Raw genomic sequence first — 49,279 nt, 5'->3', positions numbered from 1 at the left:
GTCGTACGCTGCAACACGCACGGAAGGCAGTGAACGTCTGCCGCGCGCGTCGCGCGATAAGCGGTCCGGCGATCCGGCGGTCCGGTGATCCGGTGATCCGGCGATCCGGCGATCCGGCGATAAAACGTCAGACCGGCAGATCCGCGGCCTGAATCAGGAACACGTTGTCGTCGCCGGCGCTCGTCGACAGCCAGACCAGATCGAGGCCGCCGAATGCCGCTTCGACGTTCGCGCGCTCGTTGCCGATCTCGACCACCAGCACGCCGTCTTCGGTCAGCCAGTTGCGCGCTTCGGCGATTATCCGGCGCACGATATCCATGCCGTCCGCGCCGCCTGCCAGTGCCATGTCGGGCTCGTGCTTGTATTCGGCAGGCAGTTCCTGCATCGAGGCGGCGTTCACATACGGCGGATTGCTGATGATCACGTCGTACCGACGCTCGGCGAGCGGCGCGTAAAGATCGCCTTCGAAGAGGGCGACGCGGTCGTCGAGCCGGTAGTCCGTCACGTTGCGCGTGGCGACTTCGAGGGCGGGTGCGGAGAGATCGACCGCGTCGATATCCGCGTTCGGGAATGCGTGCGCCGCGAGGATCGCAAGGCAGCCTGAGCCGGTGCACAGCTCAAGCACGGCGCCCACCTGTTCGGGATCTTCCACGTACGGCTGCAGGCCGTCCTGCAGCAACTCGCCGATGAACGAGCGCGGCACGATCACGCGTTCATCCACGTAGAAGCGGAAGCCGTGCATCCACGCTTCCTGCGTGATGTAGGCCGCCGGCACGCGCTGGGCGGCGCGGCGCTCGATCACGTTCAGCACGGCATCGATTTCAGCCGCGGAGAGACGTGCGTCGAGGAACGGCTCCAGCAGATCGAGCGGCAGATGCAGGGTGTGCAGGATCAGATAAGCGGCTTCGTCGTAGGCGTTGGCCGAGCCGTGGCCGAACGACAACTCGGCCTGGTTGAAGCGCGACACCGCGAAACGCAGCAGGTCGCGGACGGTGGAGAACGGGAGCGTCATCGCGGAAATTCCTTGGTCAGGCGATCAGTTGTTCGAGCACGCGGCGATACACGTTCTTCAGCGGCTCGATGTGTGCGACTTCGATATGTTCGTCGATCTTGTGGATGCTGGCGTTCAGCGGGCCGAATTCGATCACCTGCTCGCAGATGCGGGCAATGAAGCGGCCATCCGAGGTACCGCCGGTGGTTGACAGTTCAGTCGTGACGCCGGTTTCGTCCTTGATCGCTTGAGCCAGCGCGTTCGACAGATCGCCGCGCGGCGTGAGGAACGGCAGGCCGCTCACGGTCCATTGCAGGTCGTATTCGAGACCGTGCTTGTCGAGGATCGCATGGACGCGAGCCTGCAGGCCTTCCACCGTGCTGGCCGTCGAGAAGCGGAAATTGAACATCACGTCCGCATGGCCGGGAATCACGTTCGTCGCGCCGGTGCCGCCATGGATGTTCGAAACCTGCCAGGTGGTGGGCGGGAAGTACTCGTTGCCGTCGTCCCAGCGTTCGGCAACCAGTTCGGCCAACGCGGGCGCGAGCAGATGCACCGGATTTTTCGCCAGATGCGGATAGGCGATATGGCCTTGCACGCCCTTGACGATCAGCTTGCCAGACATTGAACCGCGCCGGCCGTTCTTCACCATGTCGCCGAACTGCGCGCTCGAGGTCGGTTCGCCGACGACGCAGTAGTCCATGCGCTCGCCGCGCGCCTGCAGCGCTTCGACGACTTTGACGGTGCCGTCGGTAGCGGGACCTTCTTCGTCGCTCGTAATCAGGAATGCGATCGAGCCGCGATGCGCGGGGTGCGCCGCGACGAACTCCTCGCTTGCCACTACGAAGCCGGCGATCGACGCCTTCATGTCCGCCGCGCCGCGGCCGTAGAGCTTGCCGTCACGGTGGGTCGGCTCGAACGGTGCCGAGTGCCATTGCTCGAGCGGGCCGGTCGGCACGACGTCAGTGTGGCCGGCGAATGCGAGCAGCTTGCCGTGCGTGCCGTCGACGCCGCGTTTGACGGCCCACAGGTTGGTCACGCCGTTCGATTCGATCGTCTCGTGCTCGAAGCCGAGCGCGGACAGGCGTTTGATCAGCAGGCGCTGGCAATGCTGGTCGTCGGGCGTGACAGACGCGCGCGCAATCAGTTGTTCGGTAAGAGCGAGGGTGCCGGACATGGATTCAGTACAAGCCACATTGGAATGAAAAAATGCCGGCTGGCGGTTGGACACCGCAGCCGGCAACAGCTTTTAAGCAACGCGGCGAGGCCACGTTTTACTGCTTGTTGCGTTCGATCTTCGCGCCTGGTCCTGGTGCCTGGTGCTGCGTTCGACCTGCGCGCTTGAACTTTGCTTCCGGTCTTGCGCGTCAGATCAGGCAAACAGGCACTCAGACAATCAGGCAAACAGCGCCGAGTATTCGTCCGCGGAGAAACCGAGCGACTTGACCCTTCCGTTGACCACCAGCACCGGCCGCTTGATTACCGACGGCTTGTGGATCATCAACGCGATCGCGCCCGATTGCGTGTCCGCCGCCGCCTTCATGTCGTCGGACAGGGCGCGCCAGGTCGTGCCGCGACGGTTCAGCAACGCGTCGAGCTTCACGTCCTTCAGCCAGTCCTGAACGAGCGGCTCGGTCACGCCGTGTTTCTTGAAGTCGTGGAATTCGAACTCGACATCATGCTCTTCGAGCCATACACGGGCCTTCTTCACGGTGTCGCAGTTCGGGATGCCGTAGACGACGGTCTTGGTGCCGCGTGCCATCAATCGCCTCGCAGCAGCTCGTTCAGGCCGACCTTTGCGCGCGTCTTGGCGTCGACTTTCTTGACGATCACGGCGCAGTAGAGGCTATGCGAGCCGTCTTTCGACGGCAGGTTGCCCGCCACCACCACCGAGCCCGCCGGAATGCGGCCGTACGTGACTTCACCGGTTTCGCGGTCGTAAATCTTGGTGCTCTGGCCGAGGTACACGCCCATCGAGATCACCGAGTTTTCTTCGACGATAACACCTTCCACCACTTCCGAACGCGCGCCGATGAAGCAGTTGTCTTCGATGATGACCGGGTTGGCCTGCAGCGGCTCCAGCACGCCGCCGATGCCCACGCCGCCCGACAGGTGGACGTTCTTGCCGATCTGCGCGCACGAACCGACGGTCGCCCACGTGTCGACCATCGTGCCTTCGTCCACATACGCGCCGATGTTGGTGTACGACGGCATCAGCACGACGTTCTTCGCGATGAACGAGCCGCGGCGCGCGATGGCGGGCGGCACGACGCGGAAGCCGCCAGCGGCGAAGTCTTCAGCGGTGTAGTTGGCGAACTTCGACGGCACCTTGTCGTAGAACTGGGAGTAACCGCCAGCCGGCATCGGCTGGTTGTCTTCCAGGCGGAACGACAGCAGCACGGCTTTCTTCAGCCATTGATTGACGATCCAGTCGCCGTCCTTCTTTTCGGCCACGCGCAGCGCGCCCTTGTCCAGTTGCTCGATCGCGTGGGCGACGGCTTCGCGCACGTCGGCCGGCGCGGCCTTCGGCGACAGTTCGGCGCGGTTTTCCCAGGCGGTATCGATGATCTGCTGAAGTTGTTGCGACATATGCGTGCTTCTCTGAAGAGTTGAAATCTGAAGAAGGGAATGCGGTGCGCGGGGTTGCTGAATGCGAAAAACTCAGCCCGCGAGCGCGCGGCAAAAATCGACGATTCGTTGTGCGCCTTGCGTGCATTCGTCGACATCGGCGACCAGCGCCATGCGCACGAAATTGCGGCCGGGGTTCGTACCGTGCGCAGTGCGCGCGAGGAACGAGCCCGGCAGAACCGTCACATTATAGTCGGCGTAGAGGCGCTGGGCGAACTCGGTGTCCGACAGGCCCGTGTGCGAGACGTCCGCCCACAGGTAGAACGCGGCGTCCGGCAGGCGTACGTCGAGTACCTCAGCGAGCATCGGCGTCACGGTGGAAAACTTCTGCACGTACTTCGCGCGGTTCTCGCGCACGTGCGTTTCGTCATTCCAGGCCGCGATGCTGGCACTCTGGAACACCGTCGACAAGGCCGCGCCGTGGTATGTCCGGTATAGCAGGAAGTCTTTCAGGATCGCCGCGTCGCCCGCCACGAAGCCCGAGCGCATGCCCGGCACGTTCGAGCGCTTGGACAGACTCGACAGCATCACGAGGCGCTCGAAGCCGCGGCCGAGCTTGTGGGCCGCTTCCAGGCCGCCGAGCGGCGGATTGGCTTCGTCGAAGTAGATTTCCGAGTAGCACTCGTCCGAGGCGATCACGAAGCCGTAACGGTCGGACAGCGCGAACAGTTCGCGCCAGTCGTCGAGCGTGAACACGGCGCCGGTGGGATTGCCCGGCGAGCACACGTACAGCAGCTGCGTGCGCGCCCAGATGTCGGCTGGGACCGCCGAATAGTCGCAGGCGAAGTTGCGCGCCGGGTCGCTATTGACGAAGTACGGCTGCGCGCCGGCGAGAATCGCCGCGCCCTCGTAGATTTGGTAGAACGGGTTCGGACAGAGTACGATCGCAGGCTCGCCGTCAGCATTGCGCTTTGGGTCGATGACCGTTTGTGCGAGCGCAAAAAGCGCCTCGCGCGAACCCGACACCGGCAGCACCTGGGTGGCCGGATCGACCGGCGGCAGGTTGTAGCGCTGCGTCACCCATTTCGCGATCGACTCGCGCAGTGCCGGCGAACCGATGGTGGCCGGATACGCCGACAAACCGCCGAGCGAGGCAATCACCGCGTCGCGAATCAGCGAGGGCGTGGGATGTTTCGGTTCGCCGATCCCAAAGCTGATGTGCGCGAGGCCGGCCGGCGGCGTGACGTCCTTGAAAAGCGCGCGCAGCTTTTCGAACGGATAGGGCTGAAGGGAGTCGAGTAGCGGGTTCACTGGGCGGATCGAGCCTGATCGAGGATGGGCGCAGACGGATGCTGGGAGAGGCTGGGCACGCGCGCTGACCGCAAAACGCAAGAATGACGCGAAAAAGGGCGGCAGCGGCGGCGAACTGACGATTATAGCGTGGCGCGCAGCCGTTCGCGGCCAGCGTGGCGAGGCGGCGCGGGCAGGAAGGCCGCAGCGGCGCCTCACGAGTAAAAAGCGGTACAACCCGCCAGGCGGCGCAGCCAATGCGCTGCAGCGGGAACGACGCGAACCGCAGACGGTTCGCGCAAAAAAAGAAGCAGGAGCAGCAATGTACGTGGCAGCAATGGAGACATCGAGACGAAGCGCGCGCAACGCCGCCGTCGTCAGTGCCGGCAGCGCCGCCCGCAAGAGCAGCGACCGCCGCGGGAGCACCGCATCATGAGCAACTGGCTTCGCAACGGCTGGCCGACGGCTTGGCCTACGCTCGCAATCATGCTCGGCGCCTCGGTGTGGGGCATGATCTGGTTTCCGCTGCGCATGCTGAATGCGCTCGGCGTGACCGGCACGGCGGCAAGCGCGCTCACGAGCGGCGCTGGTTGCCTGTTCGTCCTGCTGGTGCGCTATCGCGCGCTCAGGACCGTGCGCTGGCACTGGCTGCTGCCGGCCTTGGCGCTGGCCGCGGGCATCACCAATCTCGGCTTCGTGTGGGGCTCGATCCACGGCGAGGTGATGCGCGTCCTGCTGCTGTTCTATCTCACTCCCGCCTGGACCGCGCTCTTTGCGCACTTCATCCTGCACGAACGGCTGACCTGGGCGGGCGCCGGCCTCGCTACGCTGTCGCTGGCCGGCGCGATGACCATGCTGTGGTCGCCGCAACTGGGCATCCCGGTGCCCGGCAACCTTGCCGAATGGGCAGGGCTTGCGGGCGGCATGGGCTTCGCGATGAGCAACGTGCTGATCCTCAAGACGAGCCGTGTGCTGCCGGAGATGAAACCGGAAATGCGCACCGCGACGATCTTTGGCGGCGCGGCGATTTTCAGCGCCTGTGCATCGCTGTTCGAGGCGATGCCCGCACCGCCCACCGGCGCGCATCTCGGCACGGCCGCGCTGCTAGTGCTCGGCCTCGGTTTTCTGCTCGCGTCGAACAATATGCTTGTGCAGTATGGAATCGCGCGGGTGCCGGCCAATCGGGCCTCGATCATCATGCTGTTCGAGATCGTGGTCACGGCCTTGTCCGCTTGGCTCTTTGCCGGCGAGACGCCGGGCCCGCGCGAATGGGCCGGCGGCGCGTGCATCGTGCTGGCGTCGGCGCTATCCAGTTGGGTGCACCGGACCCGCGCCTTGCCGCCAGATCCGGCCAATCAGGATGCGGGTCTCGACGCCGACCGCGATGCAGACCTCGGCGCAGACCGTAAGGACGGTAAGAACCGCTCGCGCGCGATGGTATGATTGCCCCTCATTAGCTGGCGCACGCTTCACCGCGTGCGGTTGGCGCCCGTATCGCGAGGTTTCGCGGGCCGTTTCGCTGCATCGGCGAACGGCTGGCGCGGCCTTCACGAGCCACCTTTTATTTTCCCTTTTCAAACAGCGAAATCGCCGTGCGTCTGACCTCGATCAAACTCGCTGGCTTCAAGTCATTCGTCGATCCCACGCATTTTCAGGTCCCGGGCCAGCTCGTTGGCGTGGTCGGACCGAATGGGTGCGGCAAGTCCAACATTATCGACGCCGTGCGCTGGGTGCTCGGCGAATCGCGCGCTTCCGAGCTGCGCGGCGAGTCGATGCAGGACGTGATCTTCAATGGCTCGACCGCGCGCAAGCCCGGTAGCCGCGCCAGCGTCGAACTCGTGTTCGACAACGCCGACGGCCGTGCCGCCGGGCAGTGGGGGCAGTATGCCGAAATCGCCGTCAAGCGCGTGCTCACGCGCGACGGCACCTCGAGCTACTACATCAACAACCTTCCGGCGCGCCGCCGCGACATTCAGGACATCTTCCTTGGCACCGGCCTCGGGCCGCGTGCGTACGCGATCATCGGGCAGGGCATGATCGCGCGCTTGATCGAGGCGAAGCCGGAAGAGCTGCGCGTGTTCCTCGAAGAAGCCGCAGGCGTGTCGAAGTACAAGGAACGCCGCCGCGAAACCGAGAACCGACTGCACGACACGCGCGAAAATCTGATCCGCGTCGAAGACATCGTCCGCGAACTCAGTGCGAACCTCGAGAAGCTCGAGGCGCAGGCGATCGTCGCGACCAAGTACAAGGATTTGCAGGCCGACGGCGAAGAGAAGCAGCGTCTGTTGTGGCTGTTGCGCAAAAACGAAGCCGGCGGCGAGCAGGAACGCCAGCAACGCGCGATCGAACAGGCGCAGATCGACCTCGAAGCGCAAACCGCGAAGCTGCGCGAAGTCGAAGCGCAACTCGAAACGCTGCGCGTCGCGCATTATTCCGCCAGCGACGCGATGCAGGGTGCACAAGGTGCGTTGTACGAGGCGAATTCCGAAGTCAGCCGCCTCGAGGCCGAGATCAAGTTCATCGTCGAATCGCGCAATCGCGTACAAGCGCAGATCGCCGCGTTGACCGCGCAGCGTGAACAGTGGCAGTCGCAAGCCCAAAAAGCGCAAGACGATCTCGAAGACGCTGAAGAACAACTGGCTGTCGCCGGAGAAAAAGCCGTGCTGGCCGAAGACGAAGCCGCCGCCAAGCACGACGCGATGCCGGCGCTCGAAGCACGCTGGCGCGATGCACAGACCGAACTGAATGCCGAACGCGGCGGGATCGCGCAGACCGAACAGGCACTCAAGCTCGAAGCCGCGCATCAGCGCAACGCCGACCAGCAATTGCAGCAGTTGCAGCAGCGTCACGAGCGGCTGAAGTCGGAAGCGGGCGGGCTGGATGCCCCCGACGAAGCGCAACTCGAAGACCTGCGCATGCAGCTCGCCGAGCACGAAGAAATCCTGCATGACGCGCAGACCCGTCTCGCCGACGCGCAGGAAACGCTGCCGCGTCTCGACGGCGAACGCCGCGTTGCCCAGGAACGCGTGCAGTCGGAAAGCGCACAGATTCATCAGCTCGACGCACGCCTTGCCGCGCTCAAGCAATTGCAGGAAAACGTTCAGACCGAAGGCAAGATCCAGCCGTGGCTTGAAAAGCACGAGCTGAGCGGCTTGCCGCGTCTGTGGAAGAAGCTGCATGTCGAAGCCGGTTGGGAAGCCGCGCTCGAAGCGGTGCTGCGCGAGCGGCTCGCCGCGCTAGAAGTGTCGAATCTCGACTGGGTCAAGGCGTTCGCCACCGATGCGCCGCCCGCCAAGCTCGCGTTCTATGCACCGCCGGCAGCCGGTCAGCCGGTTGCTACGCCGCCGGCTTTGCGTCCGCTGCTGTCGCTGGTTCGTATCGACGATGCAGGCATTCGCGCCGTGCTGAACGACTGGCTCGGCCTCGCCTTCGTCGCTGACGATCTGCAGCAGGCGCTTGCTATGCGCGCGCAATTGCCGGAAGGCGGCTCGTTCGTCGTGAAGGCCGGCCACGTGGTGACGCGGGTCGGCGTCCAGCTGTATGCCGCCGACTCCGAACAGGCCGGCATGCTGGCCCGTCAGCAGGAAATCGAAAACCTGGCACGTCAGGTGCGTGCGCAAGCCTTGCTCGCCGATGAGGCGAAGGCCGCCGCGATCCGCGCCGAAGCCGCGCACACGCAAGCCGCACAAGCGTTGACCGATGTACGTCAGCAGTCGGAGCGCGCGACGCAACGCGTGCACGCATTGCAGATGGACGTGCTGAAGCTCGCGCAAGCGCATGAGCGTTACACGCAGCGCAGCACGCAAATCCGCGAAGAGCTCGGGGAAATCACCGCGCAGATCGAAGAGCAGCGCGCATTGCGCGGCGAATCGGAAGCGAACTTCGAGCGTCACGACAGCGAACTCGCCGAACTGCAGGCGCGTTTCGAAGATCACCAACTTGCCTTCGAAGCACTCGACGAAGCGCTTACCGCCGCGCGCGCCCAATCGCGCGATCTCGATCGGGCCGCCACCGACGCGCGTTTCGCCGCGCGCAACATGGCGAACCGTATCGACGAATTGAAGCGCAGTATCCAGGTCTCGCACGAGCAGAGCGAGCGCGTCGCCGCGTCGCTGGAAGATGCGCGCGCCGAGTTGGAAACAATCAACGAGCAAACCGCGCATACCGGCTTGCAGGACGCGCTCGATATCCGCGCGGTCAAGGAAGAAGCGCTGCACGCCGCGCGTCTCGAACTGGACGACCTGACCGCCAAGCTGCGTGCCGCCGACGAAACCCGTCTGACCGCCGAGCGTGCGCTGCAACCGCTGCGCGACCGCATCAACGAGTTGCAGCTGAAGGAACAGGCCGCGCGCCTGAACGGCGAGCAGTTTATCGAGCAACTGGCCGCGGCCGGCGTCGATGAGGCGGAATTGCAGGCCAAGCTCACGCCGGACATGAAGCCGTCCTACCTGCAAGGCGAAGTCACGCGGATCAACAACGCGATCACCGCGCTCGGCCCGGTCAACATGGCCGCGTTGGACGAACTGAAGGCGGCGACCGAGCGCAAAACGTTCCTCGATTCACAATCGGCCGACCTGAACAACGCGATCGAAACGCTCGAAGACGCGATCCGCAAGATCGACGGCGAAACGCGTACGCTGCTGCAAGGCACCTTCGACGAAGTGAACCGTCATTTCGGCGAGCTGTTCCCGCGTCTCTTTGGCGGTGGCCAGGCCAGGCTGATCATGACCGGCGACGAGATCCTCGACGCCGGCGTGCAGGTGATGGCGCAACCGCCGGGCAAGAAGAATTCGACGATTCACCTGCTGTCGGGCGGCGAGAAGGCATTGACCGCCACCGCACTGGTGTTCGCGATGTTCCAGCTGAATCCCGCGCCGTTCTGTCTGCTCGACGAAGTGGACGCGCCGCTCGACGACGCCAATACGGAACGCTTCGCAAACCTCGTGCGCGCGATGTCGGACAAGACGCAGTTCCTGTTCATTTCGCACAACAAGATCGCGATGGAAATGGCGCAGCAACTGATCGGCGTGACCATGCAGGAGCAGGGCGTGTCGCGGATCGTTGCGGTCGACATGGAAACGGCGGCGGGTTTCGCCCAGAATATCGTTTAAGTTTTCGTTTAGGTTGATCATCGCGGGCGCCCGCGTTCAGCGCAGCGGCCAGCGGCCGCGCGATACGTGGGACGGGCGCATAGCCGCGCAGACAAAAGAATTGCTGATGGAGCATGCATGGACGAGTTGACACTCGGTTTGATCGGCGCGGGTGCCGTGGTGGTCGGGGGCGTGGTCGTGTACAACGCATGGCAAGGCGCGAAGGTGCGCCGCAAGATGCCGCGTCCGATGCCGGCCGATACCGCCGAAAGTTTCGCGCGGGACGATCAGGAGGAACAGAGCCCGTTTATCGAACCGGCCCGGCCGACCACGCGGCGCGAACCGGTAGTGGGTTCAGACGCGGCTTCGGAAACCGCGGCGGCGCGCGTCGAGCCGACTTTTGGCGCAACTGCTGCGCCGCTCGATACGCCGGCCGATATTCAGGCCGAGACGACGACGCCGAACGGCTATCCGGAAGCGGAAGGTATTGCTGAAGCCGAAGGCGGCCACGCTGCGAAGACCGACGAACCGGTCGAGCCGATCCTGCCCGCTGCCACGACGATTTCGTCGGCGCCGCCGGCTATCGTCGACCGCCGCATCGACTGCATCGTGCCGATTCGTTTGAATGGCCCGGTGGCCGGCGACAAGGTGATTCCGCTTGCGCAGCGTCTGCGCCGCGCCGGCAGTAAGCCGGTGCATATCGAAGGCAAGCTCGAAGGTGGCGCGTGGGAACTGCTGCAAAACGGCGCACGCTATGAAGAGTTGCGCGCGGCCGCGCAATTGGCCAATCGTAGCGGGGCGCTCAACGAACTGGAGTTCTCGGAGTTCGTGACCGGCGTGCAGCAGTTTGCCGATGCGCTCGACGCGTCGCCAGAATTTCCCGACATGCTCGAAACGGTTGCCATGGCGCGCGAGCTCGACGGCTTTGCCGCGCAGTGCGATGCGCAACTGTCGATCAACGTACTCTCCGACGGCGCGCCGTGGTCGGCCAATTATGTCCAGGCAGTCGCGTCGCAGGACGGTTTGCTGCTCTCGCGCGACGGCACGCGCTTCGTCAAGCTCGACGCGAAGCAGAGCCCGGTGTTCATGCTGCAATTCGGCGACACCAATTTCCTGCGCGATGACCTGACCTACAAGGGCGGCCAGATGATCACGCTGGTGCTCGACGTGCCGGTCGCGGACGAAGACATCCTGCCGTTCCGCCTGATGTGCGACTACGCGAAATCCTTGGCTGAGCGCATCGGCGGACGGGTGGTCGACGATGGACGCCGTCCGCTGCCGGAAACCGCGCTGCTGGCGATCGAAAAGCAATTGATGACGCTCTACGCGAAGCTCGAGCAGGCGGGTATTCCGGCGGGGTCGCCGGCCACCCGGCGGTTGTTCAGCCAGTAACGGCTCTGCTCTTTTACGCAGTACTCGACGGCCGCACGATGTGCGGCCGTTGGCGTTTGGGGCAATCCGAAACTGGCCATTCGGCCGATGTAAAGGGGCACGCTTCCTGCGATAATCCAATGTCTGAATTCCATTGAAGAAGTTTCCGACAGCATGGCCCGAACCCCCGTCTCAAATCCTGCAACCAGCGCTCCCGCCGAGCGGGCCGAGTGGCTGCGCGCGGAACTCGAACGCGCCAATTACGCATACTACGTGCTCGACCAGCCGGACTTGCCGGACGCCGAATACGACAAGCTTTTCAAGGAGCTGGAGCGGATCGAGACGGAGCATCCGGACCTGGTCGTGCCGGATTCGCCCACCCAGCGCGTGGGCGGCGAGGCGTCGGGCGGCTTCGAGCCGGTCGTGCACGATCAACCCATGCTCTCGCTGAACAATGGCTTCGCGGACGAAGACATCGTCGCGTTCGACAAGCGCGTCGGCGACGCGCTCCGCAAGAACGCGAGCGAACCGCCGGTGCCGGTGGATTACGCGGCTGAGCTGAAGTTCGACGGCCTCGCCATCTCGCTGCGTTACGTCGACGGCATGTTCGTTCAGGCGTCCACGCGCGGCGACGGCTCTACCGGCGAGAATGTCACCGAGAACGTCCGCACGATCCGTTCCATTCCGCTCAAGCTCAAAGGCAAACGCGTGCCGCATGTGCTCGACGTGCGCGGCGAAGTGCTCATGTTCAAGCGTGATTTCGAACGCCTGAACGAGCGCCAGCGGGCCGCTGAGCAAAAGGAATTCGCTAATCCGCGTAACGCTGCCGCGGGCAGCTTGCGGCAGCTCGATTCGAAGATCACCGCGCAGCGGCCGCTGTCGTTCTTTGCTTATGGAATCGGTGTGATCGAAGGTGGCGAGATGCCGGCCACACATAGCGAACTGCTCGACTGGTACAAGGAACTCGGCTTGCCGGTGAATGGCGAGCGGGCGGTGGTGCAGGGCGCCGAAGGCTTGCTGGGTTTTTTCCACGCGGTCGGCGAGAAGCGTGACACGCTGCCATATGACATCGACGGCGTCGTCTACAAGGTCAACCGGCGCGATGAGCAGGACGCGCTCGGCTTTGTTTCGCGTGCGCCGCGTTTCGCCTTGGCGCACAAATTCCCCGCGCAGGAAGCGCTGACCAAGCTCGTCGCGATCGACGTGCAGGTCGGCCGCACCGGCGCAATCACGCCGGTTGCGCGGCTGGAACCGGTGTTCGTCGGCGGCGCGACAGTGACGAACGCCACGTTGCACAATGAAGACGAAGTGCGTCGCAAAGATATTCGCATCGGCGACACGGTGATCGTGCGGCGCGCCGGCGACGTGATTCCCGAAGTGGTGAGCGCGCTGCTCGAGCGCCGCCCGGACGACGCCCGCGAGTTCGTCATGCCCACGCACTGCCCGGTGTGCGGCTCGAGCATCGAACGGTTGCCGGACGAGACTATTGCGCGCTGCACGGGTGGCCTGTTCTGCCCTGCGCAGCGCAAGCAGGCGCTGTGGCACTTCGCGCAGCGGCGGGCGCTGGATATCGACGGACTCGGCGAAAAGATCATCGATCAACTCGTCGAGCAGAATCTGGTGCGCACGCCGGCCGATCTGTTCAACGTTGGCTTCGCGACACTTGCAGAACTCGACCGCTTCGCCGAAAAGTCCGCGCAGAATCTGCTCGACTCGCTCGAAAAAGCCAAACACACTACGCTCGCGCGCTTCATTTACGCGCTCGGTATTCGGCATGTGGGGGAATCGACGGCGAAAGATCTTGCCAAACATTTCGGCTCGCTGAATCCGATCATGGACGCCTCGGTCGAAGAATTGCTGGACGTGAACGACGTGGGTCCTGTGGTGGCCGAGTCGATTCATCGGTTTTTTGCCGAAGAGCACAACCGCACGGTGATCGAGCAACTCCGCGCGCCGGGCAAGGTCACATGGCCGGAAGGACCGCCCGCGCCAAAGGCGCCGCAAGGCGTGCTGGCCGGCAAGACGGTCGTATTGACCGGCACCTTGCCGACGCTCGCCCGCGAAGAGGCGAAAGAAATGCTCGAAGCGGCCGGTGCGAAAGTGGCCGGCTCGGTGTCGAAGAAAACGGACTATGTGGTGGCAGGGGCCGAAGCTGGCAGCAAGTTGGTGAAAGCCGAGGAACTCGGCATCCCGGTACTCGACGAAGATGGTATGCGTAAGCTCCTGGAGGGACAGTTATGATCCGCGAAATTCTCAAGATGGGCGATCCGCGCCTTTTGCTCATTGCTGATCCGGTCGATCACTTCGACACGCCCGAACTGCACGAGCTCATCAAAGACATGTTCGAGACCATGCACGACGCGAACGGCGCGGGGCTCGCCGCGCCGCAGGTCGGCGTCAATCTGCAGGTGGTGATCTTCGGCTTCGGGCACAACGAACGTTATCCGGATGCGCCGCCGGTGCCGGAGACGGTGCTGATCAACCCGACCATCACGCCGGTGTCGCTAGACATGGAAGAGGGCTGGGAAGGCTGCCTGTCCGTGCCGGGCCTGCGAGGAGCGGTGAGCCGGTTTTCGATGATCAAGTATCACGGCTTCGATCAATACGGCAAGCCGATCGACCGCGTCGCCGAAGGCTTTCACGCGCGTGTCGTGCAACATGAGTGCGACCACCTGATCGGCAAGCTGTACCCGATGCGGATCAACGATTTCGCGAAGTTCGGCTTCACGGAAGTCCTGTTTCCGGATATGGACCTCGGTAACGACGACTGAAGCTGCATCCTGGCCGGCGGCGATTGCATTGTCGCTAGCGCCGCCGGAAACAAAAAAACCCACGCCGAGGCGTGGGTTTTTTGTTGGGCGAACGTCACGGCGCGGACGCCGTAAGTTTTTCGCTGTTGAGCGTCAGGCCCCCGGCATCAAAACGACTCGTCCGCCGACAGATAGCGCCATTGGCCCGGCGGCAGTGCACCCAGCATCACCTGGCCCATCCGCACGCGCTTCAGGCCGATCACGTCGAGGCCGACTAGCTCGCACATCCGGCGGATCTGACGCTTCTTGCCTTCGCGCAGCACGAAACGCAGTTGCTCGCCGTTTTGCCAATTGACCTGTGCGGGTTTCAGCGGCACGTCGTCGAGCGAGAGGCCGTGGCACAAGAGCGCGAGGCTTTCCGGCGGGAAGTGGCTTTCGACATCGGTGGTGTGCTCGCCGAACGACACGCGCACCAGATACTCCTTGTCGATCTCCGAATGGCCGCCGATCAGCTGTTTGGCGATGCGGCCGTCCTGCGTCAGCACCAGCAGGCCCGTCGAATCGATGTCCAGACGCCCGGCCGGCGCGAGTTGGCGCAGATGTGCGACCGAGAAACGGACGTCAGAATGGTCGCCTTCCCAGCGATTTTCCGGCGTGACCAGCGTAATCGCCGGTTGATAGCCGTCTTCCGCCTGGCCCGATACGAGGCCCACGGGCTTGTGGATCAGGACCGTCACCTGGCTCGCTTGCGCGGCTTCAGCGGCGGGGTCGATCTCGATGCGCTGGTCCGGACGAACCTTGGTGCCGAGCGTGTCGATCCGCTCGCCGTCGACCAGCACCCAGCCTTTTTCGATCCACTCGTCGGCTTCGCGGCGTGAGCACAGGCCGAGTTCCGACATCAGCTTGGACAGGCGCAGGGTGCCCGGTGCGTCTTCGTAATCGCGGCGCGGCGTGCGCGGGGCGGCGTCGGCGTCGCGTTCGGCTCTGGCTGCCGGCGCTGGGCCGCGCGGCTTGTCGGCACGGGCAGGGCGGTTGTCATCGCCAAAGCGGCGGCCGGCGGCCGGCAGCGCCTTGTCGAAGCTGCGAGCAGGGCGTTCGCCTCGGTCACTACGTTCGTTACGTTCGCTACGTTCGCCGGCACGCGCCGGACGATCGCCGAATTCACGTTTGGCCGGTGCTCGTTCGCCGCGGTCGTCACGCGGTGCGCGAGCCGGACGGTCCGTGCGGTCACCGTAGCCGCTTTTGACGGGCTTCGCGAAAGTGCGCTCGCCACGCTCGGATGCGCCATGCTCGCCTTCAAACCGGCGCGGTGCGCTATTGCTGCGTGGCCCGCGCTCGCCGCTACGGCGTTCTTGCGGTGCGCCACGGTCGTTGCCGAAGCGGGGTCGATCCGAAGCGTCGCGCGCCGGACGCTCGCCACGCGGGCCGCCTTCCGACGGGCGGCCTGCGCCCGGGCGCGGACCGCTGAACGAGCGGCGTTCGCCATCGTCGCGGCGCGGGGCGCGGTTGCCTTCGAAACTGCGTGGTGCGCGTTCGCTGCGGTCTGCGCTGCCTTCGAAGCGGCGGGGCGCGCGTTCGCTTCGGTCCGAGCTTCCTTCGAACCGGCGGGGTGCGCTCTGGCTGCGCTCGCCGCGATCCGTACCGCCTTCAAAGCGACGCGGAGCGCGCTCGCTGCGGTCGCCAGCACCTTCGAACCGGCGCGGAGCGCCTTGGCTACGTTCGCCGTCAGCGCGACGCGGAGCACGTTCGCTACGATCGCCGCCGCCTTCAAACCTGCGAGGCGCACGCTCACCATCGTCACGACGCGGAGCGCGGTCACTGCCTTCAAACCGGCGCGGAGCGCCTTGGCTGCGTTCACCGTCAGCGCGACGCGGAGCACGTTCGCTACGATCGCCGCCGCCTTCAAACCTGCGAGGCAAACGCTCACCATCGTCACGACGCGGAGCGCGGTCACTGCCTTCAAACCGGCGCGGAGCGCCTTGGCTACGTTCACCGTCAGCACGGCGCGGTGCGCGTTCGCTACGATCGCCGCCACCTTCAAACTTACGGGGCGCACGAGCGCCATCGTCGCGACGCGGAGCGCGATCGCCGCCGCCCTCGAAGCGGCGCGGCGCACCGCCGGCCCCTTCACGCCGCGGCGGCCGATCCGACGGTGCCCGGCGCGCAGCGCCTGCACCACCCGCATCCCGCTCGCGGGAAAACGATCCTTCAGCCCGTGGCGCACGCGCACCGGCGCCTGCCGGCTTACCTGCACCAACCGGCCGCTTGCTGCCGCCACCCGCTGCGCCAGCGCCTTCACCCCGCGCCCCGCTAAAACCCGCCGTCGACGGGGACGGTTTCGGCCCTGCCGGGCGCGTCGGCTTACGCGCCGAAGTGCTTCCGGTACGGACAGGGGCGCGTTCGGACGAAGCCGGCCGCGGGTGCTTGGCTGTTAATTTGACTCGCATGAAATCTCACACTGCAATCGCGCGCAGCAGTTCGGTCTCGACCTGAATTTGCAGGCGGTTGTCCGACAGACCGTGTCCATCCAGCAGGAACACGTCTTCGACGCGTTCGCCGAGCGTATTGATCCGCGCCGACGCGACGCCGACCCGGTGCTCGGCCAGCACGCGCGCGATTGAATAAAGAAGGCCTGGCCGGTCGTTGGCAGACACGGACAGGATGTAATATTGGCCGCGCTCGTCGGCCCGAAGATCGACGCGCGGCGTAACAGGGAAGGTCCGCGACAGCCGTGACAAACGGCCTTTCGACGGTCCCGGGAGGAGGGTGCCGTCACCCGTGAGGCGTGCGGTCAGTTCCTGTTCGACCAGATTGGCAATATCGCGATAATGCACGTCTTCTTCGGTATGTGCGACGAGGAAATTATCGAGCGCGTACCCGTGGCGGGTCGTGCTGACCCGCGCATCGAGCACTGACAAGCCATTGCGGTCGAAATACGCACAAATGCCGGCGAATAGATCGGGCTGGTCTTTCACATACACCAGCACCTGAAGGGCTTCGCCGATCGGCGAAGGACGCGCCCGCACGATCGGCGTCGCGGTCTCGACGTGCCGGTACAGCACGCGCGTCTGCCATGCGATATCCGCCGCATCGTGGCGCAGGAAGTAGCCAATGTCCAGCTTGTCCCACAGCGCCTTCTGCGCGCCTTCCGGCACGGTTTCGAGGCGCAGCAGGGCCAACGCCTCTTCCTGGCGCGACTTCAGTTCGGAGTGCGCGTCAGGCCGTGCGCCGCCGAGCACCGCCAGGGTCGCGCGGTAGAGGTCCTCGAGCAGCTTGCCTTTCCACGTGTTCCAGACTTTCGGGCTTGTGCCGCGAATATCGGCCACGGTCAGCAGGTAAAGCGCGGTCAGCCGGCGTTCGTTGCCGACCAGTTCGGCAAACCGCTTGATGACTTCGGGGTCGCTCGTGTCCTGTTTCTGCGCGACCTGGCTCATGGTCAGATGCTGCTGGACCAGCCAGACGACCAGTTCGCCGTCCTCGCCCTCGATGCCATGGTTACGGCAAAAGCGCCGTGCGTCGGCCATGCCGAGCGTGGAATGGTCGCCACCGCGGCCCTTGGCGATGTCGTGAAACAGCGCCGCCACGTACAAGACCCACGGCCGGTCGAAATTGGCGATCAACTGGCTGCAGAACGGATATTCGTGCGCGTGCTCGGCTACCGCGAAGCGGCGCAGATTACGCAACACCATGAGGATGTGCTGATCGACCGTGTAGACGTGATAAAGGTCGTGCTGCATCTGTCCGACAATGCGCCGGAAGTTCAACAGGTAGCGCCCGAGCACGCTGGTCTGGTTCATCAGGCGCAGCGCGTGCGTGATGCCGGCCGGCTGCTTCAGGATGTCCATGAACAGGCGCCCGTTTTCCGGATCGCGCCGCCAATGCTGATCCATCACATCGCGGGCGTTGTAGATCGCGCGCAGCGTGCGCGCCGACAAACCCTTCACGCCCGGCGTCTGTTCGTAGAGCAGGAAAGCCTCGAGGATCGCGTTCGGCTCACGCTGGAATACGTCGTCGCTGGCGATCTCCAGCATGCCCTGCTTCTCGACGAAACGGTCCGACAGCACGCGCGTGATGCCGCTCGTGTTGGGGAAAAGCTGCGCTTCGATGTTCTGGATCAGGATGGTGGCGAGCTGCGTAACGGCCTTTGCGGACCAGTAATAGCGGCGCATCAACTGTTCGCTGGCGCGCTTGGTCGCGGTCGGCTTGTAGCCGAAGCTTTCGGCTACCGGCGTTTGCAGGTCGAACACCAGAATGTCCTGGCGGCGGCCGGCGATCACATGCAGCCGGGCACGCAGCGTTTTCAGGAAACCTTCGTTGCGACGCAGTTCACGCGCTTCACGCTCGGTGATCAGGCCGCGTGCTTCGAGCTCGCGCCAGCTGCTGCCGAAACCCGCCGCCTGCGTAATCCACAGAATCAGTTGCAGATCGCGCAGACCGCCCGGGCTTTCCTTGATGTTCGGTTCGAGCGAATACGGCGTGTCCTGAAACTTGGCGTGCCGTTGACGCATTTCCAGCACTTTGGCTTGGAAGAACGCGCGCGGGTCGAGTGTTTCGCGGTAGCGCTTCACAAAGTCGTCGAAGAGCGGGGCGCTGCCCGTAATGCGCCGCGCTTCGAGCAGCGAGGTGCGCACGGTGACGTCGTTGGCGGCTTCTTCGACACATTGCGCCACGCTGCGCACACTGCTGCCGAGTTCGAGCCCTAAATCCCACGCGAGGCTAATAAAGCGTTCGATCCGCGCTTCGAGATGCGCGATCGGCGCGTCGGGCAACAGGACCAGAATGTCGATGTCGGAGTGCGGCGCCAGTTCGCCCCGCCCGTAACCGCCGACGGCCAGCAGGGCCAGTTCGGGCGGCAGCTGACAGGTGTTCCAGGCGGCGCGCAACGACTCGTCCGTGGCGCGCGAGAGAGCGGCCATCAGCGAGTCGACGTTGGAGGCGGTCTTGAAGCGTTCCAGCAACTGGGCTTTGGCCACTTTATAGTCTGCCTTGAGCGACGTGGCATGGGATTGGGCGACGGCTGGAACACTACTCATTGGCAGGTGGGCGAGGGAGGTCGGAAGTCGGTCAGGCCGTGGCTGCGACAACCGGCGGACGCGCGGGCGTGCCGGCCGAGACAGTCAGCACGTCGTAGCCGGTTTCGGTGACGAGGATGGTGTGTTCCCACTGTGCCGACAGGCTACGGTCTTTGGTCTTGACGGTCCACTGGTCCGGCATGGTGCGGATCTCGCGCCGACCGGCGTTGATCATCGGCTCGATCGTGAAGATCATGCCGGTCTGCAACTCGAGCCCGGTGCCGGGACGGCCATAGTGCAGGATCTGCGGGTCTTCGTGGAACACCGTGCCGATGCCGTGGCCGCAATATTCGCGCACCACGCTGTAGCCTTGCCCTTCGGCATGCTTCTGGATGGCGTAGCCGATATCGCCGAGATGGGCGCCCGGGCGCACCTGATCGATGCCGAGCCACATGCATTCGAAGGTGGTCTGCACGAGGCGTTTGGCCATGATCGAGCCTTCGCCGACGATGAACATCCGGCTGGTGTCGCCGAAATAGCCTTCCTTGATCACCGTGACGTCGATATTCAGCGCGTCGCCGTTCTTCAGCGTCTTGTCGCCCGGAATGCCGTGGCAGATCACGTCGTTCACCGAAATGCAGGTGGCTTTCGGGTAGGGCGGATAGCCGGGCGGCTGATAATTCAGCGGCGCCGGAATCGTGCCTTGTTCCTTGAGCATGTATTCGTGACACAGCCGGTCGAGCTCGCCGGTCGTGATGCCGGCCGTGACGAACGGCGTAATGTAGTCGAGCACTTCGCTAGCGAGCTTGCAGGCGACGCGCATCTGCGCGATATCGTGTTCGTTTTTGAGCGTAATAGCCATGAGTCGGGCCTGAAATGCAATTTATTGGAAGATTATCGCACCATATTCCGCCTGCCGCAGGGTTTTGCGAGAGGGTTGGCGCCTTTCGCTCCCATGTTCGCGGCGGATTGCGGGCGGCTTGCTGATGGCGGCGGCAAGCGCCCGGGTGCAACCGGCTGCGGCGACCCGGAGCTACCGCGCGGGTTGAGCCGACCGATAGTCACGTGCTATAATCTTTGGCTAAGTCGATCCCTGTCTTATTTTGTTGCTCTATTGGCTGTTCTAATGGGAGCCAAGCGGGGAGCAAACTGGCAGGAAAGGCTTCCCGTAGCGATAGTTGCCTGCGCTACAGGATGGGGCAGTACCAAGGCAGCAGACTCGCAAGCCGGCGCACCCAGGGTGTCCGTCGCGTTCAGCCAGAAAGTGCAATAAATGAGCACAACTGGCAGCGCGGCCGATACGGCAGCCGCCTTAAGACCCAACCCTCGCGGAGATTTTCATGGCAGTTACCATGCGTCAAATGCTGGAAGCCGGTGTCCACTTCGGTCACCAAACGCGCTTCTGGAACCCGAAGATGGCCCCCTTCATTTTCGGCCATCGCAACAAGATTCACATTATCAACCTCGAAAAGACGCTGCCGATGTACAACGACGCGCTGAAGTATGCGCGTCAACTGGCAGCCAATCGCGGCACGATCCTGTTCGTCGGCACGAAGCGTCAATCGCGCGACACGATCGCTGAAGAAGCGCAACGCGCTGGCATGCCTTTCGTCAACGCACGCTGGCTCGGCGGCATGCTGACCAACTTCAAGACGCTGAAGGTCTCGATCAAGCGCCTGAAGGACATGGAAGCAGCGCTGGAAGCAGGCGAAACCGAACGAATGAGCAAGAAGGAAGCGCTCCTGTTCGAACGCGAAATGGCCAAGCTGCAAAAGTCGATCGGCGGCGTGAAGGACATGGGCGGTATTCCGGACGCGATCTTCGTGGTCGACGTCGGCTACCACAAGATTGCCGTGACCGAAGCTAACAAGCTCGGCATTCCGGTCATCGCCGTGGTCGACACGAACCACTCGCCGGAAGGCATCGACTACGTGATCCCGGGTAACGACGACGCTTCGAAGGCTGTCGCTCTGTACACGGCTGGCGTGGCTGACGCGATTCTCGAAGGCCGTGCTAACTCGGTCAACGAAGTGGTGCAAGCTGCTCGCGGTGGTGACGGCGACGAGTTCGTCGAGGTCAACCCGGAAGCGTAAAGCTGCCCCGTGTCCGGCAAAAAAGGGGGCTTTCTACAGGCCCCCTTTTTTTAAGCCGCGACAAAGTAGTGGTGTGCTGTGAGCAGTGCCTGAGCGTAGTCCGTAAAAAATACGTGCGACGTTGAAACGAATTCTTGCCGCCGGTATCGAAGTCCGGGCGGCGTGTGACAGACGGAACTCAAGGAGCAAATGATGGCGGCAATTACCGCAAGCATGGTTGCAGAACTGCGCGCAAAGACCGACGCGCCGATGATGGAATGCAAGAAGGCGCTGACGGAAGCCGATGGCGACATGGCGCGCGCTGAAGAGCTGCTGCGCGTGAAGCTGGGCAACAAGGCCAGCAAGGCAGCGTCGCGCGTGACGGCTGAAGGCGTGGTCGCATCGTTCATCGGCGGCAATGCTGGTTCGCTGGTCGAACTGAACTGCGAAACCGACTTCGTTTCGAAGAACGACGACTTCCTGGCTTTCTCGAAGACGGTCGCTGAACTGGTCGCTACGCAAAACCCGGCTGACGTCGCTGCGCTGTCGGCACTGCCGCTGGACGGCTCGACGGTCGACGCGGTGCGCCTGGCACTGGTCGGCAAGATCGGTGAAAACCTGTCGATCCGCCGTTTCGTGCGTTTCGACACGGCTAACAAGCTGGCAGCGTACCTGCACGGCACCCGTATCGGCGTGCTGGTCGAGTACACCGGCGCGGACGAGCAGATCGGCAAGGACGTGGCAATGCACATCGCCGCTATGAAGCCGGTCTCGCTGTCGTCGGACGACGTGCCGGCGGATCTGATCGCCAAGGAACGCAGCATTGCTGAACAGAAGGCTGCTGAATCGGGCAAGCCGGCTGAAATCGTCGCCAAGATGGTCGACGGCAGCGTGCAGAAGTATCTGAAGGAAGTGTCGCTGCTGAACCAGACGTTCGTTAAGAACGACAAGCAGACGATCGAACAGATGCTGAAGGCCGGCAACTCGAGCGTGCAGAAGTTCGCGTTGTTCGTGGTCGGCGAAGGCATCGAGAAGAAGCAGGACGACTTCGCAGCTGAAGTGGCGGCTCAAGTCGCTGCTGCAAAGCAACAATAAGCCTCGTTTAAGTTTCAGTTAGTACCGCTGGACCCGCGGCGGAGCAAGACTTTGCCGCGGTCGGCGGCGCCGCAAGGCTGCGCGCGGGTGACCCTCGTGGCGCACGCCGCTGGCGAGCCCTAGGGTTCGCCAATTTGGCGACGCTTGCCCGAATCAGTATTTCACCCCTACATTAGTCCCTTGTTGTTGCCCTGTTCTGCGCGATCTGGATACCCCCTATGCCCACTGCCTATAAACGCGTCCTGCTCAAACTCTCCGGTGAAGCTCTGATGGGCGACGATGCCTTTGGCATCAATCGTGCAACCATCGAACGAATGGTAGCGGACGTGGCCGAAGTGGTCCGTCTCGGAACGCAGCTGGCCGTGGTGATCGGCGGCGGCAATATTTTCCGCGGCGTGGCGGGCGGCGCGGCCGGTATGGATCGCGCCACGGCTGACTACATGGGCATGCTGGCCACCATGATGAATGCGCTGGCGCTGCAGGACGCAATGCGCCACGCCGGTATCGAAGCGCGCGTGCAATCCGCGCTGCGCATGGACCAGGTGGTCGAGCCGTACATCCGGCCCCGCGCGATTCGCCAGCTCGAGGAAGGCAAAGTCGTGATTTTCGCGGCCGGTACCGGCAATCCGTTCTTCACGACGGATACGGCCGCCGCGCTGCGCGGCTCGGAAGTCGGCGCGGAAGTGGTGCTGAAGGCCACCAAGGTGGACGGCGTCTATTCTGCCGACCCCAAGAAAGACCCGAGTGCGACCCGTTACGCCACGATCAGCTTCGACGAAGCGATCGGCCGCAATCTGCAGGTGATGGACGCCACGGCGTTCGCGCTGTGCCGCGACCAGAAGCTGCCGATCCGGGTGTTTTCGATCGTCAAGCCGGGCGCGCTCAAGCGCATCGTACTAGGCGAGGACGAGGGCACCCTCGTCCACGTGTAAACTCTCGTTCACATAACGTGGGCTTTAACGCGAGCCCAGGCCGCCGCATAGTGTGCGCGCTGGCCGGCTCGCACCGTTTTGAAAGTTCGGAGGTTTAAAAATGTCTGTGGCTGATATCAGGAAGGGCGCTGAACAAAAGATGCAGCGTTCCATCGACGCGTTCAAGAACGACCTGTCGAAAATCCGCACGGGCCGTGCACACACGGGCCTGCTCGATCACATCCAATGCGATTACTACGGTTCGCCGGTGCCGATTTCGCAGGTCGCGAACCTGACGCTGATCGACGCACGCACGATCGGCGTGCAGCCGTGGGAAAAGAAGATGGTCCAGGTCGTCGAAAAGGCGATCCGCGAGTCGGACCTCGGTCTGAACCCGGCGACGCAAGGCGACGTGATCCGCGTGCCGATGCCCGCGCTGACCGAAGAACGCCGTCGCGAACTGACCAAAGTGGTCAAGAGCGAAGCGGAAACGGCCAAGGTCGCTGTTCGCAACCTGCGCCGTGATGCAAACGAGCAACTGAAGAAGCTCGTGAAAGACAAGGAAATTTCTGAAGATGACGAGCGCCGTGCAGGTGACGACGTTCAGAAACTGACGGACAAGTTCGTCACGGAAATCGACAAACTGGTAGTGACCAAAGAAGCCGAGATCATGACGGTCTGAGGCCGGTTGGCTCCCAAGAAAACGCCGGGCCGCCCCAAGTTTTCTTGCCCCCTCGGGGGGGGGGCCTGGTGCGAAGCACCAGGTTTGGGGGCACTCAGTATTTTCAGGGTTTCCACTTCTTTTTTTGCAGTCACTGTCCCGACGGCCATGACCTACACCAGCTCAACCGTGCGCGTGCCTGATGTCGCCGCGGTGCCGCGACATATCGCGATCATCATGGACGGCAACGGCCGTTGGGCGACCCAGCGCCGTTTGCCGCGCGTGGCCGGCCATACGCGCGGCGTCGACGCGGTGCGTGCGGCCGTCGAGGCCTGCGCCCGGCAGGGCGTCGAATACCTGACGCTCTTTGCCTTCAGCTCGGAAAACTGGCGCCGCCCGAACGACGAAGTGTCGTTCCTGATGCGCCTGTTCGTCACCGCGCTGGAGCGCGAGATCGGCAAGTTGCACGCGAACGGCATCCGTCTGCGCGTGGTCGGCGATCTGTCCCGATTCGATACGCGCATTCGCGACCTGATCAAGCGCGCGGAAACCAAAACCGCGCGCAACACCCGTCTCACGCTCACCATTGCCGCCAATTACGGCGGTCGCTGGGACATCATGCAGGCCACCCGCAAGCTCGCCGAGCAATCGGCGCTGGCGGGCAAGGCGGTCGAGGTGAACGAGGACTCGTTCGCCGAACACCTGTCGATGGCCTATGCGCCGGAGCCGGATCTCTTTATCCGCACCGGCGGCGAGCGCCGCGTCAGCAACTTCCTGCTCTGGCAACTCGCCTACACCGAGTTCTACTTCACCGACACGTTCTGGCCGGATTTCGACGCCGACGCGCTCGGCCACGCTATCGCCTCCTACGCGGAGCGTGAGCGCCGCTTCGGCCGCACCAGTGCTCAACTCGAGCCGCAATCGCAAAACGTCGATTCGCTTCCATGCTAAAAACCCGTGTCATCACGGCGATCATCCTGCTGGCGATCTTCCTGCCGGTCACGTTGTTCGCGCCGGTGGGCGCGTTCGGCGCGCTGATCGCCTTCGTCGTCGTGTTCGCGGCGTGGGAATGGGCGCGCCTGCTGAAGCTCGGCGGCGCGGGCCCGGTCATTTACGCGCTGGTGGCCGCCGTTGCGCTGGTCGTGAGCACACGTCTCGGTACCGGCGTCGAGGAGCCCCGGCCGCTCTTTCAGGCGGCCGCTATTTTCTGGGTGATTGCGGGGCCGTACGTGCTTCTGCGCAAGCCGACCCTCGCGCAAGGGGTCTGGCGCGCTTTTCTATTCCTCGCCGGCATTGTGGTATTCGTCGCGTGCTGGCATGCTCTCGTCGCCGCGCGCATGAAGGGCGTGCCGTTCGTGCTGTCGCTGCTGCTGTTGGTGTGGCTGGCGGATATCGGCGCATACTTCTCTGGAAAGGCTTTCGGGAAACACAAGCTGGCGCCCGCCATCAGCCCGGGTAAGACCTGGGAGGGCGCGATCGGCGGCTGGCTGGCCGTGATGATCGTCGCCGCGGCGGCGGTCTTTTTGCATGCGTTCGAGCCGACCCTGTATTCTGCGCTGCTGGCGCAATTGGGCGCCGTACGTACACTGCTCGCACTGACCCTGCTGGTGGCATTCAGCGTGGCGGGCGACCTGTTCGAATCGATGATGAAACGTCAGGCCGGAGTGAAAGATTCAAGCGGCCTGTTGCCTGGGCACGGTGGCGTACTCGACCGCATCGACGCATTGTTGCCGGTGCTGCCGCTTGCCATGCTGCTGCTCGGCTAGAGAAAGAGATATGCAAAAAAGTCTGACACTGCTCGGTTCCACGGGCTCGATTGGAGACAGCACGCTCGACGTCGTCGCGCGTCATCCCGAGCGCTTTTCGATTTACGCGCTCACGGCGCATCGCAACGGCGACAAGCTCGTCGAGCAATGCCTGCGCTTTAAGCCTGAAGTCGCGGTAGTCGGCGATGCCGATACCGCCGCGCGCGTCGCGGCGAAACTGCGCGAAGCGGGCTGCAAGACCGAAGTCTCGTATGGGCCGCAAGCGCTCGTCGACGTGTCGAAGAGCGATGGCTGCGATACGGTGGTGGCGGCGATCGTCGGCGCGGCAGGCCTCGCGCCGAGTCTCGCCGCCGCGCGCGCCGGCAAGCGCATTCTGCTCGCCAACAAGGAAGCGCTGGTGATGTCCGGCGCGATCTTCATGGACGCGGTGCGTGACAACGGCGCCGTGCTGCTGCCGGTCGACAGCGAACACAACGCAATATTCCAATGCCTGCCGCGCGAAGCCGCACTGCACGGCGGTGTTTCGAAGATCATCCTGACCGCGTCCGGCGGTCCGTTCCGGACGCGCGAACCGGCCACGCTGGTCGACGTCACGCCTGACGAAGCCTGCAAGCATCCGAACTGGGTCATGGGCCGTAAGATTTCGGTCGACTCGGCCACGATGATGAACAAAGGCCTCGAAGTGATCGAGGCACACTGGCTCTTCAATCTGCCGGGCGAGCGCATCGACGTGCTGATTCATCCGCAAAGCGTGATTCATTCGATGGTGTCGTATGCCGACGGCTCGGTGCTTGCGCAACTGGGCAATCCCGACATGCGCACGCCGATCGCGCATGCGCTGGCGTTTCCGGATCGCGTCGATTCGGGCGTGGCGCAACTCGATCTGCTGCAGGTCGCGTCGCTCTCGTTCGAAAAGCCGGATTACACACGCTTCCCGTGTCTCGCGCTTGCCGTGAAGGCGCTGGCCGAGGGTGGGTTGGCGAGCGCGGCCCTGAATGCCGCGAACGAAATCGCTGTTGAAGCGTTCCTGTCGCGCCAGATCGGTTTCATGGCGATCGCTCAGGTTGTCGACGCCGTACTCAACGCGCTGCCGAACCGCAGCGCGCACGCGCTCGAAGACGTGATTGAAGCCGACGCCGCCGCGCGTCGCGCCGCTGCAGACTTCATCGTGCGTCTGCCGGACGGCGCCCGTCGCACGGAACGCGCCGTCCAGTGAGGCGCCTATGAATCTGCTGATCGAGCTGCTTGCCTTCGCGGTCGCGATTGGCGTACTTGTGGTCGTCCACGAGTACGGGCATTACAGTGTGGCGCGTTTGTGCGGCGTCAAGGTATTGCGTTTTTCGATCGGCTTCGGCAAGCCGCTGTTCCAATGGGTGAGCCCGAAGACGGGCACCGAATGGACGATTGCCGCGCTGCCGTTGGGCGGCTACGTGAAGATGCTCGACGAGCGCGAGACCGGCGGTGCGCCGATTCCGGTTGAAGCCTTGCCGTATGCGTTCAACCGGCAGTCGGTGTGGCGCCGTATCGCGATTGTCGCGGCCGGTCCGGTCGCGAACTTCCTGCTCGCCATCGTGCTGTTCGCGCTCGTGTTCGCTACCGGCGTGACAGAGCCGGCGGCTGTGGTTGCGGCGCCTGCTCCAAATACGCCGGCGGCGTTGGCCGGTTTCGACGGCGGCGAAACCATCGTCGCCGTGCGTGCCGAGAACGCCGGCGAATCCGAGCACGTGCGCTCCTGGTCCGACCTGCGCTGGAAGCTGCTGGGCGCGGCATTCGATCACAAGCGCGTCGTGCTGAGCGCGAAAGATGCCCACGGCACCTCGGATTTCCAGTTGGATCTGCGCGGTATCACCGAGAAAGACGTCGACGACGACTTTATGTCGCATCTCGGCTTCGAGCCGGGCGGTGGCAAGCTGACGGTCGCGGGTGTGCAGCCGGATAGCGCAGCGCAAAAGGCAGGCCTCGCAGTGGGTGACCGTCTGCGCGCGGTCAACGGTGTTCCTACCGACAATGCCACGGCCTTCATCGCTTATGTAAAATCGCACGCCGGTGTGCCCGTGATGCTGCAGGTAGAGCGTGGTGGGCAAGCGGCGGGCAAGCTGGAAGACGTTCGCATCGTCCCTCAGTCGCAGCGTGATGACGCAACGGGTCAGCAGATCGGTCGTATTGGTGCGGAAATCGCCACCCAGGTGCCGTCGATCGACGTGCGTTATGGGCCGCTCGAAAGTCTGCAACTGGGCGCGCGCCGTACGTGGGATCTTGCTGTTTATTCAGTGCGCATGTTCGGGCGAATGATCGTCGGCGAGGCTTCGTTAAAGAATCTTTCCGGTCCTGTCACGATCGCCGATTACGCAGGAAAGAGCGCACGTTTAGGTCCTTCTGCATTCCTGTCGTTCCTGGCCCTTGTCAGTATTAGCCTCGGCGTACTGAACCTGTTACCAATTCCGGTATTGGACGGGGGTCATCTGTTATATTATTTGGTTGAAGCTGCAACCGGCAAAGTTGTCTCTGATCGCTGGCAACTCGTTTTTCAGAGGGCGGGTCTCGCCTGCATCGTCGCGTTATCGGCGATTGCGCTGTTCAACGATCTGGCTCGTTTAATCCATTTTTAAAGTGTCTGGCGGCGTTCACGATGGCGACCGTCTGACCTGATGCAGCTATACACACTGGGGAAGCACGTTGTTTAAACCTCATCGCTTTGTTCCAAAGACGGTTATAGCCGCGGCATTCGCCGCGCATGGGCTGGTTGCTCACGCAACGACGCCCTTCGTGGTGCAAGACATCCGGATCGAGGGATTGCAACGCGTCGAACCCGGTACCGTGTTCGCGTACCTGCCCATCAAGCAGGGCGACACCTTTAGCGACGACAAGGCTTCTGAAGCCATTCGCGCGCTGTACGCCACGGGCTTCTTCAACGACGTCAAGATCGCGACCGAAGGCAATGTCGTCATCGTGCAGGTGCTGGAGCGTCCGGCCATCGGCACGATCGACTTCTCCGGCATTCACGAGTTCGACAAGGACAACCTGACCAAGGCGCTGCGCGCGGTCGGTTTGTCGCAAGGCCGTTACTACGACAAGGCACTCGTCGACAAGGCCGAGCAGGAACTGAAGCGCCAGTACCTGACGCGTGGCTACTATGCCGCCGAAGTCACCACCACGATCACGCCGATCGACCGCAATCGCGTGTCGGTGCTGTTCTCGGTGGCTGAAGGTCCGAGCGCGAAGATCCGCCAGATCAACTTCATCGGCAACAAGGCGTTCAGCACGGGTACGCTGCGCGACGAAATGCAACTGTCCACGCCGAACTGGTTCTCGTGGTACACCAAGAACGACCTGTACGCGAAAGACAAGCTCACCGGCGACCTCGAAAACGTCCGCTCGTATTACCTGAATCGCGGCTACCTCGAGTTCAACATCGAGTCGACTCAGGTGTCGATCACGCCGGACAAGAAGGACATGTATCTGACGGTCACGCTGCACGAAGGCGAGCCGTACACGATCAACAGCATCAAGCTGGCCGGTAACCTGCTCGATCGCGAGCCGGAGCTGGCCAAGCTCATCAAGATCAAACCGGGTGACCGCTTCTCGGCTGAAAAGCTGCAAGCCACCACCAAGGCGATTGTCGACAAGCTGGGCGAATATGGCTATGCGTTCGCCACCGTCAACGCGCAGCCGCAGATCGATCAGGAACACCACAAGGTCGACCTGACGCTGCAAGTGGACCCGAGCCGCCGCGTGTACGTGCGCCGCATCAACGTGGTCGGCAACACGCGGACTCGCGACGAAGTCGTGCGCCGCGAAATGCGCCAGCTCGAAAGCTCGTGGTTCGATTCGAACCGTCTCGCGCTGTCGAAAGACCGGATCAACCGTCTCGGCTACTTTACCGACGTCGACGTAACCACGGTGCCGGTCGAAGGCACGCCGGACCAGGTCGATGTGGACGTCAAGGTGGCCGAAAAGCCGACCGGCGCGATCACGCTGGGCGCGGGCTTCTCGTCGACCGACAAGGTGGTGCTTTCCGCGGGCGTGTCGCAGGACAACGTGTTCGGTTCGGGTACGAGTCTCGCGGTGAACGTGAATACCGCCAAGACGTACCGTACCTTGACGGTCACGCAGGTCGACCCGTACTTCACCGTCGACGGCATCAAGCGGATTACCGACGTCTACTACCGTACGTACCAGCCGCTGTACTACTCGACGGATTCGAGCTTCAAGATCGTCACGATCGGTGGTGACCTGAAGTTCGGTATTCCGTTCTCCGAAGTCGACACGGTGTACTTCGGTGCCGGCCTCGAGCAGAACCAACTGGATATCGACGCGAATACGCCGCAAAGCTATATCGACTACGTGCACGAGTTCGGCCGTGTGTCGAACAACGTGCCGATCACGGTGGGCTGGTCGCGCGACGCGCGTGACAGCGCACTGGTGCCGAGCCGCGGTTACTTCACGCAGGCGAACGCCGAATACGGCACGCCGATCGGCGGCACGCAGTACTACAAGGCCGACATCAACGCGCAGTACTATTATTCGTTTGCGCGCGGCTTCGTGCTGGGCTTCAACTTCCAGGGCGGTTACGGTAACGGCCTCGGCGGCAAGCCATACCCGATTTTCAAGAATTACTACGCGGGCGGTATCGGTTCGGTGCGGGGCTACGAGCCGAGCTCGCTGGGTCCGCGTGACGCGAAGACGAACGACCCGATCGGCGGCTCGAAGCTGCTGGTGGGTAACGTCGAATTGACGTTCCCGCTGCCGGGCACGGGCTACGACCGTACGTTGCGTGTCTTCACGTTCCTCGACGCCGGTAACGTGTGGGGTACCGAGGGCAACAGCATCGGCGCGAACGGCCTGCGTTACGGCTATGGTGTCGGTCTCGCGTGGATCTCGCCGATCGGCCCGCTCAAGCTCAGCTTGGGCTTCCCGCTCACGAAGCACACCGGCGACCAGTATCAGAAGTTCCAGTTCCAGATCGGGACGGCATTCTGATCCGGCGGCCGGCGGCCGGCGATCCGCCGTCGGGCGGTCCGTCCGCGAGCGGCTCCCGGTGGCGGGCCCGGCCAAACTACAGTATCGAGAGGATGACTTTGCTAACCGGTATGTTTTCGAAACGTGTGGCGTGTGCGTTTGCGCTGGCAATGACGCTGGGTGTCGGCGTAGCGGGAGTAGCGCACGCGCAGGAAGCCAGGATCGCTGCGGTGAATTCGGACCGTATCCTGCGTGAATCGGCTGCCGCAAAGGCTGCACAGGTCAAGCTCGAGGCGGAGTTCGCCAAGCGCGACAAGGATCTGGCCGATATGGCGCAGAAGCTGAAGTCGATGTCCGACTCGCTCGACAAGAACGGCGCGTCGATGTCGGCCGGCGATCGCGCGCAGAAGCAGCGCGATCTGTCGCAACTGGATACGGACTTCCAGCGCAAACAACGCGAGTTTCGCGAAGACCTGAACCAGCGGCGCAACGAAGAGCTGGCGGCGGTGCTCGACCGGGCCAACAAGGTGATCAAGCAGATCGCCGAGCAGCAGCACTACGACCTGATCGTTCAGGAAGCGGTGTATGTGAGCCCGCGCATCGACATTACCGATCAGGTGCTCAAGGCTCTTGCGGCCTCGGGCAACTGAACGCGCACGCTGCGCCGGCCGCAGGATCGCAGCACGGGGCCGTAGAACTGACAAGTTGGACTGATTTTGCAGCAACCATCTTGCATGGGATCGGAGTAAGTGCTGAAGCACCAACTCCGATCGACATGCTCTGCATGGGACCAGAGTAAGCGCTGAAGCGCTAACTCTGGTCGACACAGGAGACAGGATAGGCATGGCATTTACGCTCGAGGACATCGTCCAACGGTTCGGCGGTGAAGTTGTCGGAGACGGTTCGCAGCGCGTCGGCAGTCTGGCGCCGCTCGACCAGGCAGGCCCCGACCAGTTGGCGTTCCTCGCTAATCCGAAGTATCTGTCGCAGGTCGAGACAACCCGTGCGGGCGCGGTGTTGATCAACGCCGACGACCTCGCCAAGCTGAACTCCAGCGAGGGTCGTAACTTCATCGTCACGCCGAATCCGTACGCTTACTTCGCGCGCGTCGCGCAGACCTTCATCGACATGGCCGCGCCGAAGCCGGTGGCGGGCGTTCATCCGAGCGCAACCATCGACCCGTCCGCGCAAATTGCCGCGAGCGCGGTGATCGGCCCGAACGTCACGGTGGAAGCGGGCGCGGTGATCGGCGAAAACGTGCGGCTGGACGCCAACGTGGTGATCGGCCGCGGCACGCGGATCGGCGCGGGCTCGCATCTGTATCCGAATGTCGCGGTGTACCACGGCTGCAAGCTCGGCGAGCGCGTGATCGTGCACGCGGGCGGGGTGATCGGTTCGGACGGTTTTGGCTTCGCGCCGGATTTCGTGGGCGTTGGCGATGCGCGTACCGGCAGTTGGGTGAAGATTCCGCAGGTCGGCGGTGTGTCGATCGCGGCAGACGTCGAAATCGGTGCGAACACCACCATCGACCGTGGCGCCATGGCCGACACGATCATCGAAGAGTGCGTGAAAATCGACAACCTCGTGCAGATCGGCCACAACTGCAAGGTCGGCGCCTATACGGTGATTGCAGGTTGCGCGGGCATCGCGGGCAGCACCACGATCGGCCGTCACTGCATGATCGGCGGCGCGGTCGGGATTGCCGGTCACGTGACGCTGGCAGACTATGTGATCGTCACGGCGAAGTCCGGCGTGTCGAAGTCGTTGTTGAAGCCAGGCATCTACACCAGCGCGTTCCCGGCAGTGAATCATGCGGACTGGAACAAAAGCGCCGCTTTGCTGCGTAACATCGACAAACTTCGTGACCGTATCAAGGCGCTCGAAAATGCTGCGTCGGCAGGTAAGCCAGCCGACGCAGCGAGCAATTCCGCAGGCGACCAGGCCTGAGATATCAAGCAAGCCCGCAAGCAGGCCCGCAGAACAATCGCGGGGCAACCTGCTGGTACCGCGTAAAATGGCGGGCAAGCATCAGGAAGCAAAGTCGGTTGCCGTGACCGGGTGGCATGGCCGCCGGGTCTCGGCAAGCGCCGGCAGCACGCGTTACCAACCCACCTGCACCAGCATCCGCAGTCATCACCGCGCAGTTAATGCGTGAGTAGAAACACCATGAGCACCGAAAAAATCAATCTCGACATTCATAAGATTCTCACGCTGCTGCCTCATCGTTACCCGATCCTGCTGGTCGACCGGGTGCTCGAACTCGAGCCGCACAAGAGCATCAAAGCGTTGAAGAACGTGTCGATCAATGAGCCGTATTTCCAGGGTCACTTTCCGACCCGTCCGGTGATGCCCGGCGTGCTGATCCTCGAAGCGCTCGCGCAAACGGCGGCCCTGCTGACGTTTTCGGAAGAGCCGAGCGATCCGTCGAACACGCTGTATCTGTTCGTGGGCATCGACAATGCGCGTTTCAAGCGCGTGGTGGAGCCGGGCGATCAGCTGATCCTGAACTGCACGTTCGAGCGTCATATGCGCGGCATCTGGAAGTTCAAGGCGCGCGCCGAAGTGGATGGTGTCGTGGCGGCGGAAGCCGACCTGATGTGCGCGGTGCGGCACACGGACAAAGACGCTTAAAGACCGGTGTCCGGGCAGTCAGCGGCTTACCCTGAGCCCTGCAAGCTCCGGCTACGTCCATCCAGACAACGCAACAGAATCAGAAGCGAGGACGCATGAGCAGGATTCATCCCACTGCGATCGTCGAACCGGGCGCACAAGTCGACGAATCCGTCGAAATCGGACCGTATGCCGTCATCGGCGCACATGTGACGATCGGCGCACGGACCACGGTCGGTTCGCACAGCGTGATCGAAGGTCACACCACGATCGGCGAAGACAACCGGATCGGCCACTACGCATCAGTCGGCGGCCGTCCGCAGGACATGAAGTACAAGGACGAGCCGACCCGGCTCGTGATCGGCAATCGCAACACGATCCGTGAATTCACCACGATCCACACCGGCACGGTGCAGGACGCGGGCGTGACGACGCTCGGCGACGATAACTGGATCATGGCCTACGTGCACATCGGGCACGACTGCCACGTCGGCAACAACGTCATTCTGTCGAGTAATGCGCAGATGGCCGGTCACGTGACGATCGGCGACCACGCGATCATCGGCGGTATGTCGGGCGTGCATCAGTTCGTGCGGATCGGCGCGCATTCGATGCTGGGCGGGGCTTCGGCGCTCGTGCAGGACGTTCCGCCGTTCGTGATTGCCGCGGGCAACAAGGCCGAGCCGCACGGCATCAATGTCGAAGGTCTGCGCCGCCGCGGTTTTTCGGCGGATGCGATCTCTGCGCTGCGCTCGGCGTACCGCTTGCTGTACAAGAACGGCCTGTCGCTGGAAGAAGCGAAGGTGCAGTTGCGCGAACTCGCGTCCGCGGGTGGCGATGGCGATGCGCCGGTACAAACGCTGCTCGCGTTTGTCGAAGCGTCGCAACGCGGCATCATCCGCTAACCGATGGCCTTGAACCCGAGTCCGCTGCGCGTCGCGATGGTGGCTGGCGAGCCGTCCGGCGACCTGCTGGCGGCATCGCTGCTCGACGGCCTCGCGAGCCGTCTGCCCGCCGGTACCCAGTATTACGGGATCGGCGGCCCACGCATGATCGCCACGGGCTTCGACGCCCATTGGCCGATGGAAAAACTGACGGTGCGCGGCTATGTCGAAGCACTGCGGCATATTCCCGAGATCCTCGGCATCCGCAACGAACTGAAGCGCCAACTGCTGGCTGAGCCGCCGTCGGTGTTCGTCGGCGTCGATGCACCCGATTTCAACTTCGGCCTCGAGCATCCGTTGCGCGACGCGGGCATTCCGACCGTTCACTTCGTCTGTCCGTCCATCTGGGCGTGGCGGGGCGGGCGCATCAAGAAGATCGCCAAGGCGGTCGACCACATGCTGTGCGTGTTCCCGTTCGAAACGGCGCTGCTGGAAAAGGCAGGCGTCGCGGCGTCCTACGTGGGCCATCCGCTCGCTGACGAGATCCCAATCGAACCCGATACGCTCGGCGCACGCCGCACGCTCGGCCTCGCTGAAAGCGGTCCGATCATCGCGGTGCTGCCGGGCAGCCGGCGCTCGGAGATCGATCTGATCGGTCCGACGTTCTTTGCCGCGATGGAGATGATGCAGCACCAGGAGCCCGGTTTGCGTTTCGTGATGCCGGCGGCCACGCCCGCGCTGCGCGAAATGCTGCGGCCGCTGGTCGATTCGCATCCCGGTCTCGCACTGACCATCACCGACGGCCAGTCGCAAATCGCGATGACGGCGGCCGATGCGATCCTCGTCAAGAGCGGCACGGTGACGCTGGAAGCCGCGCTGCTGAAAAAGCCGATGGTGATCTCGTACAAGGTGCCCTGGTTGACCGGCCAGATCATGCGCCGCCAAGGCTATCTGCCGTACGTCGGCTTGCCGAACATTCTGGCGGGGCGTTTCGTCGTGCCCGAAATTCTGCAGCACTTCGCTACGCCCCAGGCGCTCGCCGAGGCCACGCTGAAACAGTTGCGCGACGAGGCCAACCGGCGCACGCTGACGGAAATCTTCACGGAGATGCATCACGTGCTGAAGCAGAATACCGCGCAGCGTGCGGCGGAAGTCGTGGCGAGCGTCATCGAAAAGCGGAAGGCGCCGTGACCACCGCACGCGCACCGCGCCGCAAGGCTGCGAGCGCTGCAGGCGCGGCGGCGCGGCAGGTCGGTCTGGACTTCGAGACACCGGATGACATCATCTGCGGCGTCGACGAAGCCGGGCGCGGGCCGCTGGCTGGCCCTGTGGTCGCTGCGGCAGTGATTTTCGACCCGTCGAAGCCGATGATTCGCGGCCTCGACGATTCGAAAGCGCTCACCGCCAAAAAGCGCGAGGAGCTATACGACAAGATCGTCGACCGGGCGCTGGCTTACTGTATCGCGTCGGCTAGCGTCGAAGAAATCGATACGCTGAACATCCTGCACGCCACCATGCTGGCGATGAAGCGGGCGGTTGAGGGCCTCTCAGTCGTGCCGACACTCGTGAAAATCGACGGCAATCGCTGCCCGAAGCTAAGCATTCGCAGCGAGGCGGTGATCGGCGGCGATGCCTTGGTCAAGAGCATTTCGGCGGCGTCGATTCTCGCCAAGGTCACGCGCGACCGGATGCTGCTCGAATTGCATCAAACCTATCCGGTCTACGGTTTTAACGCGCATGCCGGCTACGGCACGCCGCAGCATCTCGCGGCGCTGCGCGAACATGGACCCTGTGAGCATCATCGGCGTTCGTTCGCGCCGGTGCGTGAAGCGCATCAGCGTTTCGGCACGGCTTCGAAGCAGTCGGCGGGCGGCGTGATCGTCGTGTCCGGAACGCTCACCGACGCCATGCTCGACAACGACGCCTACGGCGAACGCAGCGGCGCCTGAGCGCCATGTGTGGCCCGGCGCGTCGCCCACTCTTTCCTCATTCTCACTGTCTTCGCTGCCTGTGAAAGCCATCACCTCGCGGGACAATCCGCTCTACAAGCGCCTCAAGGCGCTGGCCGGCTCGACGCACCAGCAGCGTCGTAGCGGTCACGCGCTGCTCGAAGGATTACATCTCGCGAGCGCGTATCTCGACGTCGCCGGGCAGCCGGAAATGTGCATCGTCACCGAGGGCGCGCTGCGTCACGACGAAGCGCAGGCCATCGTGTCGCGCATCGACGAGCACCGTATCGTCACGCTGCCTGACGCGTTATTCGGGCAGTTGTCGAACGTCGTGCACGGTGTCGGGATTCTGCTGCTGGTCGAAAAGCTCGACACGCCGCTGCCGGAGAAGGTCGCGCAAACCTGCCTCGTGCTCGATGGCGTGCAGGACGCCGGCAACGTCGGTTCGATTCTGCGCAGCGCGGCGGCCGCCGGTATTCAGCACGTGTTTTGCGCACCGGGCACCGCGTACGCATGGTCGTCGAAGGTGCTGCGCTCGGGCATGGGCGCGCATTTTCTGCTGCAAATCCACGAGGATGTCGAAGCGCAAGTATTGATCGAGCGCCTCGCGGTGCCAGTCGTCATTACGGATTCGCACGGTGCCGAGGCGATCTATGACTGCGATCTGAGTGGACCGCTCGCGTGGGTGTTCGGTAACGAAGGGGCGGGCGTATCGCAGACCTGGCGCGATGCGGTTTCGTTGCGGGTGACGATTCCTCAGCCGGGTGGCATGGAATCGCTCAACGTGGCGGCTGCGGCGGCTGTCTGTGTGTTCGAACAATGCCGCCAGCAGCGCCGCGCGTGACCTTGCACTGACTTCGGGTCTGAGGCGACCTCCGCGGTCACCTCAGCGCCACGCGCGTGGGTAAAACAGGCCGTGCTCAGTAAACCGGCCGGTCCAGCCTGATCTCCTGCAGGATCGTCGTCGCGATCTCTTCGATCGACTTATGCGTCGACGACAACCACTTGACCCCTTCGCGCCGCATCATGGCTTCGGCTTCATTGATTTCGTAGCGGCAATTTTCCGGAGCAGCATACTTGCTGCCCGGCCGACGCTCATTACGAATCTCCGACAGCCGCTGCGGATCGATCGACAACCCAAACATCTTCTGCCGATGCGCCAATAGCGGCGTAGGCAGTTTGCCACGCTCGAAGTCTTCCGGAATCAGCGGGTAGTTTGCTGCTTTCACACCGTACTGCATGGCCAGATACAGGCTCGTTGGCGTCTTGCCGCTGCGCGATACGCCCACCAGAATCACATCGGCATCGGCCAGATTGCGGTTCGATTGACCGTCGTCGTGGGCGAGCGAGAAGTTGATCGCTTCGATCCGGTTCTTGTACTCCTCGGTATCCGCGTTCTGGTGGCCGCGGCCCATCGCGTGGCTCGACTTGAGCTCCAGTTCCTGTTCGAGCGGCTCGACGAAGGTCTGGAACATGTCCAGCACGAGCGCATTCGAGCGCTTGACGATCTGATTCGATGCGCTGTCCACCAGCGTCGTAAAGACAATAGGACGGCGGCCGTCTTGCTGGATCGCTTCGTTGATCTTTTCTAGCGTGGCGTAGGCTTTTTCCGTCGAGTCGACGAAGGGCACGCGAACCAGGCGGAATTTCTGGTCGAACTGGGAGAGGATCGAATGCGCGAAGGTTTCGGCAGTGATCCCGGTACCGTCGGAGACGATGAATACGGTGGGCGGCATCAGTGGGGCTGGGGAACGTGAGCGGGAAAAAGCGCTCGAATGAAACATCGCTGCATCGACGTCGCTGCACGGTGGCTAACCGGAGATTGCAGCGGCGTCATGTCAGCGCGCCGTGGGCACCGCAACTGCGCCCGGATGGCGGCGGGGCCTCGCAACAAAAGCCCGTCAGCCGGTCCGGGGCGCGATTCGAGGCGCAATTCTCGTCCGACTGTCACATTTTGAGAGTCGGCACGGTAGAATAGCGGCAACCTGTTGGATAAGCAATTGCAGGCGATTGGCGTCTAACTCACCGCGAACGGTCGGTCAACGCCACGCTTTGCGCCGGTAACTTGCGGCAAATTGAGAGATTAGGGTGGATCGATCGGTAATTTCGTCCATCCGCTTTCTACGTCGTGCATCTGGCGCTTGTTGGTGCTTCCGGGCGCTTCCGGCCATTTGTAGCGATTGCTTCTCCAACAGGTTGTGCAAGACGCGAGGTCACGCTTCCAATGGGCGTCTCGCGTTCAAGCCCACTTGCACAGCCGTGAATTTCTTTCACACTTAGGGGCTTGTATGACTAACGCAGTTACCGTCGCAAAGGAAGAGGCGTATGTAGTTCCGTTTGAGCAGTTGCGGATGACCGATGTGGAGATTGTCGGCGGCAAGAACGCGTCGCTGGGCGAGATGATCAGTCAGCTCGCCGAAGCCGGCGTGCGCGTGCCAACTGGCTTCGCCACCACGGCGCTGGCTTTCCGTGACTTCCTGCATCACAACAATCTGACTGACCGCATTGCCAAGCGTCTCGAAACGTTCGACGTCGACGACGTGAAGGCGCTCGCCGAAGCGGGCAAGGAGATCCGTCAATGGATCGTCGATGCCCCGATGCAGCCGCGTCTCGAAGCGGATATCCGCGCAGGTTTCGACACCCTGCAAAAAAGCTCGCCTGAAGAGTTGTCGTTTGCCGTGCGTTCATCGGCAACGGCAGAAGACTTGCCGGACGCATCGTTCGCGGGTCAGCAGGAAAGCTATCTCAACGTGGTCGGCATCGACGAGGTGCTCGATCGCATGAAGCACGTGTTCGCGTCGCTGTACAACGACCGTGCTATCTCCTATCGCGTCCACAAAGGCTTCACCCACGCTGAAGTCGCGTTGTCGGCAGGCGTGCAGCGCATGGTGCGCTCGGACGTCGGTGCGGCAGGCGTGATGTTCACGCTGGACACGGAATCCGGTTTCAAGGACGCCGTCTTCATCACGTCGAGCTACGGCCTGGGCGAAACGGTCGTGCAGGGCGCCGTGAATCCGGACGAGTTCTACGTCTTCAAGACCACGCTCGCACAAGGCAAGTACCCGATCATCCGCCGTTCGATCGGCTCGAAGCTGATCAAGATGGAATTCACCAAGGCTGGTGAGCAAGGCCGCGTGAAGACCGTCGACGTCGCGCACGAGCAGCGCAACCGTTTCTCGATCACCGACGAAGACGTGATCGAACTCGCGAAATACGCCGTCATCATTGAAAAGCACTACGAGCGTCCGATGGACATCGAGTGGGGCAAGGACGGCCGCGACGGCAAGATCTTCATTCTGCAGGCGCGTCCGGAAACGGTGAAGAGCCAGGCTGCAGGCAAGGCCGAGCAACGCTTCAAGCTGAAGGGCCAATCGAACGTGCTGGCTACCGGCCGTGCAATCGGCCAGAAGATCGGCGCGGGTCCCGTGCGCGTGATTCACGATCCGTCGGAAATGGACCGTGTGCAGCCGGGCGACGTACTCGTGGCCGACATGACCGACCCGAACTGGGAGCCGGTGATGAAGCGCGCATCCGCAATCGTCACGAACCGTGGCGGCCGTACGTGTCACGCGGCAATTATCGCGCGTGAGCTGGGCGTGCCGGCCGTGGTGGGCTGCGGCGACGCCACCGACGTGCTGAAGGAAGGCGCGCTGGTGACGGTGTCGTGCGCTGAGGGCGACGAAGGCAAGATCTACGACGGTCTGCTCGAAACCGAAATCACCGAAGTGCAGCGCGGCGAACTGCCGCCGATTCCGGTGAAGATCATGATGAACGTGGGCAACCCGCAACTGGCCTTCGACTTCTCGCAGTTGCCCAACGGCGGCGTGGGTCTGGCGCGGCTCGAGTTCATCATCAACAACAACATCGGCGTTCACCCGAAGGCGATTCTCGAGTACCCGAACATCGATCAGGACCTGAAGAAGGCCGTGGAAAGCGTGGCGCGTGGCCACGCATCGCCGCGCGCGTTCTATGTCGACAAGCTGACCGAAGGTATCGCCACGATCGCCGCGGCGTTCTATCCGAAGCCCGTGATCGTGCGTCTGTCGGACTTCAAGTCGAACGAGTACAAGAAGCTGATCGGCGGTTCGCGTTACGAGCCGGACGAAGAAAACCCGATGCTGGGCTTCCGTGGCGCATCGCGCTACATCGCTGACGACTTCGCCGAAGCGTTCCAGATGGAATGCATCGCGCTGAAGAAGGTGCGTGAAGAGATGGGCCTCGACAACGTCGAGATCATGGTGCCGTTCGTGCGTACGCTGAAGCAGGCGGAACGCGTGGTGGGGCTGCTGGAGAAGTTCGGTCTGAAGCGCGGTGAGAAGGGCTTGCGCCTGATCATGATGTGCGAAGTGCCGTCGAACGCGATTCTCGCCGAAGAATTCCTGCAATTCTTCGACGGTTTCTCGATCGGTTCGAACGACTTGACGCAGCTCACGCTCGGCCTCGACCGCGACTCGGGCATGGAACTGCTGGCAGTCGATTTCGACGAGCGCGACCCGGCCGTCAAGTTCTTGTTGAAGCGCGCGATCGACACGTGTCTGCGACTGAACAAGTACGTCGGTATCTGCGGCCAGGGCCCGTCGGATCATCCTGACTTCGCGCAATGGCTGACCGATGAAGGCATCAAGTCGATCTCGCTGAACCCGGACTCGATCATCGAGACGTGGCAGAAGTTGGCGAAGTCGTCGGCGAAGTAAGCGAAGTAAAAAAGCGAAATAAATAAGCGCGGGGCAGGTGCCTGATAAGCGGCTTGCATAAAGGGCTATGCGGTATGTCAAAAGCACGTAAAAGCGTGCTGCACCGCCCGGTAAAATGCACCCGCTTCGTGCTATAAACACCCCGGTAGATCCGGGGTGTTTTGCTTTGTGGAGGTCGACGTGGCGCCAGGTGGATTGTTCTGGTGGATCGGGGCGGGTGTGCTTGTCGCGCTGGAGTTGATCAGCGGCACTTTCTATTTGCTGATGATCGCGTTGGGTTGTGTGGCGGCAGCCATTGCCCGTATTGCGGGCGCCGCCGCCGACCTGCAGTTTGCGATAGCAGCCGTCGTGGCGCTGGCGGCAGTCCTGTTGCTGAGGCGCTCGCGCTTTGGCCGCAGAACGCGTAAGGAAGCGTCGAAAAACCCGGACGTCAATCTCGACATCGGCCAGACGTTGAGCGTGCCGGCGTGGCACGAGCGCCGGGCGCGCGCCAATTACCGCGGGGCGGCATGGGACGTCGAACTGGCTGCTGGCGAACCCGAAGATGCACAGTTTTATGAAATCGCCGAGATGCGTGGCAGTTGCCTCGTCGTCGTGGCCAGCCGGCAGGCGAAAGCCAAGGCAAACGTGGACTGAACTCGCACCAACGCGTGCACAGAACCACGCACAACTATTCGAACTAAGGACCGGAGGGCAGTAATGGACTCAACCATCGTCGGGGCGGTGCTTCTGATTATCGTGATCGTGCTGGCGGCACAGACGCTCAAGATCGTGCCGCAGCAGCATGCGTGGGTGCTGGAGCGGCTCGGCCGCTATCACCGTACGCTGACCCCGGGCTTGAGCTTCGCGTTTCCGTTCGTTGACCGGATCGCGTACAAGCACATCCTCAAGGAAATCCCGCTCGAAGTGCCGAGCCAGGTGTGTATTACGCGCGACAACACGCAATTGCAGGTGGATGGCGTGCTGTATTTCCAGGTCACCGATCCCATGAAGGCATCGTATGGCTCGAGCAACTTCGTGTTCGCGATTACGCAGTTATCGCAGACCACGCTGCGTTCTGTGATCGGCAAACTCGAACTCGACAAGACTTTCGAAGAGCGCGACTTCATCAATCACAGCATCGTGTCGTCGCTCGACGAAGCAGCGTCGAACTGGGGCGTCAAGGTGTTGCGCTACGAGATCAAGGACCTGACGCCGCCCAAGGAAATTCTTCACGCAATGCAGGCGCAGATCACCGCCGAGCGCGAGAAGCGTGCGCTGATTGCGGCATCCGAAGGGCGTAAGCAGGAGCAGATCAATATCGCGTCCGGCGGCCGCGAGGCGGCGATCCAGAAGTCGGAAGGCGAACGGCAGGCGGCGATCAATCAGGCGCAGGGGCAGGCGTCGGCGATTCTGGCGGTGGCTGAGGCTAACTCACAGGCGATTCAGAAGATCGCTGCGGCAATCCAGTCGAACGGCGGGATGGAAGCAGTGAACCTCAAGGTGGCCGAGCAGTATGTGAACGCGTTCGGTAACCTAGCAAAGCAGGGCACTACGCTGATCGTGCCGGGCAATCTGGCGGATATGAGTTCGATGATCGCGTCGGCGCTGACGATCGTGAACAAGGGGAAGGGCGCGACCGAAGCGCGCTGATTCAGGTTTTTTTCTTGCCGAAAAAATGGCCCGCAAAATCAGCGGGCCATTTTTCGTTGAATTGCCACGATCACGACGGCGAGCGCATCAGACGCGCCTTCTCGCGTTCCCAGTCGCGCTTCTTTTCGGTCTCGCGCTTGTCATGCTGCTTCTTACCCTTGGCCAGCCCAATTTCGCATTTGACCCGGCCGCCTTTGTAATGGAAGTTCAGCGGCACGAGCGTGTAGCCGCGCTGCTCGACTTTGCCGATCAGTTTGCTGATTTCCTCGCTATGCAGCAGCAGCTTGCGCGTGCGCACCGGGTCCGGGTGGATGTGGGTCGAGGCTTCGGGCAGCGGGCTGATGTGCGTGCCGATCAGGAACAGTTCGTTATCGCGGATCACCACGTAACCTTCCTTGATCTGGCCGCGCCCGGCGCGCAGCGCCTTGACCTCCCATCCTTCGAGCACGAGCCCTGCTTCATAGCGTTCTTCGACTGAGTAGTCGTAGAAGGCTTTTCTGTTGTCGATGATGCTCATGAATGGAAAGTGCCCAACTCGTTTAAAATCACGATTTTAGCAAAGCGGGGCAAGGAAAGCCCGCGGCGCTTGTCCACCCTTGCCACGCGCTGTTCAATCTATGGCAGATGTCCAGAAAACCGTGTTGATCCGCCATTCGGCGGAACAGATGTTCGACCTCGTTACCGACGTCGCCGATTACCCCAACTTCCTGCCTTGGTGCGGGGGCGTCGAAATCCGCTGCCAGGACGAAACCGGCATGGAGGCGAAGATCGATATCAACTTCAAGGGCATCAAGCAGCATTTCGCTACGCATAACACCATGGAGCGGCCCACGCGCATCGATATGGAATTCGCGGACGGCCCATTTCGCAAATTCACCGGCTTCTGGCGTTTTACGCCGTTGCGCGCGGATGCTTGCAAGATCGAATTCGCGTTGCACTACGAATTCACCAACATCATTCTCGAGAAGATCATTGGACCGGTGTTTAGCCACATCGCCAACACCTTCGTCGAATCGTTCGTGAAGCGCGCCGATCAGCGCTACGGTAAGGCATGAGCGCGCGCTTGTCGATTGAAGTCTGCTACGCGCTCGCTGATGAGCAGACGCTGATCGCCGTGGAATTGCCGGAAGGCGCCACGCTGCAGCAGGCGCTCGACGCGAGCGGCATCTTGCAGCGCTATCCGCAGATCGATCTGGGCACGCAGAAGGTCGGCGTGTTTGGCAAGCTCAAGCCGTTGGATACGGTACTCTCCGACCACGATCGCGTCGAGATTTACCGGCCCCTGTTGGTGGATCCGAAGCTCTCGCGTCAACGGCGCGTCGAGAAAACCCGCAAGGCGGGCTCGATCGAAGGGCGCCGCTGGCAGAACAAGGATTCGCGTTGAGCGCGTCTTGTTTTGTTGCTGTGGCGGACGGCGGCGCCGAGGGTGCCTCGTCTCAATGCACCGAAGGCTGCGCCTTTTCCTCAATCGATGCCGCGCCGGACGCATCGTCGTCCGCATGCTGGCGCACGGACCAACACACCCCTGCCACCAGTAGCAGGATCGCCGCGGTTTCCAGCGGGCGCGGCAGGCGCTGGTCGTAGATGAACGCGTAGAGCAGCGCGAATAGCGTCTCGAACACGATCATCTGGCCGGACAGGGTGAGCGGCAGCCGTTTCGACGCGGCATTCCACAGCCCGTTGCCGAGCCATGACGCGCCGGTTGCGAGGCCCAGATTCAGCATCCAGAAGGTGTGCCAGCGCTCGTCGCTAAGCGCCCCCTGCAGGCTGCCAGACGGCATGACAGCGACCACACCAGCCACAATCCCGCGCCGAGCGCGCCAGTCACCACACCCCACAGCACCGACCACTCATTGCCGCTGAAATGCGTCTGGCGCTGCAGATAGCGGGCGTTTTCGACCGCGAACCAGGTCCAGCAGGCGAGTGCGCCGATCGCGCAGGCGAGGCCGAGGAATTTCGTCGCGATACTCACTGGCGTGCTGTCAGCTACCGTAAAGACGTCGATGTTGATGCAGGCGATGCCGGCCACCACCAGCGAAAGCGGCCATACGAGGCGGGCGAGCGGCACCGCGCCATGATCGCGCCGGCCGAGCAGCGTCACCGTGACCGGCAGCACGCCGACGATTAGCGATGCCGGTGCGATGCCGATCATATGGACGGCTGCGGTCAGCAGCAGGTAGTAGAGCAGGTTGCCGGCCAAGGCCAGTTTGACCAGTGCGCCGAGATCTTCGCGGGTCAGGCGTTTGACCAGCGAACGCGCCATCGGCAGCGCGGCGGCCAGCGAGACGATGCCGTACATCGTGTAGCGGCCGGCGCTCAGCAGCAGCGGCGAAAAATCTGGCAGCACGCGCGGCACCAGAAACACCATGCCCCATAAGGCCCCGGCCATTACTCCATATGCCACACCGCGCTGCATCGACTGCCCCTGCAAGAAAAGCTGGAATGGTCGGCAGAATAGCCGTTGGGCGGGCAGGGTGTCTTGTTTGATTCTGCATTCCAGCGGTTTTATCCGGCCTGTTCAGGCGCCTTTTAACTTCCGCGCGGTGGCTCGGTGGCGTGGAAGCCCTCCGAATTGCCCACGCTCGAACCGGGCGGCACCTCCATGCACCCGAACGCGCAAACGAAACCGGATCGAACCCGAGGCGAACCGGGAAGCGAAATCGAAGGGCCCGAAGTCACGAAAAAAATTCCCTGAAATTCGCTAAGCTGCTGTTAGTGCAGTGAAAACCGGGGAGGTATCGCGTATAATTCGCTTTTGCGCCTATAGGATTTGCCATGCGTCTGATCCAAACAGCACTCACGTTCGATGACGTGCTCCTCGTCCCGGCTTTCTCCGATGTTCTGCCGCGCGACACCAGCCTCAAGACCCGGCTGACCCGCAACATCTCCCTGAATATGCCGCTCGTGTCCGCCGCCATGGACACCGTCACCGAAGCCCGTCTCGCGATCGCGATGGCGCAAATGGGTGGCGTGGGCATCATCCACAAGAATCTCACGCCGGCCGAACAGGCGCGTGAAGTTGCCAAGGTCAAGCGCTTCGAATCGGGCGTCGTGCGCGATCCGATCACCGTGCCGCCGCAAATGAAGGTGCGCGACGTCATCGCGCTGTCACGCCAGCATGGCATTTCGGGCTTCCCGGTCGTCGAAGGCGCGCAACTGATCGGTATCGTCACGAACCGTGACTTGCGCTTCGAAGAGCGTTTGGACGAGCCGGTGCGCAACATCATGACGCCGCGCGAGCGCCTCGTCACCGTCAAGGAAGGCACGCCGCTCGCCGAAGCCAAGGCGCTGATGCACAGCCATCGCCTCGAGCGCGTACTGGTCATCAACGACGCATTCGAACTGCGCGGCCTGATGACCGTCAAGGACATCACCAAGCAAACCGAACACCCGGACGCGTGTAAAGACGAACACGGCAAGCTGCGCGCAGGCGCGGCGGTCGGCGTGGGCGAAGACAACGAAGAGCGCGTGGCGCTGCTGGTGCAGGCGGGCGTCGACGTGATCGTCGTCGATACCGCGCACGGTCATAGCAAGGGCGTGCTCGAGCGCGTCAAGTGGGTCAAGCAGAACTTCCCGCATGTCGAAGTGATCGGCGGCAACATCGCCACCGCTGCGGCGGCCAAGGCGCTCGTCGAATACGGCGCAGACGGCGTGAAGGTCGGTATCGGCCCGGGCTCGATCTGCACGACGCGGATCGTTGCCGGCGTGGGTGTGCCGCAAGTCACCGCGATCTCGAACGTGTCGGAAGCGCTGAAGGGCACGGGTGTGCCGGTCATCGCCGACGGCGGTGTGCGTTTCTCGGGCGACGTCAGCAAGGCGCTGGCCGCCGGCGCGAATTCCGTGATGATGGGCAGCATGTTCGCCGGCACAGAAGAAGCGCCGGGCGACGTGTTCCTGTTCCAGGGCCGCCAGTACAAGTCGTACCGTGGCATGGGCTCGGTCGGCGCGATGAAAGACGGCGCCGCAGACCGCTACTTCCAGGACAACTCCGCGAACATCGACAAGCTGGTGCCGGAAGGTATCGAAGGCCGCGTCGCCTATAAGGGCTCGGTCAACGCGATCCTGTTCCAGTTGATCGGCGGCGTGCGCGCCAGCATGGGCTACTGCGGTTGCCGCACGATCTCGGAGATGAACGACAAGGCCGAGTTCGTGCAGATCACGGGCGCGGGCTTGCGCGAGTCGCATGTGCATGACGTGCAGATCACCAAGGAAGCGCCCAACTACCACGTGGATTAATCGCCAATGAAGCCATTGCTGCGCGCTGTACTTATCCTCGATGCGTTGTTGCTGCTTGCGTTCGGTCTGCTGTTTCTGCTGACGCCCTGGACTTCGTTGTACAACGCGCTGCTATTGGTGCAAACCCAGCCGGCTCTGGTCGGCCAGGGGTTTGGCGTGGCGCTGATCGGACTCGCGTGGCTCGCTTTGCACGCGTCGATCGACGGCGCGCTGACGTCGACGGTTGCCAAGGTCGTCGGCCATGTGAACTGGCTGACCGGCGTGCTGATGCTGGTCTGGCTGCTCGGGCTGCATACGCCGGCGCTGACTGGCTTCGGGCAAATCATCGCGGTGCTGACCGGTGTCGTGTTGCTGGTGGTCGGCCTGGGTGGTGTGCGCCTGTCGGGCGCGGTGCGGCGGCGTGAAAAGGTGCGGCTGGGTGAAGCCGCTGCCGCCGAGCGCGCCGAAAAGCAGGCTGCGAAAGATGCCGCCAAAGACGCTGCCAACAAACGCGATTCCGCTCGTGCGACGGCGGGCTTTCCGGCCTATCGCGCGGAACCGGTCGTCGAGCCTGTTATGCCGGTGACACAGCCCGTAAGTCCTGTTTCGGCAGCGCCGCTTCATTCGGTGGTCGACGAACCGGGCCTGACGGCATCTGAGCGCGCCGCACGGGCCGAGACTGCAGCCGCGCGCGACGACGCCCGTAACGCCGCTGCCGACGCACCTGGTGCGCCCCGGCCGCCGTTTCATGGTTGACGCGCCAAGCGCCAGAACGCCTGCCGAAGCTACCGGATTCCGTTCGTGCGCGCAGCAGCAGGTGAGTGCCTGCTGCGCCCGCTGGTCCAGCACGCTTCATCGTCCCGCTTCATGCTCGATCGTCCCCACGTGGACTGCTTTGAATTCAACGCCGCGCTTCATGCGCGGTATCCCGTATCCGTTCACTTTTGACTCCGTCCGCTGCCATGCATGACAAGATCCTGATCCTCGACTTCGGTTCGCAAGTCACCCAACTGATTGCACGTCGCGTTCGCGAAGCCAACGTGTATTCGGAAATTCATCCGTACGACGTCGATGCGTCGTTCATTCGCGATTTCGCGCCGAAGGGCGTGATCCTCTCCGGCGGCCCGAGCTCGGTCACCGAAACGGATACGCCGCGCGTGCCGCAAGCGGTGTTCGAACTCGGCGTGCCCGTGCTGGGCATTTGCTACGGCATGCAGGCGATGGCCGAGCAGCTCGGCGGCAAGGTCGATATCGGCCACTTGCGCGAATTCGGCTACGCGGAAGTGCGTGCGCGCAACCATACGAGCCTGCTCGAAGGCATCAACGACTTCACCACGCCGGAAGGTCACGGCATGCTGAAGGTGTGGATGAGCCACGGCGACAAGGTGCTGGAAATGCCGCCTGGCTTCCAGTTGATGGCGTCGACGGAATCGTGCCCGATCGCGGCGATGGCTGACGAAAAGCGCCATTTCTACGGTCTGCAATGGCACCCGGAAGTGACGCACACCGTGCAAGGCCGCGCGATGCTCGAACGCTTCGTGCTGCAGATTTGCGGTGCGCAGCCCGACTGGGAAATGGGCCACTACATCGACGAAGCCGTCGCGAAGATTCGCGAGCAGGTGGGTAACGAGCATGTGATTCTGGGCTTGTCGGGCGGCGTGGATTCGTCGGTGGCGGCGGCGCTGCTGCACCGCGCGATCGGCGATCAGTTGACCTGCGTGTTCGTCGATCACGGCCTCTTGCGGTTGAACGAAGCCGAGCAGGTGATGGCGACTTTCGCCGATCACCTCGGCGTGAAGGTGATCCACGTCGACGCGAGCGAAGTGTTCCTGTCGAAGCTGGCCGGCGTGACCGATCCGGAAGCCAAGCGCAAGATCATCGGCGCGGAATTCGTCGAAGTGTTCCAGACCGAAGCCAACAAGCTGACCGATGCGAAGTGGCTTGCGCAAGGCACGATCTATCCGGACGTGATCGAATCGGCCGGCAAGGGCAAGAAGGCGACGCAGACCATCAAGAGCCACCACAACGTGGGCGGCCTGCCCGAGACGCTGAATCTGAAGCTGCTCGAGCCGCTGCGTGAACTGTTCAAGGACGAAGTGCGCGAACTTGGCGTGAAGCTCGGTTTGCCGCCGGCCATGGTGTATCGCCACCCGTTCCCGGGCCCGGGTCTCGGCGTGCGGATTCTCGGCGAAGTGCGCCGTGATTTCGCCGATCTGCTGCGTCGCGCGGACGCGATTTTCATCGAGACGCTGCGCACCTTCATCGACAAGGAAACCGGCAAGTCTTGGTACGACCTGACGAGCCAGGCGTTCGCGGTGTTCCTGCCGGTGAAGAGCGTTGGCGTGATGGGCGATGGCCGGACTTACGAGTATGTCGTTGCGCTGCGCGCTGTGCAGACGCTGGACTTCATGACCGCGCATTGGGCGCATCTGCCGCACGAGTTGCTGGGGCATGTGTCGAACCGCATCATTAATGAAGTGCGCGGGATTAACCGGGTGGTGTATGACATCTCGGGTAAGCCGCCAGCGACGATCGAGTGGGAATGAATTAGACTGCTCCCAAGTCGTTCCGGGAGCTCCGGTTCCCCCCTGTTTTTCCTTTAAAAAACATGAGGTTATTGTCTGGTATGGTAACTTCTCAATAACCTGGGGCGAGCGTCGGCGTACTGCTCAAGCAGGCAGAACGATGCGTTGTTCGAGGAGGTGAGGCAGGAGGGGAATCTGATCGGTGCATGAGATGCGGTCGCTCAGGTAGTCCCA

Annotated in this window: 39 protein-coding genes and 1 pseudogene; 29 read left to right on the top strand and 11 right to left on the bottom strand. The window is 62.9% G+C overall.

What is annotated here, in order from left to right:
- Window positions 1-127: 127 nt before the first annotated feature.
- The 5 genes from prmB to dapC form a co-directional block, all read right to left on the bottom strand.
- A complete protein-coding gene (gene prmB, locus GNZ13_RS40650) occupies window positions 128-1,012 on the bottom strand; it encodes a 50S ribosomal protein L3 N(5)-glutamine methyltransferase (RefSeq protein WP_172175826.1) in 885 nt (294 codons plus the stop codon).
- A 16-nt stretch (window positions 1,013-1,028) separates the two neighbouring features.
- On the bottom strand, window positions 1,029-2,168 hold the full coding sequence (gene dapE, locus GNZ13_RS40645) for a succinyl-diaminopimelate desuccinylase (protein ID WP_172175824.1): 1,140 nt from the start codon (window positions 2,166-2,168) through the stop codon (window positions 1,029-1,031).
- Between the two features lie 219 nt (window positions 2,169-2,387).
- The gene (locus tag GNZ13_RS40640) at window positions 2,388-2,753 is read right to left on the bottom strand and encodes an ArsC family reductase (protein ID WP_172175822.1); all 366 of its coding nucleotides are present in this window, start codon (window positions 2,751-2,753) and stop codon (window positions 2,388-2,390) included.
- Complete coding sequence (gene dapD, locus GNZ13_RS40635) at window positions 2,753-3,580, bottom strand: 2,3,4,5-tetrahydropyridine-2,6-dicarboxylate N-succinyltransferase (protein WP_172175819.1); 828 nt, start codon at window positions 3,578-3,580, stop codon at window positions 2,753-2,755. Before dapD ends, GNZ13_RS40640 begins: the two co-directional genes overlap by 1 nt.
- 72 nt (window positions 3,581-3,652) lie before the next feature.
- A complete protein-coding gene (gene dapC, locus GNZ13_RS40630; protein ID WP_172175817.1) occupies window positions 3,653-4,870 on the bottom strand; it encodes a succinyldiaminopimelate transaminase in 1,218 nt (405 codons plus the stop codon).
- A gap of 411 nt (window positions 4,871-5,281) precedes the next feature.
- Between dapC and GNZ13_RS40625 the strand changes: the two genes are divergently transcribed.
- The 5 genes from GNZ13_RS40625 (at window position 5,282) to def (ending at window position 14,081) form a co-directional block, all read left to right on the top strand.
- The gene (locus GNZ13_RS40625; RefSeq protein WP_172175815.1) at window positions 5,282-6,292 is read left to right on the top strand and encodes a DMT family transporter; all 1,011 of its coding nucleotides are present in this window, start codon (window positions 5,282-5,284) and stop codon (window positions 6,290-6,292) included.
- A gap of 149 nt (window positions 6,293-6,441) precedes the next feature.
- On the top strand, window positions 6,442-9,960 hold the full coding sequence (smc, locus tag GNZ13_RS40620) for a chromosome segregation protein SMC (protein WP_172175813.1): 3,519 nt from the start codon (window positions 6,442-6,444) through the stop codon (window positions 9,958-9,960).
- 117 nt (window positions 9,961-10,077) lie between these two features.
- Window positions 10,078-11,331 (top strand): cell division protein ZipA C-terminal FtsZ-binding domain-containing protein, encoded by a 1,254-nt coding sequence (locus GNZ13_RS40615; protein WP_172175811.1) that lies wholly within the window; start codon window positions 10,078-10,080, stop codon window positions 11,329-11,331.
- Between the two features lie 153 nt (window positions 11,332-11,484).
- Window positions 11,485-13,551, top strand: coding sequence for an NAD-dependent DNA ligase LigA (gene ligA / locus GNZ13_RS40610; RefSeq protein ID WP_172175809.1), 2,067 nt, complete (start codon window positions 11,485-11,487; stop codon window positions 13,549-13,551).
- Entirely contained in the window at window positions 13,548-14,081 is a 534-nt protein-coding gene (gene def / locus GNZ13_RS40605) for a peptide deformylase (protein ID WP_172175807.1), read from the top strand. Before ligA ends, def begins: the two co-directional genes overlap by 4 nt.
- Before the next feature lie 146 nt (window positions 14,082-14,227).
- On the opposite strand, the gene GNZ13_RS40600 is transcribed toward def, so the two are convergent.
- From GNZ13_RS40600 to map, 3 genes are all read right to left on the bottom strand, one after another.
- Window positions 14,228-15,979: a pseudouridine synthase gene (locus GNZ13_RS40600; RefSeq protein ID WP_407945693.1), complete on the bottom strand. Its 1,752-nt coding sequence runs from the start codon at window positions 15,977-15,979 to the stop codon at window positions 14,228-14,230.
- Window positions 15,980-16,513: 534 nt separating this feature from the next.
- Window positions 16,514-19,093: a [protein-PII] uridylyltransferase gene (locus tag GNZ13_RS40595; RefSeq protein WP_172175803.1), complete on the bottom strand. Its 2,580-nt coding sequence runs from the start codon at window positions 19,091-19,093 to the stop codon at window positions 16,514-16,516.
- Window positions 19,094-19,124: 31 nt separating this feature from the next.
- Window positions 19,125-19,934, bottom strand: a complete 810-nt coding sequence (gene map / locus GNZ13_RS40590; RefSeq protein WP_172175801.1) for a type I methionyl aminopeptidase — start codon at window positions 19,932-19,934, stop codon at window positions 19,125-19,127.
- 478 nt (window positions 19,935-20,412) lie between these two features.
- Here map and rpsB point away from each other — a divergent pair, with 478 nt between their 5' ends.
- From rpsB to GNZ13_RS40510, 16 genes are all read left to right on the top strand, one after another.
- The gene (gene rpsB / locus GNZ13_RS40585; protein WP_172175799.1) at window positions 20,413-21,165 is read left to right on the top strand and encodes a 30S ribosomal protein S2; all 753 of its coding nucleotides are present in this window, start codon (window positions 20,413-20,415) and stop codon (window positions 21,163-21,165) included.
- Between the two features lie 192 nt (window positions 21,166-21,357).
- Window positions 21,358-22,239 (top strand): translation elongation factor Ts, encoded by an 882-nt coding sequence (gene tsf, locus GNZ13_RS40580; RefSeq protein WP_172175797.1) that lies wholly within the window; start codon window positions 21,358-21,360, stop codon window positions 22,237-22,239.
- A gap of 218 nt (window positions 22,240-22,457) precedes the next feature.
- A complete protein-coding gene (pyrH, locus tag GNZ13_RS40575) occupies window positions 22,458-23,171 on the top strand; it encodes a UMP kinase (RefSeq protein WP_028199371.1) in 714 nt (237 codons plus the stop codon).
- Between the two features lie 100 nt (window positions 23,172-23,271).
- Window positions 23,272-23,832 carry a ribosome recycling factor gene (frr, locus tag GNZ13_RS40570; RefSeq protein ID WP_054035184.1) on the top strand — a complete coding sequence of 187 codons (561 nt, stop codon included), beginning with the start codon at window positions 23,272-23,274 and terminating at the stop codon, window positions 23,830-23,832.
- 147 nt (window positions 23,833-23,979) lie between these two features.
- Window positions 23,980-24,762, top strand: a complete 783-nt coding sequence (gene uppS, locus GNZ13_RS40565; RefSeq protein ID WP_028199369.1) for a polyprenyl diphosphate synthase — start codon at window positions 23,980-23,982, stop codon at window positions 24,760-24,762.
- A complete protein-coding gene (locus GNZ13_RS40560; RefSeq protein WP_172175795.1) occupies window positions 24,756-25,577 on the top strand; it encodes a phosphatidate cytidylyltransferase in 822 nt (273 codons plus the stop codon). Before uppS ends, GNZ13_RS40560 begins: the two co-directional genes overlap by 7 nt.
- A 10-nt stretch (window positions 25,578-25,587) precedes the next feature.
- Window positions 25,588-26,793 carry a 1-deoxy-D-xylulose-5-phosphate reductoisomerase gene (locus tag GNZ13_RS40555; protein ID WP_172175793.1) on the top strand — a complete coding sequence of 402 codons (1,206 nt, stop codon included), beginning with the start codon at window positions 25,588-25,590 and terminating at the stop codon, window positions 26,791-26,793.
- Between the two features lie 7 nt (window positions 26,794-26,800).
- Window positions 26,801-28,186 (top strand): RIP metalloprotease RseP, encoded by a 1,386-nt coding sequence (rseP, locus tag GNZ13_RS40550; protein WP_172175791.1) that lies wholly within the window; start codon window positions 26,801-26,803, stop codon window positions 28,184-28,186.
- A gap of 67 nt (window positions 28,187-28,253) precedes the next feature.
- A complete protein-coding gene (gene bamA, locus GNZ13_RS40545; RefSeq protein WP_172175789.1) occupies window positions 28,254-30,557 on the top strand; it encodes an outer membrane protein assembly factor BamA in 2,304 nt (767 codons plus the stop codon).
- A 98-nt stretch (window positions 30,558-30,655) separates the two neighbouring features.
- A complete protein-coding gene (locus GNZ13_RS40540) occupies window positions 30,656-31,186 on the top strand; it encodes an OmpH family outer membrane protein (RefSeq protein ID WP_172175828.1) in 531 nt (176 codons plus the stop codon).
- Window positions 31,187-31,379: 193 nt separating this feature from the next.
- Window positions 31,380-32,483, top strand: coding sequence for a UDP-3-O-(3-hydroxymyristoyl)glucosamine N-acyltransferase (lpxD, locus tag GNZ13_RS40535; protein WP_172175787.1), 1,104 nt, complete (start codon window positions 31,380-31,382; stop codon window positions 32,481-32,483).
- 219 nt (window positions 32,484-32,702) lie between these two features.
- Window positions 32,703-33,167: a 3-hydroxyacyl-ACP dehydratase FabZ gene (gene fabZ, locus GNZ13_RS40530; protein ID WP_006048683.1), complete on the top strand. Its 465-nt coding sequence runs from the start codon at window positions 32,703-32,705 to the stop codon at window positions 33,165-33,167.
- 95 nt (window positions 33,168-33,262) lie between these two features.
- Complete coding sequence (lpxA, locus tag GNZ13_RS40525; protein WP_172175785.1) at window positions 33,263-34,051, top strand: acyl-ACP--UDP-N-acetylglucosamine O-acyltransferase; 789 nt, start codon at window positions 33,263-33,265, stop codon at window positions 34,049-34,051.
- 3 nt (window positions 34,052-34,054) lie between these two features.
- Window positions 34,055-35,221, top strand: a complete 1,167-nt coding sequence (lpxB, locus tag GNZ13_RS40520) for a lipid-A-disaccharide synthase (RefSeq protein ID WP_172175783.1) — start codon at window positions 34,055-34,057, stop codon at window positions 35,219-35,221.
- Window positions 35,218-35,979 (top strand): ribonuclease HII, encoded by a 762-nt coding sequence (gene rnhB, locus GNZ13_RS40515; protein ID WP_172175781.1) that lies wholly within the window; start codon window positions 35,218-35,220, stop codon window positions 35,977-35,979. The genes lpxB and rnhB overlap by 4 nt, the downstream gene beginning before the upstream one ends.
- A 61-nt stretch (window positions 35,980-36,040) precedes the next feature.
- Window positions 36,041-36,823 carry a TrmH family RNA methyltransferase gene (locus tag GNZ13_RS40510; RefSeq protein WP_172175779.1) on the top strand — a complete coding sequence of 261 codons (783 nt, stop codon included), beginning with the start codon at window positions 36,041-36,043 and terminating at the stop codon, window positions 36,821-36,823.
- Window positions 36,824-36,899: 76 nt separating this feature from the next.
- Here GNZ13_RS40510 and ppsR read toward each other — a convergent pair whose 3' ends face one another.
- Window positions 36,900-37,715, bottom strand: a complete 816-nt coding sequence (ppsR, locus tag GNZ13_RS40505; RefSeq protein WP_172175777.1) for a posphoenolpyruvate synthetase regulatory kinase/phosphorylase PpsR — start codon at window positions 37,713-37,715, stop codon at window positions 36,900-36,902.
- A 552-nt stretch (window positions 37,716-38,267) separates the two neighbouring features.
- Between ppsR and ppsA the strand changes: the two genes are divergently transcribed.
- The 3 genes from ppsA to GNZ13_RS40490 all read left to right on the top strand — a co-directional run bounded on the left by ppsA (window position 38,268) and on the right by GNZ13_RS40490 (window position 42,305).
- Window positions 38,268-40,673 carry a phosphoenolpyruvate synthase gene (gene ppsA / locus GNZ13_RS40500; protein WP_172175775.1) on the top strand — a complete coding sequence of 802 codons (2,406 nt, stop codon included), beginning with the start codon at window positions 38,268-38,270 and terminating at the stop codon, window positions 40,671-40,673.
- A 180-nt stretch (window positions 40,674-40,853) separates the two neighbouring features.
- A complete protein-coding gene (locus GNZ13_RS40495) occupies window positions 40,854-41,309 on the top strand; it encodes an NfeD family protein (protein WP_172175773.1) in 456 nt (151 codons plus the stop codon).
- A 63-nt stretch (window positions 41,310-41,372) separates the two neighbouring features.
- Entirely contained in the window at window positions 41,373-42,305 is a 933-nt protein-coding gene (locus tag GNZ13_RS40490; RefSeq protein WP_172175771.1) for an SPFH domain-containing protein, read from the top strand.
- 70 nt (window positions 42,306-42,375) lie between these two features.
- On the opposite strand, the gene smpB is transcribed toward GNZ13_RS40490, so the two are convergent.
- Window positions 42,376-42,822 carry an SsrA-binding protein SmpB gene (gene smpB / locus GNZ13_RS40485; protein ID WP_172175769.1) on the bottom strand — a complete coding sequence of 149 codons (447 nt, stop codon included), beginning with the start codon at window positions 42,820-42,822 and terminating at the stop codon, window positions 42,376-42,378.
- Window positions 42,823-42,922: 100 nt separating this feature from the next.
- Between smpB and GNZ13_RS40480 the strand changes: the two genes are divergently transcribed.
- Together GNZ13_RS40480 and GNZ13_RS40475 are read left to right on the top strand one after the other, a co-directional pair.
- Window positions 42,923-43,360 carry a type II toxin-antitoxin system RatA family toxin gene (locus tag GNZ13_RS40480; RefSeq protein ID WP_172175767.1) on the top strand — a complete coding sequence of 146 codons (438 nt, stop codon included), beginning with the start codon at window positions 42,923-42,925 and terminating at the stop codon, window positions 43,358-43,360.
- Entirely contained in the window at window positions 43,357-43,689 is a 333-nt protein-coding gene (locus GNZ13_RS40475) for an RnfH family protein (RefSeq protein ID WP_172175765.1), read from the top strand. The genes GNZ13_RS40480 and GNZ13_RS40475 overlap by 4 nt, the downstream gene beginning before the upstream one ends.
- A 52-nt stretch (window positions 43,690-43,741) precedes the next feature.
- Here the strand turns inward: GNZ13_RS40475 and GNZ13_RS40470 are convergent.
- A pseudogene (locus tag GNZ13_RS40470) lies at window positions 43,742-44,721 on the bottom strand (DMT family transporter).
- Between the two features lie 359 nt (window positions 44,722-45,080).
- Here GNZ13_RS40470 and guaB point away from each other — a divergent pair.
- The 3 genes from guaB (at window position 45,081) to guaA (ending at window position 49,066) form a co-directional block, all read left to right on the top strand.
- Complete coding sequence (guaB, locus tag GNZ13_RS40465) at window positions 45,081-46,541, top strand: IMP dehydrogenase (protein ID WP_172175763.1); 1,461 nt, start codon at window positions 45,081-45,083, stop codon at window positions 46,539-46,541.
- A 6-nt stretch (window positions 46,542-46,547) separates the two neighbouring features.
- A complete protein-coding gene (locus GNZ13_RS40460) occupies window positions 46,548-47,276 on the top strand; it encodes a hypothetical protein (RefSeq protein WP_172175761.1) in 729 nt (242 codons plus the stop codon).
- Window positions 47,277-47,482: 206 nt separating this feature from the next.
- Entirely contained in the window at window positions 47,483-49,066 is a 1,584-nt protein-coding gene (gene guaA, locus GNZ13_RS40455; RefSeq protein ID WP_172175759.1) for a glutamine-hydrolyzing GMP synthase, read from the top strand.
- Window positions 49,067-49,279: the final 213 nt, after the last annotated feature.

The organism is Paraburkholderia elongata, from assembly GCF_013177735.1.
Taxonomy (GTDB): Bacteria; Pseudomonadota; Gammaproteobacteria; order Burkholderiales; family Burkholderiaceae; genus Paraburkholderia; species Paraburkholderia elongata.
Note: the sequence above shows the minus strand (reverse complement) of the source record. Positions and strands in the feature narration are given on the sequence as shown.

Excerpts from the sequence above, each read along its gene's own strand:
- prmB (WP_172175826.1), bottom strand. The coding sequence starts at position 1,012 with ATGACGCTCCCGTTCTCCACCGTCCGCGACCTGCTGCGTTTCGCGGTG.
- dapE (WP_172175824.1), bottom strand. The coding sequence starts at position 2,168 with ATGTCCGGCACCCTCGCTCTTACCGAACAACTGATTGCGCGCGCGTCT.
- GNZ13_RS40640 (WP_172175822.1), bottom strand. The coding sequence starts at position 2,753 with ATGGCACGCGGCACCAAGACCGTCGTCTACGGCATCCCGAACTGCGAC.
- dapD (WP_172175819.1), bottom strand. The coding sequence starts at position 3,580 with ATGTCGCAACAACTTCAGCAGATCATCGATACCGCCTGGGAAAACCGC.
- GNZ13_RS40625 (WP_172175815.1), top strand. The coding sequence starts at position 5,282 with ATGAGCAACTGGCTTCGCAACGGCTGGCCGACGGCTTGGCCTACGCTC.
- GNZ13_RS40615 (WP_172175811.1), top strand. The coding sequence starts at position 10,078 with ATGGACGAGTTGACACTCGGTTTGATCGGCGCGGGTGCCGTGGTGGTC.
- ligA (WP_172175809.1), top strand. The coding sequence starts at position 11,485 with ATGGCCCGAACCCCCGTCTCAAATCCTGCAACCAGCGCTCCCGCCGAG.
- def (WP_172175807.1), top strand. The coding sequence starts at position 13,548 with ATGATCCGCGAAATTCTCAAGATGGGCGATCCGCGCCTTTTGCTCATT.
- GNZ13_RS40595 (WP_172175803.1), bottom strand. The coding sequence starts at position 19,093 with ATGAGTAGTGTTCCAGCCGTCGCCCAATCCCATGCCACGTCGCTCAAG.
- map (WP_172175801.1), bottom strand. The coding sequence starts at position 19,934 with ATGGCTATTACGCTCAAAAACGAACACGATATCGCGCAGATGCGCGTC.
- rpsB (WP_172175799.1), top strand. The coding sequence starts at position 20,413 with ATGGCAGTTACCATGCGTCAAATGCTGGAAGCCGGTGTCCACTTCGGT.
- tsf (WP_172175797.1), top strand. The coding sequence starts at position 21,358 with ATGGCGGCAATTACCGCAAGCATGGTTGCAGAACTGCGCGCAAAGACC.
- pyrH (WP_028199371.1), top strand. The coding sequence starts at position 22,458 with ATGCCCACTGCCTATAAACGCGTCCTGCTCAAACTCTCCGGTGAAGCT.
- frr (WP_054035184.1), top strand. The coding sequence starts at position 23,272 with ATGTCTGTGGCTGATATCAGGAAGGGCGCTGAACAAAAGATGCAGCGT.
- uppS (WP_028199369.1), top strand. The coding sequence starts at position 23,980 with ATGACCTACACCAGCTCAACCGTGCGCGTGCCTGATGTCGCCGCGGTG.
- GNZ13_RS40560 (WP_172175795.1), top strand. The coding sequence starts at position 24,756 with ATGCTAAAAACCCGTGTCATCACGGCGATCATCCTGCTGGCGATCTTC.
- GNZ13_RS40555 (WP_172175793.1), top strand. The coding sequence starts at position 25,588 with ATGCAAAAAAGTCTGACACTGCTCGGTTCCACGGGCTCGATTGGAGAC.
- rseP (WP_172175791.1), top strand. The coding sequence starts at position 26,801 with ATGAATCTGCTGATCGAGCTGCTTGCCTTCGCGGTCGCGATTGGCGTA.
- lpxD (WP_172175787.1), top strand. The coding sequence starts at position 31,380 with ATGGCATTTACGCTCGAGGACATCGTCCAACGGTTCGGCGGTGAAGTT.
- fabZ (WP_006048683.1), top strand. The coding sequence starts at position 32,703 with ATGAGCACCGAAAAAATCAATCTCGACATTCATAAGATTCTCACGCTG.
- lpxA (WP_172175785.1), top strand. The coding sequence starts at position 33,263 with ATGAGCAGGATTCATCCCACTGCGATCGTCGAACCGGGCGCACAAGTC.
- lpxB (WP_172175783.1), top strand. The coding sequence starts at position 34,055 with ATGGCCTTGAACCCGAGTCCGCTGCGCGTCGCGATGGTGGCTGGCGAG.
- ppsR (WP_172175777.1), bottom strand. The coding sequence starts at position 37,715 with ATGCCGCCCACCGTATTCATCGTCTCCGACGGTACCGGGATCACTGCC.
- ppsA (WP_172175775.1), top strand. The coding sequence starts at position 38,268 with ATGACTAACGCAGTTACCGTCGCAAAGGAAGAGGCGTATGTAGTTCCG.
- GNZ13_RS40490 (WP_172175771.1), top strand. The coding sequence starts at position 41,373 with ATGGACTCAACCATCGTCGGGGCGGTGCTTCTGATTATCGTGATCGTG.
- smpB (WP_172175769.1), bottom strand. The coding sequence starts at position 42,822 with ATGAGCATCATCGACAACAGAAAAGCCTTCTACGACTACTCAGTCGAA.
- GNZ13_RS40480 (WP_172175767.1), top strand. The coding sequence starts at position 42,923 with ATGGCAGATGTCCAGAAAACCGTGTTGATCCGCCATTCGGCGGAACAG.
- GNZ13_RS40475 (WP_172175765.1), top strand. The coding sequence starts at position 43,357 with ATGAGCGCGCGCTTGTCGATTGAAGTCTGCTACGCGCTCGCTGATGAG.
- guaB (WP_172175763.1), top strand. The coding sequence starts at position 45,081 with ATGCGTCTGATCCAAACAGCACTCACGTTCGATGACGTGCTCCTCGTC.
- GNZ13_RS40460 (WP_172175761.1), top strand. The coding sequence starts at position 46,548 with ATGAAGCCATTGCTGCGCGCTGTACTTATCCTCGATGCGTTGTTGCTG.
- guaA (WP_172175759.1), top strand. The coding sequence starts at position 47,483 with ATGCATGACAAGATCCTGATCCTCGACTTCGGTTCGCAAGTCACCCAA.